General features: G+C 73.6%; 55 protein-coding genes (1 of these 55 running past the window's edge). 21 read left to right on the top strand and 34 right to left on the bottom strand.

The window, feature by feature from the left end; all coding sequences use genetic code 11:
* The 6 genes from ABEA81_RS34530 to ABEA81_RS34505 form a co-directional block, all read right to left on the bottom strand.
* A protein-coding gene (locus ABEA81_RS34530) for an RNA-binding protein (protein ID WP_094928718.1) crosses the window boundary here: on the bottom strand, positions 1–43 show its 5' end (the start). 197 nt of this gene lie to the left of the window's left edge; 43 of the gene's 240 nt are visible here — the first part of the coding sequence; it begins with the start codon at positions 41–43; the stop codon falls past the left edge of the window.
* Positions 40–480: a 30S ribosomal protein S16 gene (gene rpsP / locus ABEA81_RS34525; protein WP_345611067.1), complete on the bottom strand. Its 441-nt coding sequence runs from the start codon at positions 478–480 to the stop codon at positions 40–42. Before rpsP ends, ABEA81_RS34530 begins: the two co-directional genes overlap by 4 nt.
* Before the next feature lie 195 nt (positions 481–675).
* Positions 676–1908, bottom strand: a complete 1233-nt coding sequence (locus ABEA81_RS34520) for a CPBP family intramembrane glutamic endopeptidase (RefSeq protein WP_345611066.1) — start codon at positions 1906–1908, stop codon at positions 676–678.
* 220 nt (positions 1909–2128) lie between these two features.
* Positions 2129–3205, bottom strand: a complete 1077-nt coding sequence (locus tag ABEA81_RS34515; RefSeq protein WP_345611124.1) for an amidohydrolase family protein — start codon at positions 3203–3205, stop codon at positions 2129–2131.
* A 13-nt stretch (positions 3206–3218) separates the two neighbouring features.
* On the bottom strand, positions 3219–4790 hold the full coding sequence (ffh, locus tag ABEA81_RS34510) for a signal recognition particle protein (RefSeq protein ID WP_345611064.1): 1572 nt from the start codon (positions 4788–4790) through the stop codon (positions 3219–3221).
* Positions 4791–4800: 10 nt separating this feature from the next.
* On the bottom strand, positions 4801–5619 hold the full coding sequence (locus ABEA81_RS34505; RefSeq protein ID WP_345611062.1) for a helix-turn-helix transcriptional regulator: 819 nt from the start codon (positions 5617–5619) through the stop codon (positions 4801–4803).
* Between the two features lie 103 nt (positions 5620–5722).
* Between ABEA81_RS34505 and ABEA81_RS34500 the strand changes: the two genes are divergently transcribed.
* The gene (locus tag ABEA81_RS34500; RefSeq protein ID WP_345611061.1) at positions 5723–6502 is read left to right on the top strand and encodes an SDR family oxidoreductase; all 780 of its coding nucleotides are present in this window, start codon (positions 5723–5725) and stop codon (positions 6500–6502) included.
* A gap of 64 nt (positions 6503–6566) precedes the next feature.
* On the opposite strand, the gene ABEA81_RS34495 is transcribed toward ABEA81_RS34500, so the two are convergent.
* The 7 genes from ABEA81_RS34495 to ABEA81_RS34465 form a co-directional block, all read right to left on the bottom strand.
* Positions 6567–7178, bottom strand: a complete 612-nt coding sequence (locus tag ABEA81_RS34495) for an AAA family ATPase (protein WP_345611059.1) — start codon at positions 7176–7178, stop codon at positions 6567–6569.
* Positions 7179–7354: 176 nt separating this feature from the next.
* Positions 7355–9706, bottom strand: a complete 2352-nt coding sequence (locus ABEA81_RS34490; RefSeq protein ID WP_345611057.1) for a [protein-PII] uridylyltransferase — start codon at positions 9704–9706, stop codon at positions 7355–7357.
* A gap of 119 nt (positions 9707–9825) precedes the next feature.
* Entirely contained in the window at positions 9826–10164 is a 339-nt protein-coding gene (locus tag ABEA81_RS34485; protein WP_345611056.1) for a P-II family nitrogen regulator, read from the bottom strand.
* Between the two features lie 3 nt (positions 10165–10167).
* A complete protein-coding gene (locus tag ABEA81_RS34480) occupies positions 10168–11550 on the bottom strand; it encodes an ammonium transporter (RefSeq protein WP_345611055.1) in 1383 nt (460 codons plus the stop codon).
* Positions 11551–11683: 133 nt separating this feature from the next.
* Positions 11684–13120: a signal recognition particle-docking protein FtsY gene (ftsY, locus tag ABEA81_RS34475; RefSeq protein ID WP_345611053.1), complete on the bottom strand. Its 1437-nt coding sequence runs from the start codon at positions 13118–13120 to the stop codon at positions 11684–11686.
* Positions 13121–13220: 100 nt separating this feature from the next.
* Positions 13221–16808, bottom strand: a complete 3588-nt coding sequence (smc, locus tag ABEA81_RS34470) for a chromosome segregation protein SMC (RefSeq protein ID WP_345611052.1) — start codon at positions 16806–16808, stop codon at positions 13221–13223.
* A gap of 46 nt (positions 16809–16854) precedes the next feature.
* Positions 16855–17145, bottom strand: a complete 291-nt coding sequence (locus ABEA81_RS34465) for an acylphosphatase (protein WP_345611050.1) — start codon at positions 17143–17145, stop codon at positions 16855–16857.
* A gap of 54 nt (positions 17146–17199) precedes the next feature.
* On the opposite strand from ABEA81_RS34465, the gene ABEA81_RS34460 reads away from it, so the two are divergent.
* Positions 17200–17868, top strand: a complete 669-nt coding sequence (locus tag ABEA81_RS34460; RefSeq protein ID WP_345611048.1) for a CAP domain-containing protein — start codon at positions 17200–17202, stop codon at positions 17866–17868.
* A gap of 123 nt (positions 17869–17991) precedes the next feature.
* Here the strand turns inward: ABEA81_RS34460 and ABEA81_RS34455 are convergent, their stop codons facing one another.
* Together ABEA81_RS34455 and ABEA81_RS34450 are read right to left on the bottom strand one after the other, a co-directional pair.
* Complete coding sequence (locus ABEA81_RS34455) at positions 17992–19191, bottom strand: DUF1700 domain-containing protein (RefSeq protein WP_345611047.1); 1200 nt, start codon at positions 19189–19191, stop codon at positions 17992–17994.
* Positions 19188–19508 (bottom strand): PadR family transcriptional regulator, encoded by a 321-nt coding sequence (locus tag ABEA81_RS34450; protein ID WP_345611045.1) that lies wholly within the window; start codon positions 19506–19508, stop codon positions 19188–19190. Before ABEA81_RS34450 ends, ABEA81_RS34455 begins: the two co-directional genes overlap by 4 nt.
* 91 nt (positions 19509–19599) lie before the next feature.
* Here ABEA81_RS34450 and ABEA81_RS34445 point away from each other — a divergent pair, with 91 nt between their 5' ends.
* On the top strand, positions 19600–20634 hold the full coding sequence (locus tag ABEA81_RS34445) for a magnesium and cobalt transport protein CorA (RefSeq protein WP_345611043.1): 1035 nt from the start codon (positions 19600–19602) through the stop codon (positions 20632–20634).
* A gap of 175 nt (positions 20635–20809) precedes the next feature.
* Here ABEA81_RS34445 and ABEA81_RS34440 read toward each other — a convergent pair whose 3' ends face one another.
* Positions 20810–21088, bottom strand: a complete 279-nt coding sequence (locus ABEA81_RS34440; protein ID WP_345611041.1) for a hypothetical protein — start codon at positions 21086–21088, stop codon at positions 20810–20812.
* Positions 21089–21346: 258 nt separating this feature from the next.
* Here ABEA81_RS34440 and ABEA81_RS34435 point away from each other — a divergent pair, with 258 nt between their 5' ends.
* Genes ABEA81_RS34435 through ABEA81_RS34405 form a run of 7 tightly spaced genes read left to right on the top strand, consistent with a single transcriptional unit; the run spans position 21347 to position 28770 of the window.
* Positions 21347–22528, top strand: a complete 1182-nt coding sequence (locus tag ABEA81_RS34435; RefSeq protein WP_345611039.1) for an ROK family transcriptional regulator — start codon at positions 21347–21349, stop codon at positions 22526–22528.
* Positions 22525–23832 (top strand): ABC transporter substrate-binding protein, encoded by a 1308-nt coding sequence (locus tag ABEA81_RS34430; RefSeq protein ID WP_345611037.1) that lies wholly within the window; start codon positions 22525–22527, stop codon positions 23830–23832. Before ABEA81_RS34435 ends, ABEA81_RS34430 begins: the two co-directional genes overlap by 4 nt.
* Entirely contained in the window at positions 23829–24767 is a 939-nt protein-coding gene (locus tag ABEA81_RS34425) for a carbohydrate ABC transporter permease (RefSeq protein WP_345611035.1), read from the top strand. The genes ABEA81_RS34430 and ABEA81_RS34425 overlap by 4 nt, the downstream gene beginning before the upstream one ends.
* Positions 24760–25596: a carbohydrate ABC transporter permease gene (locus ABEA81_RS34420; RefSeq protein WP_345611033.1), complete on the top strand. Its 837-nt coding sequence runs from the start codon at positions 24760–24762 to the stop codon at positions 25594–25596. Before ABEA81_RS34425 ends, ABEA81_RS34420 begins: the two co-directional genes overlap by 8 nt.
* The gene (locus ABEA81_RS34415) at positions 25593–26606 is read left to right on the top strand and encodes a Gfo/Idh/MocA family protein (protein WP_345611031.1); all 1014 of its coding nucleotides are present in this window, start codon (positions 25593–25595) and stop codon (positions 26604–26606) included. The genes ABEA81_RS34420 and ABEA81_RS34415 overlap by 4 nt, the downstream gene beginning before the upstream one ends.
* Positions 26603–27598 carry a Gfo/Idh/MocA family protein gene (locus tag ABEA81_RS34410; protein ID WP_345611029.1) on the top strand — a complete coding sequence of 332 codons (996 nt, stop codon included), beginning with the start codon at positions 26603–26605 and terminating at the stop codon, positions 27596–27598. Before ABEA81_RS34415 ends, ABEA81_RS34410 begins: the two co-directional genes overlap by 4 nt.
* On the top strand, positions 27598–28770 hold the full coding sequence (locus ABEA81_RS34405; RefSeq protein WP_345611028.1) for a Gfo/Idh/MocA family protein: 1173 nt from the start codon (positions 27598–27600) through the stop codon (positions 28768–28770). Before ABEA81_RS34410 ends, ABEA81_RS34405 begins: the two co-directional genes overlap by 1 nt.
* 93 nt (positions 28771–28863) lie before the next feature.
* On the opposite strand, the gene mutM is transcribed toward ABEA81_RS34405, so the two are convergent.
* From mutM to ABEA81_RS34345, 12 genes are all read right to left on the bottom strand, one after another.
* Positions 28864–29745 carry a bifunctional DNA-formamidopyrimidine glycosylase/DNA-(apurinic or apyrimidinic site) lyase gene (gene mutM, locus ABEA81_RS34400; RefSeq protein WP_345611026.1) on the bottom strand — a complete coding sequence of 294 codons (882 nt, stop codon included), beginning with the start codon at positions 29743–29745 and terminating at the stop codon, positions 28864–28866.
* Positions 29746–29754: 9 nt separating this feature from the next.
* Positions 29755–30504, bottom strand: a complete 750-nt coding sequence (gene rnc / locus ABEA81_RS34395) for a ribonuclease III (protein WP_345611025.1) — start codon at positions 30502–30504, stop codon at positions 29755–29757.
* Positions 30505–30514: 10 nt separating this feature from the next.
* Complete coding sequence (gene rpmF, locus ABEA81_RS34390) at positions 30515–30697, bottom strand: 50S ribosomal protein L32 (RefSeq protein ID WP_075949936.1); 183 nt, start codon at positions 30695–30697, stop codon at positions 30515–30517.
* Positions 30698–30725: 28 nt separating this feature from the next.
* On the bottom strand, positions 30726–31301 hold the full coding sequence (locus tag ABEA81_RS34385; RefSeq protein ID WP_425570783.1) for a YceD family protein: 576 nt from the start codon (positions 31299–31301) through the stop codon (positions 30726–30728).
* Between the two features lie 236 nt (positions 31302–31537).
* A complete protein-coding gene (locus ABEA81_RS34380) occupies positions 31538–32005 on the bottom strand; it encodes a cupin domain-containing protein (RefSeq protein ID WP_345611021.1) in 468 nt (155 codons plus the stop codon).
* Positions 32006–32022: 17 nt separating this feature from the next.
* Entirely contained in the window at positions 32023–32766 is a 744-nt protein-coding gene (locus ABEA81_RS34375) for a hypothetical protein (protein WP_345611019.1), read from the bottom strand.
* Positions 32767–32814: 48 nt separating this feature from the next.
* The gene (locus ABEA81_RS34370) at positions 32815–33336 is read right to left on the bottom strand and encodes a GNAT family N-acetyltransferase (RefSeq protein WP_345611017.1); all 522 of its coding nucleotides are present in this window, start codon (positions 33334–33336) and stop codon (positions 32815–32817) included.
* A 45-nt stretch (positions 33337–33381) separates the two neighbouring features.
* Positions 33382–34854 (bottom strand): glycosyltransferase family 39 protein, encoded by a 1473-nt coding sequence (locus tag ABEA81_RS34365; RefSeq protein ID WP_345611015.1) that lies wholly within the window; start codon positions 34852–34854, stop codon positions 33382–33384.
* A 73-nt stretch (positions 34855–34927) separates the two neighbouring features.
* Positions 34928–36619 carry a biotin/lipoyl-binding protein gene (locus ABEA81_RS34360; RefSeq protein WP_345611014.1) on the bottom strand — a complete coding sequence of 564 codons (1692 nt, stop codon included), beginning with the start codon at positions 36617–36619 and terminating at the stop codon, positions 34928–34930.
* 44 nt (positions 36620–36663) lie between these two features.
* Positions 36664–37878 (bottom strand): ABC transporter permease, encoded by a 1215-nt coding sequence (locus tag ABEA81_RS34355; protein ID WP_345611013.1) that lies wholly within the window; start codon positions 37876–37878, stop codon positions 36664–36666.
* Positions 37875–38564, bottom strand: coding sequence for an ABC transporter ATP-binding protein (locus ABEA81_RS34350; RefSeq protein ID WP_345611011.1), 690 nt, complete (start codon positions 38562–38564; stop codon positions 37875–37877). Before ABEA81_RS34350 ends, ABEA81_RS34355 begins: the two co-directional genes overlap by 4 nt.
* A gap of 134 nt (positions 38565–38698) precedes the next feature.
* On the bottom strand, positions 38699–39904 hold the full coding sequence (locus ABEA81_RS34345) for a citrate/2-methylcitrate synthase (RefSeq protein WP_345611010.1): 1206 nt from the start codon (positions 39902–39904) through the stop codon (positions 38699–38701).
* Positions 39905–39958: 54 nt separating this feature from the next.
* On the opposite strand from ABEA81_RS34345, the gene ABEA81_RS34340 reads away from it, so the two are divergent.
* The 3 genes from ABEA81_RS34340 to ABEA81_RS34330 all read left to right on the top strand — a co-directional run bounded on the left by ABEA81_RS34340 (position 39959) and on the right by ABEA81_RS34330 (position 44071).
* Positions 39959–41176 carry a LeuA family protein gene (locus ABEA81_RS34340; protein WP_345611008.1) on the top strand — a complete coding sequence of 406 codons (1218 nt, stop codon included), beginning with the start codon at positions 39959–39961 and terminating at the stop codon, positions 41174–41176.
* A 144-nt stretch (positions 41177–41320) separates the two neighbouring features.
* Positions 41321–42700, top strand: coding sequence for an APC family permease (locus ABEA81_RS34335; RefSeq protein ID WP_345611007.1), 1380 nt, complete (start codon positions 41321–41323; stop codon positions 42698–42700).
* Positions 42701–43144: 444 nt separating this feature from the next.
* Entirely contained in the window at positions 43145–44071 is a 927-nt protein-coding gene (locus tag ABEA81_RS34330) for an MIP/aquaporin family protein (RefSeq protein WP_345611006.1), read from the top strand.
* A 76-nt stretch (positions 44072–44147) separates the two neighbouring features.
* Here the strand turns inward: ABEA81_RS34330 and ABEA81_RS34325 are convergent, their stop codons facing one another.
* The 4 genes from ABEA81_RS34325 to ABEA81_RS34310 are packed head-to-tail and all read right to left on the bottom strand — an operon-like array spanning position 44148 to position 47181.
* Positions 44148–44486 (bottom strand): hypothetical protein, encoded by a 339-nt coding sequence (locus ABEA81_RS34325; protein WP_345611004.1) that lies wholly within the window; start codon positions 44484–44486, stop codon positions 44148–44150.
* 16 nt (positions 44487–44502) lie between these two features.
* Positions 44503–45963 (bottom strand): Nramp family divalent metal transporter, encoded by a 1461-nt coding sequence (locus tag ABEA81_RS34320; RefSeq protein WP_345611002.1) that lies wholly within the window; start codon positions 45961–45963, stop codon positions 44503–44505.
* 19 nt (positions 45964–45982) lie between these two features.
* Complete coding sequence (gene rpiB, locus ABEA81_RS34315; RefSeq protein WP_345611001.1) at positions 45983–46438, bottom strand: ribose 5-phosphate isomerase B; 456 nt, start codon at positions 46436–46438, stop codon at positions 45983–45985.
* Between the two features lie 11 nt (positions 46439–46449).
* Entirely contained in the window at positions 46450–47181 is a 732-nt protein-coding gene (locus ABEA81_RS34310; protein ID WP_345610999.1) for a GntR family transcriptional regulator, read from the bottom strand.
* A gap of 104 nt (positions 47182–47285) precedes the next feature.
* Between ABEA81_RS34310 and ABEA81_RS34305 the strand changes: the two genes are divergently transcribed.
* Genes ABEA81_RS34305 through ABEA81_RS34290 form a run of 4 tightly spaced genes read left to right on the top strand, consistent with a single transcriptional unit; the run spans position 47286 to position 51525 of the window.
* The gene (locus ABEA81_RS34305; protein WP_345610998.1) at positions 47286–48521 is read left to right on the top strand and encodes a CaiB/BaiF CoA transferase family protein; all 1236 of its coding nucleotides are present in this window, start codon (positions 47286–47288) and stop codon (positions 48519–48521) included.
* Positions 48518–49498 (top strand): tripartite tricarboxylate transporter substrate binding protein, encoded by a 981-nt coding sequence (locus ABEA81_RS34300; RefSeq protein WP_345610996.1) that lies wholly within the window; start codon positions 48518–48520, stop codon positions 49496–49498. Before ABEA81_RS34305 ends, ABEA81_RS34300 begins: the two co-directional genes overlap by 4 nt.
* Entirely contained in the window at positions 49495–50016 is a 522-nt protein-coding gene (locus tag ABEA81_RS34295; RefSeq protein ID WP_345610994.1) for a tripartite tricarboxylate transporter TctB family protein, read from the top strand. The genes ABEA81_RS34300 and ABEA81_RS34295 overlap by 4 nt, the downstream gene beginning before the upstream one ends.
* Positions 50017–50019: 3 nt before the next feature.
* The gene (locus ABEA81_RS34290; protein WP_345610993.1) at positions 50020–51525 is read left to right on the top strand and encodes a tripartite tricarboxylate transporter permease; all 1506 of its coding nucleotides are present in this window, start codon (positions 50020–50022) and stop codon (positions 51523–51525) included.
* 39 nt (positions 51526–51564) lie between these two features.
* On the opposite strand, the gene ABEA81_RS34285 is transcribed toward ABEA81_RS34290, so the two are convergent.
* Complete coding sequence (locus tag ABEA81_RS34285) at positions 51565–52530, bottom strand: helix-turn-helix transcriptional regulator (RefSeq protein WP_345610992.1); 966 nt, start codon at positions 52528–52530, stop codon at positions 51565–51567.
* 207 nt (positions 52531–52737) lie between these two features.
* On the opposite strand from ABEA81_RS34285, the gene ABEA81_RS34280 reads away from it, so the two are divergent.
* Positions 52738–54738 (top strand): hypothetical protein, encoded by a 2001-nt coding sequence (locus ABEA81_RS34280; protein ID WP_345610990.1) that lies wholly within the window; start codon positions 52738–52740, stop codon positions 54736–54738.
* 104 nt (positions 54739–54842) lie between these two features.
* Here ABEA81_RS34280 and ABEA81_RS34275 read toward each other — a convergent pair whose 3' ends face one another.
* Positions 54843–55736 carry a bifunctional helix-turn-helix transcriptional regulator/GNAT family N-acetyltransferase gene (locus ABEA81_RS34275; RefSeq protein WP_345610989.1) on the bottom strand — a complete coding sequence of 298 codons (894 nt, stop codon included), beginning with the start codon at positions 55734–55736 and terminating at the stop codon, positions 54843–54845.
* A gap of 292 nt (positions 55737–56028) precedes the next feature.
* Here ABEA81_RS34275 and ABEA81_RS34270 point away from each other — a divergent pair, with 292 nt between their 5' ends.
* The 3 genes from ABEA81_RS34270 to ABEA81_RS34260 all read left to right on the top strand — a co-directional run.
* A complete protein-coding gene (locus tag ABEA81_RS34270) occupies positions 56029–56193 on the top strand; it encodes a hypothetical protein (protein WP_345610987.1) in 165 nt (54 codons plus the stop codon).
* A gap of 53 nt (positions 56194–56246) precedes the next feature.
* Positions 56247–56858: a TetR/AcrR family transcriptional regulator gene (locus ABEA81_RS34265; RefSeq protein WP_345610986.1), complete on the top strand. Its 612-nt coding sequence runs from the start codon at positions 56247–56249 to the stop codon at positions 56856–56858.
* The coding region (locus tag ABEA81_RS34260) for an NADH-quinone oxidoreductase subunit H (RefSeq protein ID WP_345610984.1) at positions 56855–57179 on the top strand (325 nt) is incomplete at its 3' end. The genes ABEA81_RS34265 and ABEA81_RS34260, both read left to right, overlap by 4 nt.

The raw sequence follows: 57179 nt of genomic DNA, 5'->3' as shown, positions 1-57179 counted from the left end.
TGCCCCGGACGAGGTGCTCGAGAGCGTCCGCCAGCACAGTCACGACTCTTCGGAAGCCTCGGCGGAAGCCTCGGCCTCACCCTTCGAGCGGCGGTCGCTCTTCTTCCTGGGCGTGGTGGCCTCGGTGGTGGGCTCCTCGCCTGCGGCGGCGAGCGCCGCCTGGAAGCGGGCGTGCTTGTCGACCTTCTCCGGCTGCGGCTTCAGGGTGCCCTCGGCGCCGGGCAGACCCTTGAACTTCTGCCAGTCACCGGTGACCTCGAGCAGGTGCTGCACCGGCTCGGTGGGCTGCGCACCGACCCCCAGCCAGTACTGGGCCCGGTCCGAGTCGATCTCGATCAGGCTCGGCTCGTTCTTGGGGTGGTACTTCCCGATGGTCTCGATCGCCCGGCCGCTGCGGCGGGTGCGGGCGTCGGCGACGACGACGCGGTAGTAGGGCTGGCGGATCTTGCCCAGCCTCATCAGCTTGATCTTGACAGCCACGCTGGTCGGTGCTCCTCGCGGATCTGTGGTTCGGGTGGGTCCGCGCGGCTCGCGTGGGGTTACGGGCTGCGCATTCCTCGGCGTCTGGTGCGTCCGCGGCACGGTAGAGGGCCAGCCGCGGGGCCGATCGGCCATTCTGCCAGACGACCGCCGGCCCGGGCACATCGAGTGGCCCACGCCGCGATCCCCGTCGGTTCACGCCATGGGCATGACGCCGAGCAGCCCGAGCATCAGCACGACGCCCGGCAGCAGGTTGTTGACCTGGTGGGCGACGATCGACGGCAGCAGCCGGCCGGTGTAGAGGCGCGCGAGGGCGATGGGGATCGCCACGACCAGCAGCAGCGGCGCGCGGGTGAGCTCGAAGTGGGCCAGGGCGAACAGCAACGTGCTGACCACGAATGCCACCCAGCGGCCCGCGATCCGCTCGACGCCGCCCCACAGCAGGCCGCGGTAGAGGATCTCCTCGCACATCGGTGCGACGAGCACGACGATGAGCAGTACCACCACCGCCAGCACGGGCCCTGCCCGGAAGCCGCCGAGTGCGTCGCCCACCGCCGACGAGGCGTCCTGCCCCGCGATCGCCACGAACACGATCGACGCCGGGATCGTCAGCACGAGTCCGCCGAACCCGAAGGCCAACCCGAGCCCGACGTCGCGCCACGACCATTCGAGTCGCAGGTCGATGCGTGGTCCGTTGCCGCGCACCTTCGTGATCAGCAGCGCGGTTCCGGCGGCGAGCAGTGTGGGTACGGCGAGCCCGACGATGAGAAGGGCAACGGACGGCTCGGCCCCGGTGATGATCAGGTAGCCGCTGATGAGCCCGCCGGCCAGCAGGAAGACCGCCTCGGCGAGCAGGTACGCGCCCAGACCCCACCGGTGCGTGCGGGTCGGTGCCGGCGCACCCCAGGAGACGCCGCGGGGCGGGGTGCGGCCGATCGACGGGGCGGGGTACGGCACGGCGGCGGGATGGGCACCGGTGGCCGGGTAGGGACCGACAGGCGGGTACGGCCCCGGCGGGTACGGCTGCCCCGGTGGGTACGGCTGCCCCGGCGGGTACGGCTGCCCGCCCGCGTACCCCGGCGGCGGACCGAAGGAGCCGGGGTACGCCGGCCATCCGGGCGGTGGCGGCGGGGTCGTGGCCACGCCCGCCGGGTGTCCGAGAGGCGCCGTGGCGTACGGCGGGGCGGGCGGGACACCGCCTGCGACGCCCGCCGCGGGCACCTCCCACCCCGTTGGCCCGGGCGGCGGCGCCGCGTCCGGGGCCGGACCCGGCTCCGTGACGTCGGCCGAGGCGCCCTCTTCGCGGACGGGGTCGGCGTTGCCGGTGCCGACGTCGGCCTGGTCCCGTCCCGCGGCGACCGCCTCGTCCCCGGAGCCCGATCCGGACTCCTCCGAGCCTGGTCGGTCGTCCCTCTGCACCCCTCCCACGCCCCCGACGCTACCGGCCGGCGGCGGACGGCGCCGCTCGCCGGGCGCCCTTCGGGCAACGTCATGGCCGGATCGTCACCCGATCGAACCCGCAGGCACGCTTTCCGGTGAGGGGCACATCACCACAGCGGCGACGACGGGCGTCCCGGATCGTCCACCTGAGCAACCGCGGGATGCCCGCCATCACACTCGGCGACGGCCGGGAGCCCGCTGCGGGCCGTCAGGCGCCTGCGTGCACCGGCCTGCCACGCAGCATGACGAGGGCGGGCTCGTGCAGCACCGACAGGTCGGCCCGGGGGTCGCTCCGGTACACCACGAGGTCGGCGCGTGCACCGACCTCGAGCCCGGGGCGCCCGAGCCACGCCCGCGCCGCCCAGCTGGCGGCACCGAGGGCGTCGGCGGTGGACAGCCCCGCGCGGTGCAGGGCGATCACCTCGTCGGCCAGTCGCCCGTGGTCGATGCCGCCGCCCGCGTCGGTGCCCGCGTACACCGGCACCCCGGCCTCGACGGCGCGGCGCACCGTGTCGTAGGCACCCGCGTACAGCCGGCGCATGTGGTCGGCGTACGCCGGGTACTTGCGCGCCTGGTCGGCGATCCCGGGGAAGTTCTCGACGTTGATCAGCGTGGGCACGAGCGCGGTGCCGCGCTCGGCCATCTCGGCGATGAGGTCGTCGGTGAGGCCGGTGCCGTGCTCGATGCAGTCGATCCCCGCGCGGACGAGGCCCGGGATCGCGGCGGCCCCGAACACGTGCGCGGTGACGCGCGCGCCCGCGGCGTGGGCGGCGTCGATCGCCGCGGCCAGCACGTCGTCTGGCCAGACCGGGGCGAGGTCGCCCGCACCGCGGTCGATCCAGTCGCCGACGAGCTTGACCCAGCCGTCGCCCGCCGCGGCCTGCTCGGCGACGACGTCGGGCAGCAGCGCGGGATCGTCCAGCTCCAGCGCCATGCCGGGGATGTAGCGCTTGGGCCGGGCCAGGTGCCGGCCGGCGCGGATGATCTCCGGGACGTCGGTCCGGGCCTGCAGGGGTGTGGTGTCGATCGGCGAGCCGCAGTCGCGGATCAGCAGCGTGCCGGCGTCGCGGTCGGTGCGCGCCTGGGCGTCGGCCTCCTCCAGCCCGACGCCGCCGGTGGGGCCGAGCCCGACGTGGCAGTGGGCGTCGACGAGGCCCGGCACGATGAACCCGCAGTCGACGAGCGTCTCCGCGCCCGGGAGCGGCTCGACGAGCACGCCGGAGGAGTCGACGTGCAGCTCGACGGTGTCCTCGCCGGGCAGCAGCACCCCGCGCAACCGGTACACCAGGGGCACTTGACTACTTCTGCTTCGGGAACTTGAACTTGCTCGGGTCGAAGCCGGGTGGCAGCTGATCGAGACCCGGCGGGAGCTCGCGCAGTGACGGCGGCAGCCCGGACAGGTCCGGCATCCCGCCCCCGAGGCCCGGCGGCAGCCCGGCGGCGCGGGCGGGGGTGGGCCCGCGGCCCTTGGCCTTGCCCTTCTTGCCCTTGCGGCCCTTGTTCTGCTTCTTCGTGGCGCTGCGCCCGCCGAAGCCGAACTGCCCGGCCATCTGCTTCATCATCTTCCGGGCCTCGAAGAACCGGTTGACGACGTCGTTGACCTCGCTGACCGTGACCCCGGAGCCGTTGGCGATGCGCAGCCGCCGCGAGCCGTTGATGATCTTCGGGTCGGCCCGCTCGGCGGGCGTCATGCCGCGGATGATCGCCTGCAACCGGTCGAGCTGCTTGTCGTCGACCTGGGCGAGGGCCTCCTTCATCTGCCCCGCGCCGGGCAGCATGCCGAGGATGTTGCCGATCGGGCCCATCTTGCGGACGGCGAGCATCTGCTCGAGGAAGTCCTCGAGGGTGAGCTCGCCGGTGGAGATCTTGGCGGCGGCCTGGGCCGTGCGCTCCTGGTCGAAGGCCTGCTCGGCCTGCTCGATGAGCGTGAGCAGGTCGCCCATCCCGAGGATGCGGCTGGCCATCCGGTCCGGGTGGAAGACGTCGAAGTCGGCGAGCTTCTCGCCGTTGGACGCGAAGAGGATCGGCTCGCCGGTGACCTCGCGGACCGACAGCGCCGCGCCGCCGCGGGCGTCGCCGTCGAGCTTGGTGAGCACCACGCCGGTGAAGCCGACGCCGTCGCGGAACGCCTCGGCCGTGGCCACGGCGTCCTGGCCGATCATGGCGTCGACGACGAACAGGGTCTCGTCCGGCGAGACGGCGTCGCGGATGTCGGCGGCCTGGCGCATCAGCTCCTCGTCGACGCCCAGGCGGCCCGCGGTGTCGACGATGACGACGTCGTAGTGCTTGTCCCGGGCGTGCGCGATCCCGCGGCGCGCCACGTCCACCGGGTCGCCGACGCCGGTGCCCGGCTGCGCTGTCTGACCGGTCGCTGACGCGCCCGGATGTGGCGCGAACGTGGTGACACCCGCCCGCTCGCCGACGATCTGCAGCTGGTTGACCGCGTTGGGCCGCTGGAGGTCGCAGGCCACGAGCAGCGGCGTGTGCCCCTGGTTCTTCAGCCAGAGCGCGAGCTTGCCCGCGAGGGTGGTCTTACCGGAGCCCTGCAGGCCGGCGAGCATGATCACGCTCGGCGGCTCCTTGGCCAGCCGGAGGCGCCGCGTCTCGCCGCCCAGGATCGTGACCAGCTCGTCGTTGACGATCTTGACGACCTGCTGGGCCGGGTTCAGCGCACCGGAGACCTCGGCACCCTTCGCCCGCTCCTTGACCCGCGCGATGAACCCGCGGACCACCGGCAGCGCGACGTCGGCCTCCAGCAGCGCGATGCGGATCTCGCGCGCCGTGGTGTCGATGTCGGCGTCGGAGAGGCGCCCCTTGCCCCGGAGGTTCGCAAGGGTGCCGCTGAGGCGCTCGGAGAGGGTGTCGAACACCCCTCCAACCCTACTTGCGCGCCTCGAGGCCCTGCAGGGCCGCCAGTGCCTCCGCCGACGGCGACCCCGGCTCGGCGAAGTAGGTGACCACCATCTGCCCCGGGGCGCTCGCCACGGCGAGGGCCTCCCACCGCAGCGTCACCTCGCCGACGGCGGGCGACACCATGCGTTTGGCGCCCCCGGACTTCGCGCGGACGTCGTGGCGCGCCCAGAGCCTGCGGAACTCCGCGCTCTTCACCGACAGCTCGCCGACCAGCGTGACGAGGCGCGGGTCGTCCGGGGTGTCGGCGGCCGACGCCCGCAGCGCCGCGACGGTCTCCTCCGCCACGGCTGACCAGTCCGGGTACACCTCGCGCGCCGCGGGGTCGAGGAAGACGTGCCGCACGACGTTGCCTGCGCCGGGTACCCCGCCGCAGAGCAGCTCGGCCAGCCGGTTGTGGGCCAGCACGTCCATGCACCGGCCCAGGACGAACGCCGGCACGCCGGGCATCGCGTCGAGCAGCCGGGCGATCTCCGGGGCGACCCGCTCCGGGCCGCGGCGCGGGCGACGGAGCGCGCGGGGTGCGGGCGTGGCGAGCGAGGCGAGGTAGGCGGTGGACTCGTCGTCGAGGTCGAGCACGCGGGCGAGTGCCTCCACCACCTGCGCCGACGGGTGCCGGTCCCGGCCGCGTTCCAGGCGCAGGTAGTACTCGGCGCTGATGCCGGCGAGCATCGCGACCTCCTCGCGACGCAGCCCCGGCACGCGGCGCCGCCCGACCGGAAGGCCGTGGTCCTCGGGCCGCGTCAGCTCGCGGCGGGCACGGAGGAACTCGCCCAGCAGGTTCGGCATGCACCCCACGGTAGGCGCGGCCGCGGGGCGAGGGGTGGCCCCGCCACTACCCCCCTTCGCGGGGCCTCCCCGGTCCCTCCGCGCCGCTCGCAGGCTCGGTGGCATGACGCAGAACAGCACCAACCCCAGCACCGGCAATCCGAGCCACGACCTCACCGGACGCATCGCCGTCGTCACCGGGGCCAGCAGCGGGATCGGTGCCGCCACCGCGCGGGCACTCGCCGCGGGCGGTGCCCGCGTCGCCGTGCTGGCGCGCCGCGTCGACCGCATCGAGGCGCTCGCGAAGGAGATCGACGGTATCGCCGTCCCCGCCGACGTCACCGACCCGGCGAGCCTCGCCCGCGCGGCCGGGACGGTCCGCGCCGAGCTCGGCCGCCCCGACCTGGTCGTCGCGAACGCGGGTGTCATGCTCGGCGCGCCGTTCGCCGCGGCGCAGCCGGTCGAGTGGTCGTCCATGGTGGACACGAACATCAGCGGGCTGCTGCACACCGGCAAGGCGTTCGTCGACGACCTCCTCGCGGCCGCCGCCGACGGCAGGCCGGCCGACCTCGTGCACGTCGGCTCCATCGCGAGCCACGAGGTGTTCCCCGGCTACGCCGTCTACGGCGCGACGAAGGCGGGCGTCGCGGCGCTCACGCGCGGCCTGCGGCTCGAGCTCGGGCCCCGCGGGGTGCGGGTGCGCGCGATCGAGCCGGGGGTCACCGCGACCGAGCTGGGCGACACGATGCTCGATTCCGAGGGCCGGGAGACCCTCGCGCAGATCAGGAGCGAGGTCGGCCCGATCCCGGCGAGCGACGTCGCCGAGGCGATCGCCTGGTCGGCCGCCGCACCGGCCCGCGTCAACGTGGCGCAGCTGATCGTGGTACCGACGGCGCAGGGCTAGCGGCCGGTGCCGGCGCTGACCGGCGAATCCCAGCGGGGAGGGCTGACGGCCGTGATCGGGGCCGTCACGCGCGGGCGTGGTCGCGGGAACCGGCCGCGGTGCCGGCACCCCGTGCGGGCTCGGGGTCGGTGACGAGCCGGAGGCCGCCGCTGGCGGCCGCCCGGTCGACCACGGTGACGCTCCGCCACCCCGGCGGCGGGTCGCCCAGCAGCTCGGCCGCGGTGCGCTCGGCCCGCCGCGCGTGGGCGCAGAAGGAGTGCTCTTGCACCACCCGGCCGCGGGCGTACTGCCCGCGCCGGGCCTCCGCGGCGTCGGCCTGCAGCCACAGCAGGTGCGCGTCGCGCCCGGTGGCGGCGGCGAGGCGGGCCATCGCGGCCCGGGTGCGCGGTTGCGTGGCGGGCAGGTGCACGACGACTGTGGGGGTGGCGGAGACGGCGGCCCCGACCACGGCCGTGCGGTGCATCAGGTGCACGACCGGCCGCTGCCAGGCGTACGGCACGCCGCCCGCCACCGGGCGCAGCGCCGCCCGTTGTGCCTCCGAGTCGAGCACGGTGAGCCCGGCGGCGGCGGGCAGGCTCGCCAGGAGCGTGGACTTGCCGGCCCCCGGCATCCCGGCCACCAGCAGCAGCGTGCGGCCAGGCAGGGCGAGCCGCACCGGCGGTGTCGCGGTGGTCACGGAGTGCTCAACGTGCGGTTCGGGCGATTCGTTCCATTCGACCCGGGATCGCGTGATCACGATCATGCCCGAACCGCGACTCGTCCGCATCGGGAGCGCGACTCGCGGAGTGGGGTGCCCGGTCTTCCGCGCGCCGTGGTCTGCGTGTGCGCGAGCCGGGGCCTGCGCGTGCGACGTCAGCCGGCGGCGGTGAGCACGGCCTTCTCGATCCGCTGCCGCTCGGCCCGGCCGAGCGTGCCCTCGCCGCCCGCGCCGGCCAGGCCGAACGCGTCGACGACGGAGGCGCCGAGCGTCGACGCCTTGGCCCAGCGCACGTCGGCGCCGCACTCCTCGAGCGCGGCCGCCACCCGGTACAGCAGCCCGATCCGGTCGGTGCCGCGCAGCTCGAGGACGACGGCACCGGTGGCCTCGTCGTCGAACCAGAGCACCCGCGGCGGGGCGGGCGGGTCCACGACCGGGCCGCGCGGGGCGTAGTCGCGCTCCTTGCGGGCCAGTGCCTCGGGGAGCTGCAGGCCGCCTTCGAGCACGCGGGTGAGGTCCGAGCGCAGCAGGGCCGGGTCGGGCAGGCCGCCGAACCGCGGCGAGACGGTGAAGGTGAACACCGCGACGCCGCCGAGCGTCGCCAGCTCCGCGGCGTGGACCACCAGCGAGTGCAGGGCGAGGACGCCCGCCGCGGCGGCGAGCGAGCCGCTGCGGTGCGGCACCGCGACGACGACGCCCGCGGGGTCGCCCTCGTCGAGGCGCACCTGCGGCCGCCCGTCGGCCTCGACGGTGCCGGCCAGCTCGGTGGCGGCCGCGGTCGGCGGGGTGTGGCCGGGGAGCGACTTCCCGGCCAGCAGCGCCCGGCACCGGTTGGCGAGGTCGTGGATGAGCGTCCGCTTCCACGGGCTCCACACGCCGGGGCCGGTGGCCAGCGCGTCGGCCTCGGCGAGCGCTTCGAGGAGCTCCAGCAGCATGCCGTCGCCGTCGAGCGTGTCGACGACGCGGGTGACGGTGGCCGGGTCCTCCAGGTCGCGGCGGGTGGCGGTGTGCGGCAGCAGCAGGTGGTGGCGCACCATCCGGCCGAGCACGGCGACATCGGCGTCGGGGAAGCCGAGCCGCTGCCCCACCTGCACGGCGAGCGACTCCCCCACCTCGGAGTGGTCGCCGCCGCGGCCCTTGCCGATGTCGTGCAGCAGCGCGCCGACGAGCAGGAGGTCCGGGCGCGCGACGCGCGTGGTGAGCCGGGCAGCCTGGGCGCAGGCCTCGACGAGGTGCCGGTCGACCGTCCAGACGTGCGCCCGGTCCCGCGGCGGCAGATCGCGCACCGCACCCCACTCGGGGAAGAGCCGCCCCCACAGCCCGGTGCGGTCCAGCGACTCCACGACGTCGACCAGCGGGCGCCCGGTGCCCAGCAGCGACAGCAGCTCACCGCGGGCCGGCCGCGGCCACGGCGCCCGCAGCTCCGGTGCGGTGTCGGCGAGCCGGTGCAGGGTGCCGGCCGCGATCGGCAGGCCGGTGCGGGCGGCGGTGGCGGCCACGCGGAGCACGAGTGCGGGGTCGCGGGCGGCGGAGGCGTCGCGGGCGAGCGCGACCTCGCCGATGTGCTCGACGACGCCCGCGTCCAACGGGCGGCGCACCGGCGGGCGGCGCAGCGCGGCGAGCCCCCGCCGGGGCAGTGCGGTGCGGGCCGAGCGCAGCCCGACCTCGGCCGCGAACGCCACCGACCGGGCCGCCCCGGACAGCGCGCGGGCCAGCTCGAACCGGTCGGCGATCTCCAGCGCCGCGGCGACCTCGTCGGCATCCTGGGCGTGCAGGACGTCCCGGGCCCGGCCCGCGAGCCGGTGCAGCTCGGTGCGGACGTCGAGCAGCAGCATCCGGGCGTTCCGGACGTCGGCCGCGGGCCGGTCGACGAGCTGGGCCGCCGCGAGCGCGTCGACCAGCTGGATGTCACGCAGGCCGCCGTGGCCGTTCTTCAGGTCGGGCTCCACCCGGTGGGCGACGTCGCCGACCTTGCGCCAGCGCTCCTGCGCGCTGTCGGCGAGCTCGTCGAACCGGCCACGGATGCCGGCCCGCCACTGCTGGCGTACCGCGGCCCGCACCTTCTCCGAGAGCGCCGGGTCGCCCGCGATGTGCCGCGCCTCGAGCAGGCCGAGCGCGGCACGCAGGTCGCCGGCGGCCACCTGCACGGCCTGGCCCGGCGTGCGGACGGCGTGGTCGAGCCCGATCCCGGCGTCCCACAGCGGGTACCACAGGTCCCTGGCGAGCCGCTCGACGTCCTTGCGGCCGTCGTGCAGCAGGACCAGGTCGAGGTCCGACCACGGCGCCAGCTCCCGCCGCCCCAGCGCCCCGACCGCCACCAGCGCGGCCCGCTCCGTGAGCCCGATCGCCGCGGCCCGCGAGGACAACCAGAAGTCGTGCAGGTCGACCAGCGCCTCGCGCAGCGCCTCGGGACCGAGCCGCCGCTTGCCCGTGCCCTGCTCCAGCAGCACGGCCTTCGCCCGGGCCAGATCCCCCGCGTCCCCCGACGCCACGGCCACGGCACCCACTACGCGTCTCTCCTCCAGGCCTGGAACCCCAGCAAGGTGGCTGTGCTCCGGTTGAACCGGAGCACAGCTCGAACCGGAGCACAGCCACCTTGCTGCGGGAACGACAGGAACGACGGCCGTCAGATCGCGTCCGAGCCGCGCTCGCCGGTGCGGACGCGGACCACGGTCTCCACCGGGGTGACCCACACCTTCCCGTCACCGATCTTGCCGGTGCGCGCCGCCTCGACGACGGCGTCGACCACCTTGTCCGCGTTGGTGTCGTCCGCGACGACCTCCACCCGCACCTTGGGCACGAAGTCCACGGAGTACTCCGCACCCCGGTACACCTCGGTGTGGCCCTTCTGCCGGCCGTAACCCTGCACCTCGCTGACCGTCATGCCGAGCACGCCGATCTGCTCCAGCGCACCCTTGACGTCCTCGAGGACGAACGGCTTCACGATCGCCGTGACCAGCTTCATGGCTCAGCTCTCCTTGCCTGCGGCCGCGTGGACCTGCTCAGCGGGTGCGGGGGCGCTGGTCGCGGGCCGCGACGCGCCGATGCCGGCGAGGCTACGGTGGCTGGAGAAGTCGTAGCCGGTCTCCGCGTGCTCGGTCTCGTCGATGCCGGCGGCCTCGGCCTCGGCCGTGACCCGGCCGCCGCCGGTGACGGCCTTGACGATGTAGCCGAGCACGAGCGCGATCACGAACGAGTAGCCGAGCACCGCGAGCGCGCCCACGGCCTGGCGCCAGAGCTGGTCGAAGCCACCGCCGTAGAAGAGGCCGTCGACACCGGCCGGGGCGCTCGCGGTGGCGAAGAAGCCGACGAGCAGCGTGCCGACGAGGCCGCCGACCAGGTGGACGCCGACCACGTCGAGCGAGTCGTCGTAGCCGAACCGGAACTTGAGGCCGATCGCCAGTGCGCACAGGACGCCTGCGATCCCGCCCACCGCGATCGCCCCGAGCGGCGAGACCGACGAACAGGACGGGGTGATCGCGACCAGGCCCGCCACCACACCGGACGCCGCACCGAGGCTCGTCGGCTTGCCGTCGCGGATGCGCTCGACGAGGAGCCAGGCGAGCATCGCCGCCGAGGTGGCGACCATCGTGTTGACGAACGTGAGGCCGGCGACCCCGTTCGAGGCCACGGCCGAACCGGCGTTGAACCCGAACCAGCCGAACCACAGCAGGCCTGCGCCGAGCATGACCAGCGTGAGGTTGTGCGGCCGCATCGGCTCCTTCGGCCATCCGCGGCGCTTGCCCAGGACGATGGCGAGCGCGAGGCCCGCCGCACCGGCGTTGATGTGCACCGCCGTGCCGCCGGCGAAGTCGATGGCCTTGAGCTGGTTGGCGATCCAGCCGCCGGTCTCCGCGGTGACGCCGTCGAAGGAGAACACCCAGTGGGCCACGGGGAAGTAGACGATCGTGCCCCAGAGCCCCGCGAACAGCAGCCACGCGCCGAACTTCATGCGGTCGGCCACGGCACCGGAGATCAGCGCCACGGTGATGATCGCGAACATCGCCTGGAAGGCCACGAAGACCGTGGCCGGCACGGTGCCGACGAGCGGGACGTCGACGGGCGGGCCACCGTCGGTGGCGAGGTAGGTGCCGCCGAAGGTGCCCTGCAGGCCCGCGAACTCGGCCGGGTTTCCGAGCAGGCCGCCGCCGACGTCATTGCCGAACGCCATCGAGTAGCCGTAGAGCACCCACAGCACACCGATGAGCCCCAGTGCCGAGAAGCTCATCATGATCATGTTCAGGACGCTCTTGCTGCGGACCATGCCGCCGTAGAAGAACGCAAGACCCGGTGTCATCAGCAGCACCAGCGCTGAGCTGGCGAGCATCCAGGCGGTATCGCCGGTATCCACTCGCTACTCCCTCCCGTCTCGGCCGCCTGGGCCAGCGGCGAGCTGGGAGGAACTATCGGTTCGGCGTGTTTCGGACACCCTCCGCCGTTGTTTCCGACCCGTGAACGAGCCGGCTCCGGATGTTACGAGCGCGTTATCTGTCGAGAAGCGCGTCGACGAAGGCCGCCGGGTCGAAGGGGGCCAGGTCGTCCGGGCCCTCCCCCAGCCCGACCAGCTTCACCGGCACGCCCAGCTCGCGCTGCACCCGGAACACGATCCCGCCCTTCGCGGTGCCGTCCAGCTTGGTGAGCGCGATGCCCGTGACCTTGACGACGTCGCCGAACACCCGCGCCTGCGTGAGCCCGTTCTGCCCGGTGGTGGCGTCGAGGACCAGCAGCACCTCGTCCACCTCGGCCTGCCGCTCGACCACCCGCTTGACCTTGCCCAGCTCGTCCATCAGGCCGGTCTTGGTGTGCAGCCGGCCCGCCGTGTCCAGCAGGACCGCGTCGGCGCCCTCCTCCGCGCCCTGCTTGACCGCGTCGAACGCCACGCTGGCCGGATCGGCGCCCTCCGGCCCCCGCACGACCGTGGCCCCGGCGCGTTCCCCCCAGGTGGCGAGCTGCTCGGCGGCGGCGGCGCGGAACGTGTCGGCCGCGCCGAGCACCACGTGCCGGCCGTCCGCCACGAGCACGCGGGCCAGCTTGCCGGTGGTGGTGGTCTTGCCGGTGCCGTTGACCCCGACGACCAGCACCACGCCCGGGCGCCCGCCGTGCGGGAGCGCGCGCACGGACCGGTCCATGTCGGTGGCCAGCGCGTCCGTCAGCACGTCGCGCAGCAGCTGGCGGGCCTGCTCCGGGGTGCGCACCGCCCGGGCCGCCAGCTCGGAGCGCAGGGTGTCGACCAGCTCGACGGTCATCTCCGGGCCGAGGTCGGCCTGCAGCAGCGTGGCCTCGACGTCCTCCCACGACTCCTCGTCCAGCTCCCCGGCGCCGAGCAGGCCCAGGAGGCCCTGGCCGAAGCCGGTGCGGGAGCGGGCGAGCCGGCCGCGCAGGCGCTCCAGCCTGCCCTCCGTCGGCGCGATCTCGGGCGCCGCGGGCGGTGGGGCCGGCACGGGAGGAGCCGCGGGCGGCGGTGGCGCCACACCGTTCGTGGAGGGCGGCGCCGTGGTGGCTCGCCCGTCGCGACCCGGCGCGGGCTCGACCGGTGGTGCAGGCGGTGCGGCCTCCGCCGGCGGGGCCGTCTCCGCTGCGGGCGGTGCCTGCTCCTCCGGCGGGGCGGCCGCATCCGGCGCCGGGGACACCGGCGAGACGAACGGCGGGCCGTCCACGCTCGGCGCGGGCGCGGACGGCGGCTCGGCCCCGGGCGCCGGCGCGGGTGGCGTCTCCGGTTCCGCGGGCGCGGTGTCCGCGGCGCCGCTGGAGAAGGAGATCCCGCTCCCGGTCTGGTAGGTGCCACGCCGCGGCGGCTCGACCTCCTCGGGCTCGCGCAGGCTGATCTGGCGCCTGCGGCGCAGCACGAGGCCGAGCGCAACGGCGATGATCAGGACCGCCACCACGACGGCGACGACGATCCAGAGGGTCTGCGTGGTCACGGCTCCACCCTGTCATGCCCGCCGACCCCGAACGCCGGCATGGTGGCTTTGCCGGCGCAATACGCCAGTATGGCCACCATGCCGGCGCTCCGGCCCGGGGTCAGCTGGCCGCCCGGAGGCGTTGGCTGATCACGGTCGTGATGCCGTCGCCCCTCATGCTCACGCCGTACAGCGCGTCGGCGACCTCCATCGTCGGCTTCTGGTGCGTGATGACGACGAGCTGGCTCGTCTCGCGCAGCTCCTCCATCAGCGAGATGAGCCGGCGGAGGTTGACGTCGTCGAGGGCTGCCTCGATCTCGTCGAGGACGTAGAACGGCGACGGGCGGGCACGGAAGATCGCCACCAGCAGCGCCATCGCCGTGAGCGAGCGCTCGCCACCGGACAGCAGAGACAGCCGCTTCACCTTCTTCCCCGGCGGCCGGGCCTCGACCTCGACGCCGGTGGTGAGCATGTCGTCGGGGTCGGTGAGCACGAGCCTACCGTCGCCGCCGGGGAACAGCGTGCGGAAGACGATCTCGAACTCGCGGGCCACGTCGCCGTAGGCGGACGCGAAGACCTCGAGGATCTTGTCGTCCACCTCGCGGACGACGGTGAGCAGGTCGCGACGGGTGTTCTTGAGGTCCTCGAGCTGGGTGGAGAGGAACCGGTACCGCTCCTCGAGCGCGGCGAACTCCTCCAGCGCGAGCGGGTTGACCTTGCCCAGCAGCGCGAGGTCCTTCTCCGCGCGCTGGGCGCGCCGCTCCTGGGTCCCGCGGTCGAACGGCATCGGCGGGGGCTCGACGACCTCCTCGCCCCGCTCCTTCGCCGCGTCGTACTCGGCCATCTCGGCGGCCGACGGCGGCACCGGCACGTCCGGGCCGTACTCGGCCACGAGATCGTCGACGGCCAGACCGTGCTCGCCCAGCACCTTCTCGGTGAGCTGCTCGAGCCGCAGCCGGTTCTGGGCGCGCAGCACCTCGTCGCGGTGGACGGCGTCGGTGAGCTTGTCCATCAGCGCCAACAGGCGCCCGGTGGTGGCACGGGCCTCGCCGAGGGCGCGCTCGCGGGCGTCGCGGGCCGCCGCGGCGGCGTCACGCTCGGCGGCGGCCTCCGCGAGCGACTCGGCGATCCGCTCGCTCGCCGTCTCCCCCGCCGCGACCACGGCCTGCGCGATCCGCGCGTTGCGCTCCCGCGCCTCGCGCGCGGCCGCAGCGCGGGCCCTCGCCTGGCGTTCCGAGGCGGCCTGGCGCCGCAGGGAGTCGGCGCGCCCGGCGATCGCCCGCGCCCGCTCCTCCGCGGTGCGCAGCGTGAGCCGGGCCTCCACCTCCTCGGCCCGCGCGGCCGCCACCGACTCGGCGGCGGCATCGCGGACCTCGGTGTCGGGCTCGTCGTCCACCGGCTCGTCCTCGGCCACCGCGAGCTGCTGCTCGGCCGCCTCCAGCGCGAGCAGGGCGTCGGAGCGGCGGGACTCGACGGCGTCGCGGCGCTCGCGCAGCCGCTGCGCCTCGGCCGTCGCCGAGCGGACCGTCTCCTCGAGCCTGCCCAGCCGGGCCGACGCGGCGGCCCGCCGCGAGTCGGCCGCGTTCTGCACCTGCCGGGCGGCCTCGACGTCGGCGAGCCGGGCGGCCTCCTCCGCGCGGGCCCCCTCGAGCGTGGGACGCAGCCGGGCGAGCTCCTCCTCCACGGCCTCGCGGCGTTCGAGGGCCTCGTTGACCGCGGCCTGCACGTCCAGCGCGCTCGACGCTGCGCCCGACCCGCCGGACGCACGGGCGGCGCCGAGCACGTCGCCGTCGCGGGTGACGGCGGTGAGCTCCGGGTGCTCGGCGACGACGGCCCGGGCGGCGGCGAGGTCGTCGACGATCAGGACGCCGTCGAGCAGGAGCGCGACGGCAGAGGCGATCGGGCCCTCGGCGGTGACGAACTCGAGGGCCCAGCGGCCCTCCCCGATGTCAGCAGAACCACTTTCATGACGCGAGGTGTCGTCAAGGTGGCTTTGCTGACTTCCGCCGGAGGCCACCACGAGGCTGGCTCGGCCCGCGTCCTTCGTGCGCAGCAGCTGGAGCGACCGCACCGCTGCCTCCGGCGACTCCACCGCCAGGGCTTCCGCCAGGTCGCCCAATGCCGCGGCCACGGCGGCTCGGGCCTCCGGCTCGACGGTCAGCATGCCGGAGAGCGGGCCGAGCACGCCGTCGGTGCCCACCAGCTCGCCGGAGCCGTCGCGGCGGGCGAGGCTCACCGAGAGCGCGTCGACCCGGGCCCGCCAGTGCGCCCGCTGCTGCTCCAGCTCGCGCTCGCGGGCCACCAGCTCGGCGACGCGGGCGCGCGCGGCCTCGTGCCCCTCGGCGGCCTGGGTGCTGCGCTGCTCCAGGCCGCTGTCCCCCTCGTCGAGGGTGCCGAGCTCCTCGCGCGCGTGCTCCAGCTCGGTCTCGGCTGCTGCCGTGCGCTCCTGGGCCTCGGCGAGCGCCTCCGAGAGCCGCTCGATCTCGTCGGCCGTGGCGGCGGCGCCGCTGCGCAGCGCCTCGGCGCGGCCGGCGAGGGTGGCGAGGCCGGCCTTGCGGTCGGCGAGGGCCCGGACGGCCGCCATGTGCGCGCGCTCGGCGGCGGCGAGGGTCTTCTCGTGCTCGGCACGCTCCTCCAGGACCTCGGAGAGCCTGCGGCGGGCCTCGGCGACGGCCGCCACCAGCTCGGCCTCCTCCTCGGCGACGGCGTCGGCCTCGGCGTCGAGCTCGTCCGGGTCGCGGCCGGGGGCGCGTTCCTGCGGGTCCGCGAGGTGCCGGCTGCGCTCCTGCGCGAGCCGGACGGTGCCGGACAGCCGCTCGGCGAGCGCGGAGAGCCGGTACCAGGTGTCCTGGGCGGCGGCCAGGCGCGGCGCGTCCTGCGCGAGGGCGGCCTCGAGCCGCTCCTGCTCGACGCGCGCCACCGAGAGCTGCTCCTCCACCTCGGCGCGCCGGGCGCGGGCGCCCGCCTCGTCGGCCTCCTCGCGGGCGAGCTGGTCCCGCACGGTGACGATGTCATCGGCGGCCAGGCGGAGCCGGGCGTCGCGCAGCTCCGACTGCACCGACTGGGCCCGGCGCGCGATCTCGGCCTGCCGTCCCAGCGGCTTGAGCTGACGGCGCAGCTCCCCGGTGAGGTCGGTCAGCCGGGTGAGGTTGGCCTGCATCGCGTCGAGCTTGCGGAGCGCCTTCTCCTTGCGCTTGCGGTGCTTGAGGACGCCCGCGGCCTCCTCGATGTAGGCCCTGCGGTCCTCCGGCTTGCTCTGCAGCACGGAGTCGAGCTGGCCCTGCCCCACGATGACGTGCATCTCCCGGCCGATGCCGGAGTCGGACAGCAGTTCCTGGATGTCCAGCAAGCGGCACGACGAGCCGTTGATCTCGTACTCGCCCGCGCCGTCGCGGAACATCCGGCGGGTGATCGAGACCTCGGAGTAGTCGATCGGGAGGGCGCCGTCGGAGTTGTCGATCGTGAGCGTGACCTCGGCGCGGCCCAGCGGCGCCCGCCCCGAGGTGCCGGCGAAGATGACGTCCTCCATCTTCCCGCCGCGCAGCGCCTTGGCGCCCTGCTCCCCGAGCACCCAGCTGATCGCGTCGACGACGTTGGACTTGCCCGACCCGTTCGGACCGACGACGCACGTGATGCCCGGCTCCAGCCGTAGCGTCGTGGCCGAGGCGAAGGACTTGAAGCCCTTCAGCGTCAGGCTCTTGAGGTGCACGGGCGGAGTTCTCCAACGGCAGGGGACTTCTCGGCCGAGGTTACCGCTAGCGCTCCTCGAACCCCTGCAGGCCGCCGCGCGCCGCACTCCACTGTTCGACCACGTGGTCGACACTCCCCGGAGTCGAGCCGCTACGAAGAGCGTCCAAAAGTAACCCACACGAGTGACGTTCGCCTTCGGCGACGACCACGACGCGGCCGTCCGGGAGGTTGCGAGCGCTGCCGACAAGGCAGAGTTCGAGCGCCTTGGAACGGGTCCACCAGCGGAAACCGACGCCCTGCACGTGGCCGTGCACCCATGCCGTCAGGCGCACCGCCTGGTCGCTGCGGGTGATCACGAGCTGCTAGCTTACCCGTTCGTGCCCCCCAACCGGTCTAACGCCGGTGCGCAGATGCTCGCACTCGCGACCGGGGTCGTCCTGGTCGCCGGGGTCGCTGTCGCGACCTTCCCGGACGGCGTCGTGCCCACCGACCTGCGCACGGACGCGATCGCCGCGTCGACCGGCTCCCCGTTCGGCGCCGAGGTGGTGCCACGGGCCGCGCAGGTGGACGACCGGCCGCCGCCCACCGAGGTCTCCACCATGCACGCGTACGCGTCGGTGCCCGGCGCCACCTCGGGTGGCCCGGTGGACACCCCGGAGCCCCCGCCCCCGCCCCCGCCGGCACCCGCGGCTCCGAAGCGGGAGCCCATCGCGGTCGGCGGCACGATGGGCGAGGTCATCTCGCTGACGAACCAGCGCAGGCGTGAGGCGGGCTGCGGCGACCTCGCGCCCGACGCCCGGCTGACCCGGGCCGCGCAGGGACACGCGTCGGACATGAACGAGAAGGGCTACTTCGACCACGTGAGCCGGGACGGGCGCCGCTTCGAGCAGCGCGTCCGCGCGGCCGGCTACCCCCGGCCCGGGGCGGAGATCATCGCCAAGGGGCAGACCAGCGCGAGCCAGGTCGTGCGGGAATGGATGGCCTCGCCGTCGCACCGCTCCGCGATGCTCACGTGCGCCTTCACCACGGTCGGCGCGGCCCGGTCGGGCAACTACTGGGTGCAGGAGTTCGGGAAGTAGCCGCTCACGGCCCGCTCGCGAGCCGATGCCGGGTCCGGGGGCGGCCCCGCACGCGAACGGATGCCCTGACGGGCGGGAACGGGTCCGTGCCGGCGCCCCCGACGTGCCGGCACGGACCCGAGGTCAGCGGGTGGGCGACGCAGGGGGTGGGGTCACCGACGGCGGGGCCGGCGGCACCGACCCGGCCGGCGGAGCCGGGGTGGGGCCGGCGGTCGGCCCGGCGGTCGGCAGAGCGCCTGCGGGCCCTGAGCCCGGAGCGGGCGGCGCGGGCACCGCGACCACCAGCGGCGCGGGCGGGGTGTAGCGGCAGCGCCCGGTGCGCGGGTCGTAGTCCCACGTCCCCCGCGGGTAGGCCGCGTTGGCGCCGGCGTCTGCTCCCGAGCACTCGGCGCCCGACGTGTCGATCGGCATGCCGTCCTGGTCGAACAGGTAGACGCCGGTGAGCGGGTTGCCGGCGGCGTCCACCGGGCGGATGTCGCGGATCTCCCGGTCCCCGTCCTGCCACAGCCCGGGCACCGAGACGCTGTAGTCGGCCGGCGAGGGCTCGCGCGAGCCCGGCACCCCGTCGACGAGCATCCACAGCAGCACGAACGCGGCCAAGGCGTTCAGCGGCACCACGACCCAGAGCAGGCGCCGGTCGCGCCGGGTGCGGTGCCCCACCCAGACCGACAGGGGCACGGCAAGGAGCCCGAGCAGCAGCACCGCGGGCGCCTCACCCCCGGAGAAGACCGACACCACGAGCGCGGCGGCCGCGATCGCGCGCAGTACCCACCACGCCGGCTGGAGGCTCGCGACGAAGCCGGTGACCGTGCGGGTCGTCGGGCCCGCCGGCCGGGCCCCGGCGAGCCACCGCACCTCGGGGAGCGCGGCCACGCTCGGCACACGCGGCCCGTCGCGGAGCACGATCGGCAGGCCGATGGCGCCGATCACCAGCCCGACGAACACGACCGTGATCTCCCGCGCCGCGATGCCGAGCAGGAACAACAACGCCCCTGCGACGGGCGCCGCGAGCGCCAGCCGGGCGAGCCCGTGGCGGGGCCGCCCCGCCTCCTCCGGGTCCGCGGCCGGGTACCCGGCGGCGGAACGCAGCTCGGCGGCGTACGCGCTCGGTGGTCCCAGCCGCGCGGTCAGCGCGGCGACGTCGGCCCCGTCGTCGAGCTCGGCGGTGAGGTCCGCCAGGTGCGCCCGCACGTCGTCGAGGATCTCCGCAACCTCCGGGGCAGGGAGATCGGCGAGCGCCGCCCGCACCCCGTCCAGGTACTCCTCCGCGGCGGGGCTGGCCAGGTGCACCGTCGTCCCGTCGTTGCTCGTGCCGGCGTTCATGCCACGGCCACCAGCCCTTCCATCGTCTCGGCGAACGCCCGCCACGTCTTCGCCATCTCGTGCAGCCGGTCGCGCCCCGGCGCGTTCAGGCTGTAGTACTTGCGGTGCGGCCCCTCCTCGCTCGGCACCACGTACGAGGTGAGCAGCCCGGCGTTGTAGAGCCGCCGCAGCGTTCCGTACACGGAGGCGTCGCCCACCTCCTGCAGGCCGGCCGCGCGCAGGCCGCGCACCACCTCGTACCCGTAGCCGTCGCCGCGGTCGAGCACCGCTAGCACGGCGAGGTCGAGCACACCCTTGAGCAGCTGACTGGTGTCCATGCCTGCCCCCTTCTGTGCGGTGCACACTACTACGCATCGCGCAGTAGCGCGCGCAGGGCCGACCCGGCGCGTCCCGGCTACGCTTCGCCGCATGTCCGTCGTCGACAACGCCATCTACATCGACGGCAAGCGGGCGGCGGTGCCCGGCTCCCTCGACCGGACCTTCGCAGAGCTCCGGCAGTGCCCCGACCAGGGACGCAGCTTCTGCTGGATCGGCCTCCTGCGCCCGACGCCCGCGGAGATCGAGGCCGTCGCGCGGGAGTTCTCGCTGCACGGCCTCGCCGTCGAGGACACGATCACCGCGCACCAGCGCCCCAAGGTCGAGCGCTACGGCGACGTGCTGTTCGTGGTGCTGCGCCCGGCGCGCTACGTCGACCCCGTCGAGGTCGTGGAGATCGGCGAGATCCACCTCTTCCTCGGGCCCGACTTCGTCATCACCATCCGGCACGCCGAGAAGCCCGACCTCGGGCAGGTGCGGCAGCGGCTGGAGCGCGAGCCCGCCCTGCTCGAGCACGGCCCGTACGCCGTGCTGTACGCGGTCCTCGACAAGATCGTCGACGACTACTTCCCCGTGCTCCACGGCCTGCAGGACGACATCGACGAGATCGAGGTACAGGTCTTCGGCGGCGACCCCGGCGTGTCGAAGCGGATCTACCAGCTCTCGCGCGAGGTCATCGAGTTCCAACGTGCCGTCGAGCCACTGGCCGGCATCTTCGACGACCTGCGGGAACGCCTGGAGGACCAGGAGGGCGAGGACGACCTCGAGCTCCGGCGCGCGCTGCGCGACGTCGCCGACCACTCCACCCGCGTGCTGGAACGCACGGAGTCGTTCCGGCAGCTGCTCGCGAACATCCTCCAGGTCAACGCCGCGCTCGTCGGCCAGCGGCAGAACGAGGAGATGGCCCGCATGACACAGGCGGGCTTCGAGCAGAACGAGCAGGTCAAGCGCATCTCCGCGTGGGCGGCGATCTTCTTCGCGCCCAGCCTGGTTGCCTCGATCTACGGCATGAACTTCGACAACATGCCGGAGCTGCACTGGCTGCTCGGCTACCCGTTCGCCGTCCTGTTGATGGTTGTGGGCATGCTCGCGCTCTACCTCGTGTTCAAGCGGCGCGGCTGGCTCTGAACCCCGGTCGACGAGCTCGCGCCGCTCAGACCGGTACCGCCTCGATCACGTGCCGGGCCAGGTCGGCGCGGGTGACGCCGGCCAGCTCCAGGTCGGCGCCGGCGAGCAGCGCGCGCCACGCGTCCGACGGGCGCGGACGTACGCATCGGCTCCCGCCGGGACCTCCGCGAAGAAGTCACCGGGTACGACCCCCTCGCGAAGTCGTGCGCCGCCAGGACACCCGCGCCGGCAGCGCGGGACGGGAACGCATCGCGGCGTCGAAGACCTCGCCGTGCTCGGGGTGCCGGCGCCGGTACTCCCACACGTCGGAACCCAGGACGTGGACGGCCGCGTTCCCGCCCGTCCGGATGCCGTACCGGAGCTCCTCCCAGGCGCGCCACTCGTAGTCCGCACCCATCGTGCACGCGACGGGCTTCGCGGAGAGCGGATGGTCGCGGCGCAGGTACTGGCCCATCGCCGTGAGCGCGAACCGCCGGTCGGTTCCCTCGTCGAGGATCCCGACCGATGCCAGCGCCCTGAGGAGCCGATAGAGCGCCGGTTCGATGAGCGTCTGCAGCTACTGGTACCCGTCCATCGGCCCTCCCGGTCCCAGGCGTCGGGGAAGGCCTCGCTCCTGGGGCGCCGGGTGTCACGACCGATCACTTGCCCCATTTATGAAACCCCCCTAGCGTAATGCCCCGATCGGGTCAGACGGAGCCAGTCGGGGGGAGCCATGGCGTCCGATTCCTCTGCTGCGCGGCACGCCAACACCGTGAGCGTGCTCACGGCGCTGCGCACGGACGAGGGCAGCAGGCTCGCCGAGCTCGCCCAGCGCACCGGCCTGTCCCGCCCCACCGTCGACTCGATCCTCATCGAGCTCGGCCGCCTCGGGTGGGTCGAGCAGCGCGAGCCCGCCGACCCACCCGACGGGGCCCGCCAGGCCGGCCGGCCCGCCCGCACCTACCGGCTCAACCCGGACGCGGGCTTCGTCGTGGGCGTGGACGTCGGCGTCAACCTGCTCACCGCCATGGTCGCCGACATCACCGGCACGACCCGCCACACCCTCACCCGTCCCATCGGCCGGGCGACGCCCGGGGCCGAGCGGCGCACGGCGGTGCAGTCGCTCGTCACCGACGCCGTGGCCGAGCTCGGCGTCGAGCCGCGCGAGACCCTCGCGCTGAGCCTCGGCGTGCCCGGCATCGTCGACCCGTCCGGCCGGGTCACGCTCAGCACCGTCATCCCGGACTGGACGGGCTTCCACGTCGGGAAGCACTTCGGCCGCTGGGCAGGCGTGCCCGTCACCGTCGCCAACGACGCCAACATGGCCACGCTCGCCGAGCACTGGATCGGCGCCGCCCGGCTCGTCGACGACGTCGTCTACCTCCTCGCCGGGCGCCGCACGAGCGCAGGCATCATCGTCGACGGCACGCTGCACACCGGCCGGCACGGCGCCGCAGGCGAGATCGGGAGCATCCCGCAGCTGTACTTCAGCACCGAGGAGCTGCTCGCCACCCCCGGCACCGACCCGGACTCCCCCGACGCCATCGGCTCGGTCTTCCGCGCCGCGCAGGCCGGCGACGAGCAGGCGGCCGCGCTGGTGGAGGAGTTCTACCGGCGGCTCGCCCGGGTCGTCGAGTTCATGGTCAAGTCGTTCGACCCGGACATGGTCGTGCTCGGCGGCGGGGTGTCGCGGGCCGGCCGGTCCCTCGTCGAGGGCGTCGAGCGCCACCTCGACCGGCCGGTGTTCAGCACGACGCCACTCGTGCTGTCGCACCTCGGACCGGAGGCCGTCGCGCTCGGCGCCGTGCGGTCCGCGCTGCAGCTCGCCGTGCGGCACACCCCGCTCCTGGCGGCGCTCGTCGTGCCGCCGCTGCGCGTCCACACCCGTCCCGTCACCGGAGGAGGCCTGCAATGACGCCGGTTCCCCGACCACCCAGCAGCGGGGTGCGCCGCCGCACGCTGCTCAGATCGATCGCCGCGATCCCGCTCGCCGCAGGCATCGCCGGCTGCACCGGGACCACCGGCCCCGCGTTCGTGCCGGACGGCGGGCGCGTGAGCATCGGCTACGGCGTGTGGGACGCCGACCAGGTGCCCGCGATGCAGGAGGTCATCGCCGCGTTCCGCGCGGAGCACCCGGATGTCGACGTCACGATCCAGCTCACGCCGTTCACGACCTACTGGACGCGGATCCAGACCTCGATCGTCGGCGGCGGCGCCCCGGACGTGTTCTGGATGAACGCGCCCAACATCGCCGTGTTCGCCCGCCACGGCACCCTGATGCCGCTCACCGACCGGCTGGCGCGCGACGGGATCACGCTCGCCGAGCACCCGCCGAACCTGGTGGAGCTCTACCGGCGCGACGGCGAGCAGTACGGCGTGCCGAAGGACTACGACACGATCAGCCTCTTCTACAACAGGGACCTCTTCGACCGGGCCAGTGTGCCGTACCCGGACGAGAGCTGGACCTGGCAGCACGTGCTCGACGCCTCCGCCGAGATCCGCGACCCGGCGGCCGGGGTGTACGGCTTCTCCGCCGGGTTGGACCGGCAGCGCAACCTCTACCCGGCGATCTTCCAGAACGGCGGGTGGGTGCTGCGGGGCACCCGGTCCGGGTTCGACGACGAGGCCACGATCGGCGGGTTGCGCTTCCTCACCGGCGCGATCAACCGCGACCTCGCTCCCAACGCGATGGCCGACTCCGACACGCGGGCTCGGGAGCAGTTCCAGGGCGGGAAGATCGCGATGTACAACGGCCTGCCCAACGACTCGAACGCGACGTACGAGGACCCGGAGGTCCGCGCGCGCACCGGCATCGCCGTGCTCCCCCGCGGCGCGCGACGGGGCAACGTCATCCACGGGCTCGCGAACGTGATCAACGCCCGCACGCCCTACCCGGACGCGTGCTACGAGTTCGTGAAGTTCATGGCGGGGCGCACCACCGGTGAGATCCAGGGGCGGTCGGGGACGATCCTGCCGAGCTACGCAGGCACCGAGGCGGCGTTCCTGGACTCCAAGCCGGAGTTCCGGATGCAGTCCTACATCGACCAGGTGCCCGACGCGACCGCGTACCCGGCCTCGGTCACGACCACGACGTGGGAGCGCATGGAGCTGCAGATCCTCGGCCCGTCCTGGATCGGCCCCGGCGGCAGACCCGTCGAGGAGTCGGCCCGCTCGCTGGCCGACGAGATGAACGACGTCCTCGCCGAGGAGGCGGTATGACCCAGCTCGCGACGGCGCCCGCGGTGCGCGGCGAACGCCCGGCGGCCGCCCGGCCGCCCCGGCGCCGCCAGCACGGCGCGTACCTGTTCATCGCCCCGGTCGGCCTCGGCCTGGGCATCTTCTACCTCTACCCCGCCGTCTCGACGTTCGCGCTCAGCTTCGCCGAGTGGGGCCCGTTCGGCGGGCACACGTTCACCGGGTTCACGAACTACCTCACCGTCTTCCGCCTCGAGACGTTCTGGACCGCACTGGGCAACACGCTGCTCTACATGGTCATCGGTCTGCTCACGCTGCCCGTGGCGATCTTCTTCGCGGTGCTGCTGAACCGCGATGGCCTGCGGGGCGTGACGGTCTACCGGACGCTGTACTTCATCCCGTTCGTCACGCTGCCGGTGGCCAGCGGCATGGTCTGGCGGTGGCTCTACAACGGGGACTTCGGGCTCATCAACCAGTTCCTGTCCGTGTTCGGGATCCCCGGCACCTACTGGGTGTCCAACCCGGCCACCGCCCTCTTCGCGATCGGCGTGGTGCAGGTGTGGTCGCAGGTCGGCTACTACCTGGTGATCTTCATCGCCGGTCTCAAGGCGATCCCGAAGGAGTACGCCGAGGCCGCCGAGATCGACGGGGCGAGCGCGTTCCAGCGATTCTGGCGGATCACGCTGCCGCTGCTGTCCCCGAGCATCTTCTTCTGCACGATCATCAACGTCATCACGACGCTGCAGATCTTCGACCTCGTCTACGTGATGAGCGCGTCGGCCACCGTCAACCCCGCCTTCACTGCGTCGCAGTCGATCGTGCAGCTGTTCTACGAGAAGGCCTTCGTCGAGTCCGACAAGGGAACGGTCACCGCGCTGGCCTTCCTGCTGATGCTGCTGATCGCGGCTCTCACGTTCGTCCAGTTCCGGCTGCAGCGCAGGTGGGTCACCTATGTCTGAGAGCGCCCGCGGTACCCGTACCGGATCCGTCCTCACCCACGCCCTGCTGGTGCTCGGTGCCGTCGCCATGATCGGCCCGTTCGGCTGGCAGCTGCTCACCGCGTTCAAGTCGCTGCCGGAGACCACCACCGTGCCGCCGTCCGTCCTGCCGCGGGAGTGGCTCTGGTCGAACTTCGCCGAGGTGTTCGAGCTGCTGCCGTTCGGGCAGCAGCTGCTGAACTCGCTGGTCGTGGCGGCTGCCGTGACGCTGGGCCAGCTCGCGTTCTGCTCGCTCGGCGCCTACGCGTTCGCCCGGCTGGAGTTCCGCGGACGCGAGCTGATCTTCGCGCTGTTCCTGTCGGTGCTGATGGTGCCCAAGCAGCTGCTGATCCTGCCGCAGTACCAGATCATGTCCGGGCTGGGGCTGCTGAACTCGCTGCCCGCCCTGATCCTGCCCGGGCTCTTCTCCGCGTTCGGCACGTTCCTGCTGCGCCAGTTCTTCGCGACGATCCCGAAGGACTTCGAGGAGGCCGCGCTCCTCGACGGCGCCGGCCGGTTCCGCATCTTCTTCTCGATCATGCTGCCGCTGGTCAAGCCGGCGCTCGCGGCGCTCGCGGTGATCACCGTGATGCACTCGTGGAACGACCTCCTGTGGCCGCTGGTGGTCAACACCGCGCCGGCATCGATGCCGATCAGCGCGGGGCTCACCAGCCTGCAGGGCCAGGAGTGGACCGACTACCCGGTCCTCATGGCCGGGGCCCTCATGGCCTCGATCCCGATGCTGCTCGCCTACCTGGCGCTGCAGCGGCAGTTCGTGCAGGGCATCGCCCTGTCCGGAACGAAAGGTTGAGTGCGATCAGCGGAACGGAAACCCTGCGGGTGGGGATGGTCGGCGCTGGCGGGATCGCCAACGCCCACCTCCCGGCATGGCTCCACGTGGGCGCCGACGTCGCCGTGCACTCGCTGCACGGGGCCCCGGAGCTGGTGGCGCGGCACGGCGCCGGGCGCGTCGTCGGCGGCCTCGACGAGTTGCTCGCCGCGGTGGACGTCGTGGACGTCTGCACCCCGACCCACACCCACCCCGAGATCGTCTTCGCCGCCGCGGCCGCGGGACGGCACGTGCTGTGCGAGAAGCCGCTCGCGCTCGACGCCGCCACGGCCGAGGCGATGGCGCAGGCCTGTGCCGCCGCCGGCGTGCAGCTCTACCCCGGGCACGTCGTGCGGTACTTCCCCGAGTACGTGGCGCTGCAGGCCGCGGTGGCGGCCGGGGCGATCGGCACCCCCGCGGTGCTCCGGTTCGACCGCTGCGGGGCCCGACCGCAGCGCGGGTGGTTCGCCGACCCGCACCTCTCGGGCGGCATCATCATGGACCAGATGATCCACGACCTCGACTTCGCGCGGTGGCTCGGCGGCGAGGTCACCTCGGTCCACGCGCGCCTGTCCGACAGTGCCCCGGGCACCGCGACGGGTGTGGTGTCGGCACACGTCGTGGCGCGCCACCTGGGCGGAGCCATCAGCACGGTGACCGGCACGTGGGCGCGGCCGGGCACCCGGTTCCGGTACGGCTTCCACGCCGCGGGCACCGACGGCATGCTCTCCCACGACTCGGCGGCCGATCCGTCCCTGCGGACGGACACCGGGGCGCCGCACGAATCCGGACGCCTCCTGCCCGACGTCTCCCTGGTGGAGAGCCCGTTCATCGCCGAGATCCGGGAGTTCGCGGCCGCGTTCGCCGGCGGTCCGGCCCCGCGGGTGGGCGCGGCCGACGGGGTCGCGGCGGTCCGGCTCGCGGCCGCGGCCAACGCGTCCCTCGCCAGCGGCAGGCCCGAGCCCGTCGAGCTCGCGGGGGTGGCCGCGTGAAGATCGGAGTGATGTCGCTGGCCCACCTGCACGCACTCGGCTACATCCGCATCCTGTCGGCGCGGCCGGACGTGGAGCTCGCCGTCGCCGACCCGGACGCGGGCGACCGCCCGCCCGGCGAGTCCGGCGGGCGGGCGCTCGCCGAAGGGCTCGGCGTCGACCGGTACGCCGGCACCTACCGGGAGCTGCTCGACTGGGCGCCCGACGGTGTGATCGTCTGCTCCGAGAACTCCCGCCACCGCGAGCTCACCGAGCTCGCTGTGGCGGCCGGAGCGCACGTGCTGTGCGAGAAGCCCATGGCCACCACCGTCGCCGACGGCGAGGCGATGGTGGCGGCGTGCGCGGCGGCGGGCGTCCACCTCATGATCGCCTATCCGGTCCGGTTCTCCCGCCAGTTCCGCGCCCTGCAGGCCAGGCTGCCCGCATTGGGCCGCGTGATCTCCGTGACCGGCACGAACAACGGCACGCTCCCCACCGCGCGCGCCTGGTTCGCCGACCCGGTGCTCGCGGGCGGCGGCGCCGTCATGGACCACACCGTGCACCTCGCCGACCTGCTCGACGTCCTCCTCGACGGCGCGGAGGCCGAGTCCGTGCACGCCGTCAGCAACCGGATGATCAACGCTACGGCCGCGGTGGAGACCGGTGGCATGGTCTCGCTCCGCTACCCGGGGGGCGTGATCGCCACGATCGACTGCAGCTGGTCGGTGCCCGAGCACTACCCCACGTGGGGCGGGCTCACGCTGCGGCTCACCGGCGAGGACGGCATCGCCGACATGGATGCGTTCGCCCAGGCCGTCCACGGGTTCTCCGAGTCCCGGCGGGCGCCGCTGCGGCTCGACTTCGGGGCGGGCGGCGACGGGGCGATGCTCGAGGAGTTCCTCTCGGCGATCCGCGACGGACGCCGCCCGCAGCCCGACGGCGAGTCCGGGCTGCGGTCGCTGCGCATCGTCGAGCGGGCGTACGAGTCGGCGCGCACCGGGGAGCCCGCGTAGTGATCGGTGTGGGTGTGGTGGGCGCGGGCTTCCGCAGCGGGCTCGCCGCCGCCGCCGAGGTGCCCAGGACGTCCCGGGTGGTGGCGGTGGCCGACATCGACGCCGGCGCCGCGCGGCGGGCGGTGCACGAGCGGCACCCCGGGGCGGACGTGCACACCGACCACCGGGCGCTGCTGGACCGCGGCGACGTCGACGCCGTCCTGCTGATCACGCCGGACCACACCCACGCCGACCTCGCCTGCGCCGCCCTGGAGGCGGGCAAGGCGGTGTTCGTGGAGAAGCCGCTCGCGATCACCGTCGAGGACTGCGACCGGGTGCTGCGGACCGCGCGCGAGACCGGCAGCCGGCTCTACGTCGGGCACAACATGCGGCACATGCCGGTGGTGCGCACGATGCGGGAGATCGTCGCGCGCGGCGACATCGGGGCCGTGCAGTCGGTGTGGGTGCGCCACTTCGTCGGCAACGGCGGCGACTTCTACTTCAAGGACTGGCACGCCGAGCGGCGCTGCACCACCTCCCTCCTGCTGCAGAAGGCCGCGCACGACATCGACGTCGTGCACTGGCTCGCCGGCGCCTACACCGAGCGCGTCTCCGCGTTCGGCGCCCTGCGGGTCTACGGCGACGGGCACCGGCGGGAGCCGGGCACGCCGAAGACGGCGGATTGGCTGGCCCCGGACCGCCACTGGCCGCCCCGCGCCCAGCGCGACCTCAACCCGGTGATCGACGTCGAGGACCTCTCGCTGGTCAACCTCCAGCTCGGCGGCGGGGTGCTGGCCGCCTACCAGCAGTGCCACTTCACGCCGGACTACTGGCGCAACTACACGGTGATCGGCGACGAGGGGCGGCTGGAGAACGCCGGCGACGGTTCCGGCGCGGTGGTCAAGGTGTGGAACCGGCGGCGCCCCGGCTACGCGCCCGACGCCGACGCCGAGCACCGTCTGCCGGAGAGCACCGAGGTCCACGCCGGCGCGGACGACCCGCTCATGGCGGAGTTCCTGCGCTTCGCGCGCGACGGCGGCCCCACCGACACCTCCCCCGTGGCCGCCCGCATGAGCGTGGCCGCGGGCGTGCAGGCCACGGCGTCGATGCGGGCGGGCGGGGAGCCGCACGACGTCCCGCCGCTGGACCCGGAGCTCGTCGAGTACTTCGAGCGAGGCCAGCGCCCGATGTGAGCGCCCCGCCCGGCGCTCACACACCAACCCTCACGCCCACACACCAACTGCAGTTCTTGTGCCGGCGCCGATGTTGGTGTGTGACGAGCCCGCTCAGGGGTGGGGGTTGCGCGGGCGGGGCTGGCAGCGGGGGCAGGTGTAGGAGCTGCGGTTCATGAACGGGTCGCGGCGGATGGGGGTGCCGCAGCGCGGGCAGGGGCGGTCGGCCTGGCCGTAGACGGCGAGGGCGCGGTCGAAGTAACCCGACGCCCCGTTGACGTTGACGTACAGCGCGTCGAACGACGTGCCGCCCGCGGTGAGCGCCTCGGCCATGACGGCCGCCGCGGCGCCGAGCACGGCGCGGCCCTGCCCGCGGGTGAGCCCCTCGGTCGGCCGGGAGCCGTGCAGGCGCGCCCGCCAGAGGGCCTCGTCGGCGTAGATGTTGCCGATGCCCGAGACCACGGTCTGGTCGAGCAGCGCCCGCTTCAGCCCGGTGCGGCGCCTGCGGAGGCCCGCCACCGCCTCGTCGAGGTCGAACGCGGGGTCCATCGGGTCGCGGGCGATGTGCGCGACGGGGGCGGGAACCAGTCCCCCGCCGTGGGCCTGGATCAGCGGGTGCACCGACAGCCCGCCGAACGTCCGCTGGTCGACGAACCGCAGCTCCGGGCCGGCGTCGGCGAACCTCATGCGCACGCGCAGGTGCGTCTCGTCCGCGCGGCCGGCCTCGGCGATGAGCATCTGACCGCTCATCCCGAGGTGCGCGAGGACCGCGTCCTCGCCCTCGTCCGCGGCGTCCAGCTCGAGCCAGAGGTACTTGCCACGGCGGCGGGCACCGCTGATCGTGCGACCGATCAGGCGGGCGGCGAAGTCGGCCGCCCCCTCGACGTGCCTTCGGACGGCACGCGGGTGCGCCACGGTGACCTCGGTGATCTTGCGGTCGAGGACGTGGTCGGCGAGGCCGCGACGGACGACCTCGACCTCGGGCAGCTCGGGCACGTGGGGAGGCTAGCGGGCAGGTCCGTCATCGGAGCCTGCGGCGGCCTCCGCGGTGAGCGTGCGCCACGCGAGCTCGGCCGCCTTCTGCTCGGCCTCCTTCTTGGTGCGCCCGACGCCGGAGCCGAGCTCACGGCCCGCGACCACCGCGGTGGCGGTGAACTCCTTGAGGTGGTCCGGCCCGTCCTCGGCGATGCGGTACTCGGGCACCCCGAGGTCGGCGGACGCGGTGAGCTCCTGCAGGCTGGTCTTCCAGTCGAGCCCGGCCCCCAGCAGCGGCGCACTCTGCAGCAGCCCGTCGAACAACCGGTGCACGAGCTCACGGGCGGTGTCGAGGCCGTGCTCGAGGTAGACGGCGCCGATCAGCGCCTCGGTGGCATCGGCGAGGATGCTCGCCTTCTCCCGGCCACCGGTCAGCTCCTCGCCGCGGCCTAGGTACAGGTACGCACCCAGCCCGTCGTCACCGAGCGTTGTGGCCACGCCGGCGAGGGCGTGCATGTTCACGACGCTGGCGCGCAGCTTGGCGAGCTGCCCCTCGGGCAGCTCGGGGTGGTCGCGGTAGAGCCGCTCGGTGACGATGATCGAGAGCACCGAGTCGCCGAGGAACTCCAGCCGCTCGTTCGTGGGCAGCCCGCCGTTCTCGTAGGCGTACGAGCGGTGGGTGAGCGCGAGGGTGAGGAGATCGTCGGAGATCTTCACCCCGAGCGACGCGACAAGGGGCCCGCGGTCCTCCGCGAGCCCCTGCGGGGCGCGTTCCGCCATCCGCCCGTCGTCAGGCCGGCGTGACGACCGGGCGGCCGTCGTAGGTGCCACAGGTGGGGCAAGCGACGTGCGGCGGCTTGGTGGCCCGGCAGGCGCGGTTGGAGCAGGCGACGAGGGTGGGAACAGCGGCCTTCCACTGCGCCCGGCGCGAGCGCGTGTTCGACCGCGACATCCGGCGCTTCGGAACAGCCACGTGAGTTCTCCTAGCAGTGAGTTCGGGGTCAGTCGGCGGACCGGCGCCCCTTGAGGGCGGCCCACCGAGGATCCAGTGTCTCATGCCCGTGGTCGGGCGCGAGGTCGGCCCACTTCTCCCCGCAGTCCGGGCACAGGCCGGGGCAGTCGTCGCGGCAGAGCGGCGCCAGCGGCAGCGCGAGCACCACGGCGTCGCGCACGATCTGCTCGACGTCGACCAGCTCACCCACCACCCGGGGCAGCTCGTCGGCATCGGTGGTCTCGTCGGTGACGCTGTCCGGGTAGGCGAACAGCTCCGACAGCTCCACGTCGACCTCGTCGGAGAGCGCGTCGAGGCAGCGGGCGCACTCCCCGGACAGCGGCGCGTGCACGGTGCCGGAGACGTAGACGCCCTCGGTGACCGACTCCAGCCGGACGTCGAGCTCGATCGGAGCGCCCTCGGGGACGGCGATCGTCTCCAGCCCGAGGTGGGCCGGCCCGGCCGGCGCCGGGATGCGGCGGCTGTAGGCGCGCATGTTCCCGGGCCGCCGCCCCAGCTCCCGCGTGGTGAAGACCCACGGGCTGCCCGGGTCGGGGTGGGCGGGGTGGGGGTGGTGCGTGGTCACGTGTCCAGAGTAGGCCGGGCGCCCGGTGGCGGGTCGGCGGTGCCGGTTGCGGCGGAAACCGGTCGGCGGAGCACAGCAGCGGCGCATCACCTGGATCCGGGGCGATGCCACCGCACTGCCGTCCGTCGGCGCCGATCTCGCGGTGATGACGGGCAACGTGGATCACCGCCTCGCCGGGCCGGCCCGGCTCCCTCCGGGGATGTCCCGCGGCTCCGATCCGCAGCACGGATGGTCGCTCAGGCACCCGGCGGTGACGGGCTGGTCGGGATCCGGCGTGCCTGTCCCGAGGCCGGCTCCCCCGGCGGGTGCTCGCGGAACCACTGGACGATGCCGGGCATGCGCTCCTCGAACGCGCCGGGGACGGAGACGTTGAGCGCCCCGGCCCGCCGGTCACCGCGGTTCTCGAAGTCGTGGGTTGTGCCGCCGGGCGCCAGCACGAACGAGCCCTTCGGAGCGTCGATCCAGCGGTCACCGAGGAGGAAGGTGAGCGTGCCGTCGAGGACGTAGAAGACGTCGTCCTCGGGGTGGGAGTGCGGGCCCGGCCCCGTGGTGTGCGGCTCGAGCCACCACTCGGAGATGGAGTAGCGCCCGGCGGTCTCGTCACCGTCCGCCTTGAACACGGCGCCGATCCGGCCCATGTCGTACGGCCGTCCCTCGCCGGGGGCGAGATGGATCGGCGGCCGCGCTGCCTGCTCTCCGCTCATGTTCCGGACTCCTCTCCTCACCGCATCCGCCATGCCGCCACCACCCAGGCGACGCGCCGCTCGGCGTCCCGGCAGTACCAGATCCGCCCCTCGCCGGGAACCTCGTACTGCCACTGCCGGAGCGTCCGCCCGCCGATTTCGCGCTCGGCGAGCCGCCCGCGGAGCCCGTGCCGGCGGCGGGCCGGCCGCCCGGCCACCACGGCCCAGGCCTCCTCCATCGGCGTCGCGACGACGCGGCACAGCTCCTCCCAGCCCTTCGCCGCCTCCGACGTGGCGAACCGGGGCTCCCACCCGCCGGGCCCGGCGGGGTTCCCCTCGGGCACCGGAACCGGGCCGAGATCGTCCTCCAGCGGCCGGGACAGCTCGGCGGCGAGCGCCGGGTCGGCGTGGATCCCCGCCGTAGCCCGCCACTCCTGCAGCGCCTGCGCCAGCACGTCCCACTGCCCCAGCTCCGCCGACGCCTGCACCGCCTGGGCGAACTCGCCCACGAACCGGCGCCGGTCGTCGACCGGGAGCCGGGTGACCCAGGGGAACTCCCCGGTCAGGGCCTCGGGCGCCGCCTCGTCCAGGTGCAGCAGTGCGACGCGCAGTGCCCGCGCAGCGGCGAGGGCGCCGTCCGCGGCGGCGTGGGCGCGGTCCTCGCGGAGCAGGAGCAGCGGCTCCGCGTCGCGCCGCTGGACGCGCACGTCACCCCGGTCGGCGAGGGCGGCGACGCCGGCCGGGTCGCGCTGCAGTTCGCGCAGGAGCACCTCGGTGGTCATGCACCGGCATGCTGGTCGCCTCCGGTGGTCCGAACAACCGCCCGTGGGTCAGAGTTCGCCGAACGGGGCCGCGTAGCGGAAGGTGCCGCGCAGCTGCGGCCGGTGGGCGGTGAGCGAGCGGGCCTGGAAGTGCGGCGCCCACTCGGCGACTTCGGGGTGGATGCCCAGCTCGGCGGCCGGCCGGAAACCGAACCGCGGGTAGTAGTCCGGGTGCCCGAGCAGCACGACCACGCCCTCGTCGAGGGCGTCGGCGGCACCGAGCACGGCGTGCACGAGTGCGCTGCCCACCCCGCGGCGCTTGTGGGCCTCCCGCACCCCGAGCGGGCCGAGGCCGAGCGCGGGCAGCCGGTCCGGCCCGAGCGTCGCCCTGGTGACGCACACGTGCCCCACCACGGCACCGTCGACCTCGGCGACGAGCGACAGCGGCGGCAGCCATGCGTCGCTCGCGCGCAGGGCGTCGACCAGCCCGGGCTCGACCGGGGTGGAACCGGGGTACATCGGGGCGAACGCGTCGGCGTGGACGTCGGCGACGACGGCGGCGTCGCCCGGGAGCTCACGGCGGACCAGCACCGCGACAAGATCCAGCCTGGTCGGCCGCGACGCAACCGGATTCGCTCACCCGACGTGGCGCAGCTGGGGCCACAGCTGCGACCATGGCAGGCGCCGCTCGCGCACCAGCCAGACCGGCTCGCCCTGCTCGTCGTTGTCCAGGCCGAGCCCGTTGTCGATCCGCGCGGCGAGTTCGACCGCGCCGAACCAGCGGCGCAGCTGCGCCTCGTCGAGCCCGACCACGATCACCGTGTCGGCCTCGTCCGGCGGCGGGCCCCACGCCCAGTACGCGTTGTGCCCGCTGTGGGCAGGCGCGAGCGCGGGCAGGAACCGGTCGACGGCACCCGCCTCGCCGTAGTTGCCGGTGAGCACCGCGACGCGCTCTCCCGCAGGCACCTGCGCGGCGATCGTGGCGGCGAACTCCGGCCAGCCGACCGTCTCCCCCGCGTCGTAGCTGACGTCCGGGATCGGGGTACGCGCCAGCTCGCCGACCGGCACGAGCGGCAGCATGAGCAGCGCGGACATCGCGAGGCTCAGCGCCAAGGCGCCCACCAGCAGGCCCGAGCGGAGGGCGGTGGCGCGCCGCCGAACCCAGTCGACGACGGTCGGCGCGCCCGCCGCGAGCAGCACCGGGAAGAAGCCCGCGAGGTAGTAGGGCTTGCCGCCCGTCACCAGGAACAGCGCCGCGACCAGCACGTACGCCACGGCGAAGGAACGCCAGGTGCGCAGCGCCGGGTCGCGGGCCATGCGCCACCAGCCCAGCGCCCACACGGGTACGAGCAGCGGGCTCACGAGCACCAGCTGGTAGGGCAGGAAGAGGTACCACGGCTCGCTGCTTCCCGAACTGCCGCCGGCGATCGCCGCGGAGAGCGTGAACACCGGGAACCCGGTCGCGGCCTGCCAGGCCAGGTTGGGCGCCCAGATCACGAGGGCCACGGCCGTGCCGAGCCACGGCCACCGGCTCCCCAGCGCCGCCCGCGGCCCGACCGCCAGCACGCCCACGAGCACGCCGGCGAGCAGCACCAGCGGCAGGGCCTTGTTCTGCAGGGCGAGGCCGGCCACGGCACCCGTGGCGAGCCAGACCGGCCCGCCGTCGCGCAGCGCGCGCACCAGTAGCCAGGTCAGTGCGGTCCAGGCGAGCAGGTCGACGGTGGTGGTCGAGAGCAGGTGCCCGACCGCCAGCAGCACCGCCGAGACGCCCATGCTCGCCGCGGCCAGCAGCTGTGCACCGCGCCCGCCACCCAGCTCGCGGGCGATCAGGCCGGTGAGCAGCACCACCAGGGCCGAGGCGAGCACCGACGGCAGGCGCAGCCCGGTGAGCGAGCCGGGCATCAGCGCGTCCATCGCGCCGGCGAGCAGCGGCGTGAGCGGCGGCTGGTCGACGTAGCCGAACGCGGGCTCGTGCCCGGCCCGCAGGAAGTACAGCTCGTCGCGGTGGTAGCCGTAGCGCCCGGACGTGGCGAGCAACAGCAGCGCGACAGCGCCGGCGACCGCGGTGAGCCCTCCCCGTGCCAGGCCAGGGCGGGGAGGAGTGATCACTCCGAGACGCTAGCGCGAACGGGTCGTGAGTGGATACGGGTGCCCGGGCACTCGTATCCACTCACGAGCGGCGTCAGCCGCCCCCGCCGGGACCCCGGCCCCCGCCGCCACTGGCGGCCGACTGGGCCGGCTGCGGGAGCAGCAGCTCCTGGCCCTCCCGCAGGCCGGAGAGCACCTGGGTGTACTCGTCGCCCGCGGTACCGGCCTCGAACGGCGTCGGCACCGGCTGGCCGTCCTCGCCGCGGACGTCGACGACGGTGTTCGCCCCCTCGCGCCGGACGGCGGCCGAGGGCACGCGCAGCACGTTGTCCACCGACTCGACGATGACGTCGGCCAGCGCGGTCTGGCCGTCGCGCAACCGCGGGTCGCTGCCGTCGCGCAGCACGATCGTGGCGTTGTACTCCACGATCCCGGATGACGGGGTCCCGGCCGGCGCGATCGCCAGGACGGTGGCCGGTGCGTGCAGGTCCGGGACGGCGTCGACGGTGACGTCCACCTGCTGGTTGACCGCGATGCGCGCGGCGTCCGACTCCTCGAACGGGACGACCAGCTGGAACGAGTTGATGTCGCTCAGCACCATGAACGGGCCACCGCTCCCCTGTGAGCCGCCGCCCCCGGAGTCGCCGGCCGCGATGTCGTTGCTCTCGGGGATCGTCGCGGTGCTGCCCGGGGCGACCGGGGTGGTGCCGGTGGCCTCACCCACGAACTCGCCCGCCCGCCCGTTGATCGCCGAGACGGTGCCGGCGACCGGCGCGTACAGCACCGTGTTGTCGACGTCCTGCTGCGCGACGCGGACCGCCGCCTGCGCGTTGCGCAGCTGCGCCCTGCGCACCTCGATGTCGGCGGGCCGGTCGTTCTGCGCGGCACCGCTGTCGTTCTCCGCGGAGATGACGGTCTGCTGCTCCCGCTCGATCGACACCTGCCCGGCCGCCCGGTCGACGTCCTCCTGGTGCTTCGCGCTGTCCAGCGCGGCCTCGGACTGCAGCACCGTGCGCTTCGCGTTCTCGACGGCGGTGCGGTCGGCGTCGACGATCTCCTGGCAGGACTGGGTGGTCTGGGCCGGGCTGTAGGCGATGCCTCCCACGATGAACGACGCGCCCTCGGTGCTGTCGTCGTCCGACGCCGGCGGTGGCTTCTTGGTCGACGACTTAGGCACCTTCGTCGGCTCGCTGTCTTCCGTCGACGGGTTGCTCTCGGCCAACGAGCTGTCGTTCCCGTCGTCGCACCCGTCCTCGTCGCGGTGGAGCTTGTCGATCGCGCGGTCCAGCACCTTCCTGTCGAAGTCGAGCTGCTCCCGCGCCCGCTTCGTGGCGGCCTCGTTGAGGTCGTTGGTCTCGCTGACCTGCTTCTTGACCGCGTCGAGGATCTCACGCGCCTGGTCGAGGGTGCGGCCGGTGGCGTTCACCGAGTTGTTGCCCGTGGCCCGGTCCACCTCGGCCTGCGCCTCGGCGAGGCTCGCCTGCTGCTGCGCGAGCGTCTGCTGCAGCGCGAAGTCGTCCATCCGGGCGAGCTCCTGGCCCGGCACGACCTGGTCCCCGACCTTGACCAGCACTTCCTTGATCTGCCCGCGCCGCGGGAAGCCGAGCGTCTGTTCGGAGATCCCGACGAGGTTCCCGGACGCCGACACGGTGGTCTGCACACTGCCGCGGTCGACGCGCAGCGTCGGCGGGGGCGGCGGCTCGCCGGTGCAGGCCGTGAGGGCCAGCACCGCGACCGCACCGATGGCGCACGCTGCCCAGGCGCGCCGACCGGTCGTTCGGGACATGGGAGCTCCTGCCTTGATCACTTCGGTACTGGGTGTCGCGCGGGTCATTGGTATCGGAGGGCCTCGATCGGGCGCAGCCGGGATGCGCGGTGGGCGGGGTAGCCGCCCGCGATGAGGCCGATGAACAGGCTGATCGTGAACGAGAGCACGATCGAAGCCGGGTCGACGGACGGCACCGGGAAGTCGGGGATCAGCTGCGGCAGGACCAGGGCACCGGTGAGCGAGAGCCCCACACCGAGCGCGATCCCCATCAGCCCGCCCAGCCCGGACAGGAACACCGACTCGAGCAGGAACTGCCCGAGGATCACCCGCGGCCGGGCTCCGATCGCCTTGCGGATCCCGATCTCCCGCGTCCGCTCGGTGACGGTCACGAGCATGATGTTCGCGACGCCGATGCTCCCGACGATCAGCGAGATCCCGGCGACGGCCCCGGTGAACAGCGTGAGGAACGACAGGAACTGCGTGGCCTCCTGGATCTGCTGCTGCAACGCGCGCACGTTGAAGTCGCGCTTGGCGGTGTCGCGGATGTGATGGCGCTCGGACAGGATCGCCGTGATCTGGTCCGTCGCCGCGGTCACCGCCTCCGCCGACCTCGCCCGCACGATGATCGTGTCCAGCTTGTCCTCGCCGCCGGTCAGGTAGCTGCGGGCCGCCCCCATCGGCATGATCGCGACGTCGTCCTCCTGGCCGGTCGCCTCCACCGTGCCGATCACCCGGAACACCGCGCTACCGATCCGGACCTCCTGGTTCAGAGCCGCGGTCGAACTCCCGCCGAACAGCTCGTTGACCGGCCCCGGACCGAGCACGACCACTTTCGCGTTGGTGCGGACCTCCTGGTCGTCGAACCCGCGGCCCGCCGTCACCTCGCGGTCGGAGACCGTCAGGTAGTCGGCCGTGGTTCCGGTGACCGACGTGCGGTACTGGTCGCCACCGACCTGCAGCAGCGCCGTCCCGCCCACGATCGGGGTGGCCGTGGCGACGTCCGGCGCGTTCCTCGGGTTGAGCAGCGCCTCCATGTCGTTCTCGGTGAGGTCCCGCGCCTGGCCGCCGCCGGGCACCGCGCCCTCGCTGGGGGTCACGGTGATCTGGGTGTTGAGCGAGCCGAACTGCTCGTTGAAGCCGGCCTGGATCCCGTTGCCGAGCGCCGTGAGCAGGATGACCGCCGAGACGCCGATGATGATGCCGAGCGTGGTGAGCGCGGAGCGCAGTTTGTTGGCACGCAGACCGCGCAGCGCGATGCGCGTGACCTCCCAGATCACGGCGCGACCAGTTGCTTCTGCCGTACGTCGCGGACGATGTGGCCGTCGCGCAGCTCGATCACGCGCTTGGCGAACTCGGCGACCTCCGGCTCGTGCGTGATCAGCACGACGGTGCGGCCGGCGTCGTTCAGCTCCACCAGCAGGTGCATGACCTCGACCGTGGAGGTGGTGTCCAGGTTCCCGGTGGGCTCGTCGGCGAGGATGATCGCCGGGTTGGTGACCAGCGCACGCGCCACCGCCACCCGCTGCTGCTGCCCACCGGAGAGCTCGTTGGGCATGTGGCCGGCGCGTTCGCCGAGCCCCACGCGCTCCAGCGCCGCCAGCGCGCGCTCGCGGCGGCGGTTCTTGTCCCCCGCGTAGACGAGCGGCAGCTCGACGTTGCGCACCGCGGACGTGCGGGAGATCAGGTTGAACGACTGGAAGACGAACCCGATGCGCGTGTTGCGGATGGCCGCGAGCTTGTTGTCGCGCAGCTTGCTGACGTCGATCCCGTCCAGCAGGTAGCGCCCGGTGCTCGGCACGTCCAGGCAGCCGAGGATGTTCATCATCGTGCTCTTGCCCGAACCCGACGGGCCCATGATCGCGACGAAGTCCCCCTCCTCGACCAGCAGATCGACCGGGCCGAGTGCCCGCACCGTGACCTCGCCGTTGCCGTAGACCTTCGTGACGTCGTGCAGCTCGATCATGATTCCCCCCAGCAGGCAGCCGTCCCCTCGACCACCCCGATCGTCCCAACGAGCGACCGGGGATGGGGGTACGCCGTACTCATAATCTGCCATGAGTGACCGCGGCCACGTCACGCGGGGCCGACCGGGGGACGTCAGGAGGAGGTCGGCCGCGGCCCGGTGTAGACCGCGCGCGGGCGCAGCATCCGCCCGCGCGCGTACTCCTCCATCCCGTGTGCCAGCCAGCCCGCCGTCCGGGCCACCGCCGTGATCGCAGCTCCGGCGCCGGGCACCATGTCCGCGACGCGGACGAGACACGCCACGGCGAGGTCGACGTTGGGGGCCGGGAGCTTGCGGCGCGCGGCCTCCGCGACGACGGCCTCGGCCGCGGCCAGCCGCCCGTCGCCCGGCACCGCCGACCGCAGGAGCTCCACCAGCCGGACTCCGCGACCGTCGGCACCGGTGTAGATGCGGTGCCCGAGGCCGGGGATGCGATCGCCGCGGCGCAGCCGGTCGCCGATCACGCGCGCCGCGTCGGAGGGGCCGCGCATCTCCGCGAGCATCCGCTCGGCCGCGAGCGACGCGCCGCCGTGCAACGGGCCGGAGAGCACGCCGAGCCCGGCGAGCACCACCGCGTACGGGTCGGCACGCACGGACGCGGCCACGCGGGCGGCGAGCGTGGAGGCGGCCAGCTCGTGGTCGGCGAGCAGCACCATCGTGGCCTCGAGCACGTCGAGCAGGCCATCCGGTGGCCGGGCGGTGAGCCGGCTCCAGAGCCTCCTCGCGACGGGGCCGTCGAGCGGGGCACCGCCGTCCGGGACGGGCAGGCCCTCGACGAGCCCGGCCACGATCGTCTGCCCGGCCGCGATCACGGCGGGCGGGTCGAGCTGGAAGCGCAGCGGGTCCATGCCGGCCAGCACGGTGACGATCACCGGCATCCGGTCCAGCGGCGGCAGGTCACCGGGCAGCCCGCGCTGCGCGTCCCGCACCGCTGCCCGCGCCTCGGGCGCCACCCGCCACTGCGCCACCGGGTCGGTGAACGCCCCCGGCTCCCCCGTCCACAGCCAGGAGGCGACCTGCTCGTACCGCACCGTCCCGGCGAGCGCCAGCGCGTCGCGACCCCGGTAGTAGGGCCGGTCGCCCACGAGCGCGGTGAGCGCCGACTCGACCACCAGCTCGGTTTCCGCCGCGCGGCGCGGCCTGCCCCGGCGCGCGAGCTCGGCGACCTCGGCGGCGTCGAACACGCTCCGGCGCCCGTCACCGCCCGGCCGCCTGCGCAGGACGCCCCGGCTGACGTAGGCGTACAGCGTGGCCGGCTTGACCCCGAGCCTGCGCGCGGCCTCCGCTGCGTCGATCTCCATATGTTGATTTTAATCAATATTGATACACATAGCGGAATCTGTCAACGTCGAGGCATGCCACGAGTGCACTTCCTGGACGTCACCAACCGCGACGGCGTGCAGACCGCACGCACCGGCCTGTCCAAGTTCGGCAAGACGATGGTCAACTGGTACCTGGGCCGGCTCGGCGTGGCCCAGTCCGAGATCGGGTTCCCGTTCCTGCGCCACGAGGTGCCCTACGTGCGGGCGCAGGTGGCGCTGGAGAAGGCGGGCGCGTTCGGCGACCTGCGCCTCGCCGGCTGGTGCCGGGGCGTCGCCGCCGACGTCGAGAAGGCCGTGCCGCTCGGGTTGCGGCACTACAACCTGTCGATCTCCACGTCCGACTACATGATCGAGAACAAGTTCCGGGGCAAGCTGGACCGCGACGCGATCATCCGGGAGATGACGGCGGCGGTGCGCGCCGCGAGGTCGGGCGGCGCCGAGACGGTCGGGGTGAACGCCGAGGACGGGTCCCGCACCGACGACGGGTTCCTGCGGGAGTTCGCCCTCGCCGCCAAGGAGGCGGGCGCCGACCGGGTCCGCTACTGCGACACGATCGGGGGCGACACCCCCGGCCGCATCCGGGAGCGCTTCGCCACGCTCGCGGCCGCCACCGCGATGCCCGTCGAGACGCACTGCCACAACGACCTCGGCATGGCCGTGGCCAACTCGGTGTCCGGCGCACTCGGCGACCTCGACGCCGGGCAGGACGCCTGGATCAACACGTGCGTCAACGGGATCGGGGAGCGTTCGGGCAACGCCGACCTGCTGTCGTCGATCCTCGCCTTCGAGCACGGGTTCGGGATCGACGCGGAGATCGGCGACGCGCTCGACCTGACCTGGGCCCGCCGGTTCGGGCTGTGGGCGAGCTACGCGTTCGGCCAGCCGCTGCCCTACAACCAGGTGGGCGTGGGTCGCAACGCCTTCGCGCACGAGTCGGGCATCCACGCCGACGGCGCCCTCAAGGACCACGGCAACTACGAGCTCTACGACGAGGCCACCCTCGGCCCGTTCCCCGACGACCGGCACACCCGCCCCGGTCGCGTCGTGCTCACGGGCGAGTACGGCGGGAAGGCCGGGTTCCGCCACGTCATGGACGGCCTGGGCGTCGAGCCTGCCGACGAGGAGCGCTCGTTCGAGCTCGTGCAGCTGTGCAACGCGATGACCGGCCGCCCGTTGACGGACGACGAACTGCGCCTGATCGCGACCTACCCGAGGGAACTCTCGCTGCTCTTCCCCGGCCAGCTCGACTGAGCCGCGGCGATATCGCTTCCAGATCGCACGAACGGCACTTTCGTCCGATAGGTCCGCACGAGAGTGCCGTTCGTACAACGGATTCGCTGTTCCCTGAACCGGACGATCGGTGGGACGCTCCTCGTCACGGCGAGAGGAGAAGCGGTGGACGGGCGCGAAGGCGTGGAGGCGTTTGGCTACGAGCAGGAGCTCAAACGGTCGCTCTCCTTCACCGACCTGCTGGTCTACGGCCTGATCTTCATGGTGCCGATCGCACCGTTCGGCATCTTCGGCAGCGTCTACCAGGCCTCGGGCGGGATGGTCGCACTCGCCTACGCCATCGGCATGCTGGCGATGGCGTTCACCGCGGCCTCCTACGCGCAGATGGCGCGGGCCTTCCCGATGGCGGGTTCGGTATACGCGTACGCGGGCCGGGGCATCGCGCAGCCCGTCGGCTTCCTCGCCGGCTGGATGGTGTTGCTCGACTACGTGCTCGTGCCCGGGCTGCTGTACCTCATCGCCGGGATCGCGATGAACTCGACGGTGCCGGCCATACCGGTGTGGCTGTGGATCGTGGGCTTCGTCGTGCTCAACACGGCCGTCAACTACCTCGGCATCGAGATGACCGCGCGCGTCAACAGGATCATGCTCGCGGCGGAGCTCGTGGTGCTCGCGATCTTCCTGGTCATCGGCATCGTCGCGCTGGCGGGCGGCGCGGGACGCGGGTTCGACTTCGGCCCGGTCTACGACAGCAGCACGTTCTCGGTGGGCCTCGTGTTCGGCGCGGTCTCGATCGCCGTGCTGAGCTTCCTCGGGTTCGACGGCATCTCCACGCTCGCGGAGGAGAACCGGGAGTCGGCCCGCTCGATCGGCAAGGCGATGATCGGCGCGCTCGCGGTCGCCGGCACGCTGTTCATCGTGCAGACCTGGGTGGCGGCGCTGCTCGTGCCCGACCCGGCGGCGCTCGTCGCCGACGGCGACCCGGGCGGCACGGCGTTCTACGACGCCGCCGCCGTGGCCGGTGGGCCGTGGCTCGCCACGCTCACGGCCGTCGCCACCGCGATCGCATGGGGGTTCGCCAACTCCCTCGTCGCGCAGGCCGCGACGTCACGGCTGCTCTTCGCCATGGCCCGCGACCGCCAGCTGCCCGCGGTGCTCTCCCGCGTGCACCCCACCCGCCGCGTACCGGTGAACGCCACGCTGCTGGTCGCCGCAGTCTCGCTCGTCCTCGGCATCGCGATGAGCACCCGCGACGACGGCATCACCCTGCTGTCCACGCTGGTCAACTTCGGCGCGCTCTCGGCGTTCCTCGTGCTGCACGTCTCGGTGGTCGTCCACTTCGCCGTGCGGCGGCGCAGCACCGACTACTGGCGCCACCTCGCCGTGCCGGTGATCGGGTTCGCGATCCTCGCCTTCGTCGTGGTGAACGCCCAGGTCGCGGCGCAGACGCTCGGGTTCGTCTGGCTGCTGGTCGGCCTCGTCCTGCTCGGCGTCCTGCTGGCCACCGGGCGGCGTCCCACAACGGTCACGGAGGAGCGCCCCTGACCGGCGCCCGCCAGGAGTGCCGCGACGACGGCGCGCAGGTGTCCAAGGCGTCGGACGCACCGGTCGGCCCACGATCATGAACCGACGCCTGTCCTCCACCGCATTCGGGAGACGGTGCGATGGTCGCCTGGGAAGGCGGTGCACGGCCCCGGACAGCGCGCCGCAGCCCTCCAGCCGTATCCCGACCGAGATGATCCCGCTCCCCGTCACAAGCGCGGAGTAGCCGGTCGTCGGGTCGCGAACGCCGTGCTGGACACGAGCCCCGAGGCCTGCAGCCCGGTAGTCGTGCAGGTCAGGCGACCGCAGCTGGGGAGCCGGCCCGTCCGTCACCGCCTGACAGGCGTGGGCGCAGGCCGGCCCGTATACCGCCGGAGGGTTGCCGAAGCACGCGCCAAGCGCGATCCTTCGAGGTGACGCAAGCCGGCTACGCGAGGAGGCGTGGCAATGGGAGCGATGCGTAGCGGTGGCGACTTCCGCGCCGGACTCGGTGGAGAGCTGCTGTCCGAGTTCCTCGGGACGTTCGTCCTCATCCTGCTCGGTTGCGGGTCGGTCGCCGTGGCGGTGGCGGGGCTGCCCGGATCCGGGCGGCAGTCGACGCCCTTCGACGCCGCCAACTGGTTGATCGTCGCATTCGGCTGGGGCATGGCGGTCGTCTTCGGCGTCTACGTCGCGGGCGGGGTGAGCGGCGCCCACATCAACCCGGCGGTCACCTTGGGTTTCGCGGTGAGACGGGGCTTCCCCTGGCGCAAGGTGGGGCCCTACTGGGTCGCCCAGCTGATCGGGGCGTTCGCCGCTGCGGCGCTGGTCTACGCCTTGTACGCACCCGCTATCGATGCCTTCAACACCGCCAACGGCATCGCGTCCCGCGCCCAGTCCGTGCCGACGTTCGCGATCTTCGCCACCTTCCCAGCCGAATATTTCCAGGGGGGCTGGTGGGGTCCGCTGCTCGACCAGATCGTCGGCACGGCGGTCCTCGTCGCCCTCGTCGCAGCGTTGATCGACGCCCGCAACCAGGCCCCCCTGTCGAACCTGGCCCCGTTCCTGATCGGCCTGGTCGTTCTGGCAATCGGGCTCAGCATCGGCACCAACGCCGGATACGCCATCAACCCGGCCCGCGACCTCGGGCCCCGTTTGTTCACCTGGATCGCCGGATGGGGAGGCCTGGCATTCCCCGGCGCGGGGCCGTGGTTCGGCATGTACTGGTGGATCCCGATCGCCGGTCCTCTGATCGGCGGGGTGGTAGGGGTCTTCGTGTACGACTTCTTCATCGGCGGCGTACTCGCTGCCAGGCTCGCCGCGGCGCAGGAGGAGCGCGAGCCGACACCAGAGGTCGGCCGCGTGCCAGGAGCCGACGAGCGCGACCGGCGTTAGACCGTGTCGACGACCGCCGAGCCGACGGCGTCCACGAGTTCTTTCTCGCCCCGCCCCTGATCCGCCCGTGATCGATTCATGCTGGCGGACGCTCGGGGTGTGGCAGGCGGGAGGCGCGGGCGCGGTGCGCCGAGTAGAGGCCGAGGCCGGCCAGCACCAGGGCGAGCGGTGGGAACCAGAACGCCGCCCCGACGGCCAGCACGAGGTTGACCCCGGCGATCCGCACCCAGTTCCGGCGCACGGGGTCGGCAGGCTGCGCCTCCCGCGGCCCGACGGGCGGACGGCGCAGCGCGAACCCGAGCTGCACCAGCGCGAGCCCGGCGAAGACGGCGGCCCACACCGGCGCCCCGTCGGCGACGTGCCACACCGACAGCACCGCGAGGCAGGCGGTGGCGACGGCGCTGCCGGGCCTCACGGCGCTCCCCCGCCCCTCAGACGAACAGCTGCCACGTCGAGACCACCCCCAGCACCGTCAGCAGGATCCCGGACAGCAGCACCCACCACCGGCCGGCCGGGGTGAGGCGGTAGGCCGGGGGCAGGACCTTCCGTTCGGTCCACAGGATGGCCAGGCAGAACAGCCCCGATGTGAGCAGGCCGCCGAGCACCGAGGCCGGCGTCACGATCACCACGAGCTCGCCGACCGTCCACACCAGCGCGAGGCTCGCGATCAGGATGTAGCCGTACATCCACGGCCGCAGGGCGCGCTGCCCGGCGCGGCGCAGCCGCCCGAACACCGGCGAGAGCGTCTCGTACGCGGTGTAGGTGTAGAGCTCCCAGAACGCGTACAGCGAGCCGAAGAACGCGAAGAAGACCGCGACGTAGTAGAGGTACTCGAGCGTGGGGTGCACGGCCGTGAGGAAACCGGCCTGGTAGGTGAGGGTGTCGTTGCCCTCGGGGATCAGCTGCTCCGCCGCCAGCAGGGACGCCCCGTTGATCATGAACATGCAGGCGAACACCACGATCGCGACGAACGACAGCACCGTGTCGCCCAGGGGGGCGCGGCCCCAGGCCCGCCCGCGCGCCACCTGCTCCGGCTCCTCGGACAGCGGCAGCCGCGCCCCGCGGGGCAGGGCCGCGAGCCGCTCGGCCACCCCGGTCTGGTCGGCCCGCCCGAGCATGCCCCAGCGCTTCTCGCGCAGCATGCCCGCGTAGCCGATGTAGTCGTACGTGCCACCGCCGACCGCGCCCAGGTACACGGCGAGCTCGAGCCACACGGAGCGCTCGGCGACGTCCGGGTAGACGCCTGCGACCCAGCCGTTGTACTCCGGGACGGTCGGCAGCAGCCCGGCGAGCGCGGCGAGCCAGTCCGGCTGCAGCACGACGACGCTCACGGCGATGGCGAGCAGCATGAACCCGACGATCACGGTCTGGGCGGTCTCCAGGCGCTGGTAACCGCCGAGCCACGAGAGGATCCCGGACAGCACGATCAGGCCGGTGGCCCACAGTGCGCCGGTGCCGATCGCGGTGATCGTCGCCATCAGGTCGCCGAGCGCCACGCCGAGCCCACCGACCCACGACGGGACGGCCGCGATCGACAACACGCCCATGAGCAGGGTGAACCAGCCGCGCGGGCCGCGGAACAGGGTGGCCCAGCGCGCCATCGGGTGCTCGCCGGTGACCACGGTGTACCGGTTGAACGAGTACGCGAGCGCCGCCTTGGCCGCCGCCGACACCAGGAACGCCCACAGCAGCGCGTACCCGAAGAGCGCACCCCCGCGCGCCGCGAACACCATCTCGCCGGTTCCGATGTTCGCCGAGGCGACGATCGCGCCGGGCCCCAGCACGGACAGGGCGGTGACCAGGGTGAGCCTGCGCCGCAGGTTCGGTGGCGGCTCGGGATAGGTGAGGAGATCGGTCGTCTCGGACGGGTTCGTCCCGGATGGGGTCGTCACAGCCGCTCCTTTGCGGTTGTCATTCGGGGGACATCTCGCGTTCCATGTCGTGCAGCTTCTGCACCCGGCGCCGGAAGGCCGGGTCGGTGCTGAACCGTGCGGCGAGGAACTCCTCCAGCACCTGCGCCGCGATCGCGGGACCCACCAGCCACGCCCCGATGCACACGACGTTGACGTCGTCGTGCTCCACCGCCTGGCGCGCGGTGTAGGTGTCGTGCGCGACGGTCGCGCGAATCCCGGCGACCTTGTTGGCGGCGATCGCGGCACCGACGCCGGTGCCGCACACCAGCACGCCCCGGTCGGCCTCGCCCGCCCGCACCGGGGCGCACACGGCCTTGGCGACGTCGGGGAAGTCCACCGGATCGGCGCTCTGCGCGCCGACGTCGAGCACCTCGTGCCCGAGCCCGTCGAGCACGGAGCGCACGTGCTCCTTGAGCGGGAAGCCGGCGTGGTCGTTGCCGAGGACGATGCGCATGCTCCTCCTGTTCAGCCGGGGTTCCGGCGTACGTCGTCGAGCCAGGCCAGCGACTCGGGTGAGGTGCCGGGGAAGACCTGGTCCGCCTCGAGCAGGAAGCTGCGGTCACCGTGGTGGGCGAGCTCCTCGTGCACCGCGGCCGGGTCGCCCGCCTCGACGAGCTCGAGGATGCGGCGGTGGCGCCGGGCGTCTCCGGCGAGGGTCTCGTGGGTGCTGCGGGCGCGGCGGTTCATCGCCATGCACAGGTGCAGCTGCAACGCCAGCGACCGGTAGGCCTCCTCCAGCCTGCGGTGCCCCGCCAGCCCGACGACGGCGACGTGGAAGGCGAACCCGCGCTCGGTCACCGCGGCCGCGTCGCCCGCTTCGGCGGCCCGGTGCAGGGCCTCGTACGCCGTCCGGCAACGCTCGATGCGCTCGGGCGCGTGGCAGGGCACCCCGAGGTCGACGGCGAGGCGCTCGAGGTCGTGGCGGAGCGTGACGATCTCGTAGACGTCGTGCAGCGTGAGCGGGGTCACCACCACCCCGCGGCGCGGGCTGCGCACGACGAGCCCCTCCTGCTCGAGCACGCGCAGGGCCTCGCGGAGCGGTGGCTTGCTGACGCCCAGCGCACCGGCGATCTGGTTCTCCACGACCCGGTCACCGGGCCGCAGCTCGCCCGACAAGATCATCTTCCGGACCGCGTCCGCGGCGAGCTGCGTGATGCTCGGCGGCGCCTCGATGCGCCTGCCGACGGGGTCCGGCACGGCACCTCCTGGAAGCGATTCCCGCGTGACCCTTGTCTCCTGGCGCCGAACTTCTGTAGACAGTAGTTCAGCTTGCCAGTGCCGCCAAGACTCCGGAGGTCCGCGTGCTCGACCCGGACGCCCAACCCCCGCTCGCCGGCATCACGGTGCTGGAGGTCGGCGCGTTCATGGCAGCGCCCTTCGCGACCATGCAGCTCGCCGACCTCGGCGCCACCGTCCTCAAGATCGAGGCGCCAGGCGCGGGCGACCCGGTGCGGGCCACCGGCCCGTTCGTCGAGGGGCACAGCTCGCCGTTCGCGCGGCTCAACCGCAACAAGCGCTCGGTGGTGCTCGACCTGAAGTCCGACGCCGGGCGGGAGGCGCTGCTGCGGCTCGCCGCCTCGGCCGACGTGCTGGTCGAGAACCTGCGGCCGGGCGCGATGCGCAAGCTCGGGCTCGACCACGAGAGCGTGCGCTCGGCGGCCCCGCACCTCGTCTACGCGTCGGCGTCCGGGTGGGGCCAGGACGGTCCGCTGGCGCCGCTTCCCGGGCTGGACATCATGGCGCAGGCCCGCGGCGGCCTGATGAGCATCACCGGAACGCCCGACGGGGAGCCCACGAAGGTCGGCGTGCCGATCTGCGACCTCGTGTGCGCGCTCTACGTCGCACTCGCGGTCACCGCCGCCCTGCGCGAGCGCGACCGCACCGGGCTCGGGCAGTACATCGACGTCTCGCTGCTGGAGGCGGGCGTGTCGTTCGCCGTCTGGGAGGCGGGCCGGTACTTCGCGACCGGGGAGGTCGGCCGCCCGCTCGGGTCTGCGCACCAGAGCAGCGCGCCCTACCAAGCGGTCCGCACCGCGGACGGCCACGTCACCCTGGGGGCCGTCACGCCGAAGACGTGGGCGGGCCTGTGCGGGGTGCTCGGGCTCACCTCCCTGCAGGACGACCCGCGCTACGCCGACGCGTTCACCCGGCACGCGCACCGCGAGGCGCTGGTCGCCGAGATCGAGGACGTGACGCGGGGCTGGACCAGCGCCGAGCTCGTGCGGGCGCTCGACGGGGCCGGCGTGCCGTGCGCGCCGATCGCCGACTACGCGGACGTGTTCACCGACGAGCACCTGAACCGGCGCGGCTACTTCTGGGACGCCGAGCACCCCGTGCTCGGGCCGGTGCGGCAGCTGGGTTCGCCGATGCGCTTCTCGCGCACGCCGGCCGTCCAGGGCGCCGCGGGCCCACTGCTCGGAGAGGGAACGGCCGACGCGCTGAGGGCGGTCGGCTACTCCGAGAACGAGATCACCGAGCTCACCGCGCGGGGCAGCGTCGCCCCTCCGGATGCGCGGGACAGGGAGGATCCGGCATGAGGAACCGTGCAGCTACCAGGACCGCACTGGCGGTCGCCATCGTCGGCGCGCTCGCGCTCGCCGGCTGCGGCGGCAACGGCGGTGGCCGCGACACCGGCGGGGGCTGGAAGCCCGACGGCGACGTCACGATGGTCGTGCCGTTCGCCGCAGGCGGCGGCAGCGACCGCGCCGGGCGCGCCCTCGCCGCTGCGATCGAGGCGGCCGACCCGGACGTCAGCGTCTCCGTCGAGAACCGGGAGGGTGGTTCCGGCGCGGTCGGCTACTCCTACTTCCTCGGACGCAATGGCGACCCCGAGACCCTGCTCGCCACCGAGACGGCGCTGCTGGCGCTGCCCGAGACCGGGGACGTCCAGTTCACCTTCGAGGACTTCACCCCGATCATGAAGATCGCCGAGGACTTCACCCTCCTCGTCGTGCCGGCCGCGGCGCCGTACCAGACCTGCACGGACGTGGTGAACGCCGCGCGCGGGCAGCGCGTCGTCGCCGGGATCAGCGGCCAGACCGGGCTGGACAACATCGTCTTCTCCCTCACCGAGAACAAGACCGGGGCGAAGTTCGACCGGGTGGCCTTCGAGTCCGGCGGGGAGCTCATCGCCGCGCTGCTCGGCGGGCAGATCGACATAGCCTCGCTCAACCCGGGCGAGGTGATCGGGCAGCTCGAGTCGGGCGACCTGCGCGCGCTGTGCGCGTTCGCCGAGAAGCGCTACGACTACGGGGCGCTGAAGGACATCCCGACCGCCACCGAGCAGGGCATCCCCGTCTCCTTCGCCCAGTTCCGCGGCGTGCTCGCCCCGGGCGGCATCAGCGACGAGCAGCGCACGTACTGGATCGACACGATGCGGCGCGCCCTCGACACCGACGAGTACCGCAAGTACGTCCAGGACAGCTACCTCCAGCCGATCAACGCGGCCGGGCCGGAGTTCGTCGACTACCTGAACCGCAACCGGACCGTGCTGCAGGAGGCGCTGAAGCAATGAACGACGCGGCAAGCCCGGCTCCCACAGCACAGGCCGTGGCGTTCGGCGTGCTGGCCGTCCTCGGCGCGGTGGTGTTCGGAACCTCGTTCGGCTACGGCATCCTCGGCGACGAGGGGCGGGTGGGCCCCGGCCTGCTCCCGATGGTCACCGGCCTGCTGCTCCTGCTGCTCGGCGGCGGACAGCTGCTCGTCCGGCTCCGGCGCACGGGCGGGGTGACCGAGCCCCGAGAGCCGGACGCGGGCGTGGACGTCTTCGGGCGCACCGAGTCGCAGCGCGTGCGGCAGCTGTGGACGGTGGTGGTCGCCACGCCGGTCGCGGTGCTGCTGGTTCCCCTGCTCGGGTTCCTGCCGGCGCTCGGCGTGCTGGTGCTGTTCATCGCGGCGGTGGTCGAGCGGCGGCCTCCGCTCGTGGCGCTCGCCATCGCGGCGGTCGCGATCGCCGCCGGCTACGGCGTGTTCATGGAGTTCCTGGACGTCCCGCTCCCGACCGGTGCGGTCGGCGACCTGCTGGGGTGGTGAGCGGTGCTCGACAACCTGCTGCTCGGCTTCGAGACCGCCCTGACGGTCGAGAACCTGCTGTGGTGCTTCGTCGGCGTGCTGGTCGGCACCGTGATCGGGGTGCTGCCCGGGCTGGGCTCCACCACCGGGGTCGCGATCCTGCTGCCGCTCACCCTCTCGCTCGAGCCGGTGACGGCGCTGATCATGCTGGCCGGCATCTACTACGGCTGCCAGTACGGCGGCACGATCACCTCGGTCCTCATCTCCACACCCGGCGAGGCCTCCACCGTCGTCACGACGATCGACGGCTACCAGATGGCGCGGCGGGGACGCGCCGGCGCGGCGCTGGCGATCTCCGCGATCGGCTCCTTCGTCGCCGCGATCGTGTCGCTCGTCCTGCTCATGGCGCTCGCTCCCCCGTTCGCCGACTTCGCGCTGCGGTTCGGCCCGCCGGAGATGCTCGCCGTGATGGTGCTCGGGCTCGCGACGATCGTCAGCTTCTCCGGCGAGAACCGGCTGCTCGGCGCCACGATGGCCGTGCTCGGACTGATCATCGCGCTGGTGGGCGTCGACACCGGCAGCGGCGTCGCCCGCTACACGTTCGGCTCGGTCGACCTGCTGTCCGGCATCCCCTTCGTCGAGGTGATGATCGGGCTGTTCGCGGTGGGCGAGGTGCTGAACCAGATCCACGAGGGCGCCGCCGCGCCGATCAGGGCGCGATTCCGGGAGCTGCTCATCGGGCGGGAGGACCTGCGCCGGTCCGCGGGGCCGATCCTGCGCGGCAGCGGTCTCGGGTTCCTGTTCGGCTGCCTGCCCGGCGCCGGGTCGACGCTGGCGTCGTTCATGGCGTACGGGATCGAGAAGCGGGTCTCCAAGCGCAAGGACGAGTTCGGCAGCGGCGCGATCGAGGGCGTCGCGGCGCCGGAGAGCGCCAACAACGCCGCCGCCAACGCCAACTTCGTGCCGACGCTCACCCTCGGCGTCCCCGGCGGCGCGACCACGGCCGTGCTGCTCGGCGCGTTCACGATCTACGGCATCCAGCCCGGGCCGCTGCTGTTCGACCAGCAGCCGGAGCTGGTGTGGGGCCTGCTCGCCTCGTTCTTCATCGGCAACGTGATCCTGCTCGTGCTCAACCTGCCGCTCGCCCCGGTGTTCGCGCAGCTCCTGCGGGTGCCCTACGGCTACCTCTACCCGCTGATCCTCTTCACGAGCCTCCTCGGTGCCTACGCGATCTCCAACAACATGTTCAGCGTGTGGGTGGTGCTCGTGTTCGGCCTCGTCGGGTACGCGTTCAAGCGGCTGGGCTTCCCCACGGCGCCGCTCGTGCTGGGGCTCGTGCTCGGCCCGCTGTTCGAGAAGGCGCTGGTGCAGACGAGCGCGATCGGCGACGGGAACCTGCTGATCGTCTTCACCCGGCCGCTGAGCGTCGTGGTGCTCGTGATCGCGGTGCTGCTGCTGGTCGGCCCGGCCGTGCTCGCCCGGCTGAGGTCCGGCCGCCGCGCGCAGGACGGCACGCTCATCGGGTCCTGACGCGGGATGTCAGCAAAGCCACTTTCGCGACGCCAGACGTCATGAAAGTGGCTTTGCTGGCATGTAGGAGTTCGCCTCCACGAGCTCGCGGCCGAGCCGGACCAGCTCGGCGCGGACCTCCGGCGGCCCCTCCACCTGCACCGTCGCCCCCCAACCGGCGAGCGTCTGGGCGATCATCAGCGGGGTCGGGGCCGCCACGCGGACCCGGGCGCGGCCGTCGTCGAGGGTCTCGAGGACCTCGCTGTGGCGCCCGAAGTGGTCGCGCAGCACCGGCACGAGGCGCGCCGGGAGCAGCACGGTGGCGCTGAGCAGTGACCGCCTGCGCTCCACCTCGTCGACGATCTCGCCCCACGCCGCGGCGAGCTCGAAGTCGGCGGGCCGGTCAGCGGGCTCGTCGGTGACCGCGGCGGCCACGATGCGCTCGGCGCGGAACGTGCGCCGCCCCTTCTCGGTGCCCGCCACGAGGTACCAGACGTCGTCCTTGTCCACGAGGCCCCACGGGTCGACCAGCCGGGAGCTCCGGTTCCGAGCCCGGTCGATGTACTCCAGCCGCACCTTGCGCCTGCGCACCACCGCCCGCTGCAGGACGTCGACGACGGCCGGGCGTTCGCGCTCCCGCGCACCCCACCCCGCCGGGTCGACGACCACGGCGTCCGCAGCCGTCTCGGCGTCGGCGCGGAACGGCCCGGGCAGGGCCCGCACGAGCTTGCGCAGCGCGGACCGCACCTCCGGCGCGGCGGCCGCCGCCGGTCCGGCGAGCAGGAAGAGCGCCTGCGCCTCGCCCTCGGTGAGCCCGCTGAGATCCGTCCTGGCCCCGCCGAGCAGCTGCCAGCCGCCACCGCGGCCCGGCTGCGCGTACACCGGCACGCCCGCCGCCGAGAGCGCCTCGAGGTCCCGCCGGGCCGTCGCGACCGACACCTCGAACTCGCCTGCCAGCTCCGCGGCGGTCACCCGACCGCGGGCCTGCATCAACAGCAGGATCGCCACCAGCCGGTCCGCTCGCACGCCGGAAGTGTGCCGGAGGCGGGTGCCGCGAACCCACGGGTGCGCGGAGGGCGCCCGGGACGGCGTGCAAAGCTGGGGCGGCACGCCAGGACGACCCGAGGTGATCTGGAACACACGGCACTGGGCGAGCCGCCGCCCGGTCGTCCATCGTTCGATCAGCCGGGTAGAGGGACCGACCATGACGTGGCGACGGGGGGAGGGAACAGGATGGACGCAACCGGCGCGCGCACCAGCGCCGGGCCCGCGGGGATCACCGGGACCGCCGAGGACGCCACGGCCGGACCGTCCCGCCCGGTCGGCCGGGCCGACGCCACGGGCCCGCTGCCCGTCCAGACGCCCGCCGATCCCACCGGCCCGCTGCCGGCTCCTCAGGCCGGAACCTGGTTCGACTCCGGATCCGCCGCCGACACGGCCGCCCAGCCCGCGGTCACCACCGACGGGTCCCCGCCCTCCTGGTTCGCGACCGGGCCGCTCCCGGCGGTCCGCCCGGCAGCGGACACCGCCACGCCGCCATCCGGCGCCGTCGCTCCCCCGGCGGCGAGCGGGCTGTTCGAACCCGCGACCGACCCGCAGCCCGCCACGGCCGCACCGACCCCGCCGACCGGGACCGTTCCCGTCGCCGGTCCGGACGGGGCGGCGCCTCCGCCCACCGGCGTCATCCCCGTCGTCGGCCCGCCTCCCCCGGCCGACCCGTCCCCGCCGACGGGCGCCGTACCGGTCACCGCCCCACCCACCCCCGCCGGGCTCTTCACACCGGCCACGCCGCCGACCGCGGGTGGTGCGGCCGACCTCTTCACACCGGCCACCCCACCGCCGCCCCCGGCGGCACCGGAACCGCCGACCGGCCTCTTCGCCGCGGTCGCGCCGCCACCCGCCACCGTGCCGGCCACCGGCCCGCCTGCTCCGGCCGCGCCGCCGTCGCCTGCCGGGCCGGTGTGGCCCGCCGATGCCACCGGACCCATGCCGGTGGTCGGCGCCCCGGGCCGCCCGCCGGACGCGTCCGCGCCACCGGCCGAACCGGCCGCGCCGCAGCCTCCTCCCCGGGTGCCCGTGGCCCCGCCCCGCACGGACGCCTGGGCGTTCGTCCCGGAACCGGCCCCGCCCGCCCGCACGGACGCCTGGTCGCCCCCCGCGGACGACCGCAGGCCCGATGGCCCGCAGGCGCCGCCCCCGAGTGGAGGGCATTCCACGGCCCTGACCATGGTGTCGAGCTCGAACACCGCCCCCACGCGGGCGAAGCGCCGGGCCTGGCCGCTCACCGTGGTCGGCGTCCTCGTGGCCGTCGCGGCCGGGATCGCGCTCGTGTTCTCGGTCGCCCGCACGAACCCCGCCGACCTCGCCGCATCGGCCGCCTCCGACGCGGGCAGCTGGCCCGGTGCGCACTACCAGGGTGCCGTCGCCGCGAACGACGGCGGCGAGATCACCGTCGACCTGACGGTCACCCCGGACGGCGCGTCGGGCACCCTGAGCCGCGACGGCGGCCAGGCCACCGCCGAGCTCCTCTCGGACCAGGACGGCGCCGTGATCCGCGCCAACCGGGAGTGGTGGCTGTACCACCACCCGACCCGCGCCGACGACCTCGCAGGCGCCTGGGTCGCCGCCCCGGACACCGAGACGCAGGAGATCGACCCGGTCCTGCACCTGAACGGTGCCGCGCTCGCCGACTACGTGCGCGGGGGGCAGCCCACCCGGTGGCAGGCACTGGAGCAGCAGCTGGTGGAGGGGCGGTCCGGGATCGTGCTCTTCGACGGCGCGCGGCGGGTCGTCGTCGGCGGCGAGGACGCCCACCCGTTGCTCGCCCTCGACGTCGCCCCGAACGCGAACACGCCGCCGGTGCCGGTCAGCAGGCCGACCGAGGAGCAGCTCGCCGCGGTGACCGGCGCCGCGGCCCGCGTCCGGCAGGAGGCGGCGCCCAAGACGCTGGCCCAGCTGCTGCAGGAGCGCCCGAACGTCGGCATCCAGCTGCAGCCCGACCCCCTCTGCACCGCGCAGACCTGCAACGTCACCGTCACGGTGACCAACTCCGGCACCGCGCCCGCCCGCGGACGGCTCGAGGTGTCCGCCGACGGCAAGGTCGTCGCCAACCACCCCCTCGACGTGCAGCCCGGCCAGGTGGCGACGTTCACGGCCACCGCGCCCAACCCCCAGTTCGCCCAGCCGGGCGCGGCCGGCCGGATCCTCTGGGAGACCCGCGCCGTCGACGACTGAGCCGCGACCGCCGCCGAGCGTCACACACCAACTTTGGTGCTGACACATGAACTGCAGTTGGTGTGCGAGCACCGTTGTTGGTGTGCGGGCGGGGGTGGGAGGCGTCAGCAGCGCTTCTCGAACCAGTGGCGGGCGTAGGCCTCGTCGTTGAACGCGGGGACCTCGGTGTAGCCGGCCGAGCGGTAGAGGGCGATCGCCTCGGCGAGCGCGCGGTTCGTCTCGAGGCGCAGGAGGCGGGCGCCGGCCTTCGCGGCGTGGGCCTCCAGCTCGCCGAGCAGCCTCCTGCCCAGCCCGGTGCCGCGCACGGTGGACGACACCCACATCCGCTTGATCTCGCACACCCGCTCGGCCTCGAACCCCGGGCCGAACCGCAGCGCACCGCAACCCACCGGCTCCGCGCCGAGCCGCGCGACGAGCAGGAGCCCCGCCGGCGGGCGCAGCCCGTCGTCCGGCGCGGGGTTGCTCCGGTCGGCGTCGAAGCCGGCGTCGAACCGGCTGTCGAGCTCGGCGAAGTACGCGGCGACGCAGTGCCGCGCGTCCGGGTGGGCCGGGTCGGTGACCGCGATCTCGATCACCCCGGCCCGCAGGAGGCGCTCGACGTCGGCCATCGCGGCGGCCAGGCGGTCGCGCTGGTGCGGCGGGAGCGGCTCGAGCAGCGCGGCAGCGACGTCATCGCTGCGCCGGTCGAGCGCCTCCCGCTCGGCGAGCCCCTCCGGGGTGAGGCGGGCCAGCCGCACGCGCCGGTCCGACGGGTCCGGCTCGACGGTGACCAGTGAGTCGGCCTCGAGCGTGCGCAGCAGTCGGCTGAGGTAGCCCGAGTCGAGGCCGAGGTCGGCGCGCAATGTCCGCACGTCGCGCCCCTCCGGCCCGATCTCCCACAGCACGCGGGCCGCGCCGAGCGGCCGGCCGCGTCCGAGGAACTCGTCCTGGAGCGCACCGACCCGCTGCGTGACCGTGCGGTTGAACCGGCGCACCTGCGCCAGCGTCGCGGCGTCCATCCCCTGACTCTAGTCAGGAAATTCTGGGTGTCACCCGATCGGCCACATTCGCCGGGCGTCGCATCCACGAGGATCCCCTGCTCAGCCGGGTGACCGGGGCCACACTCGCCCGCGCAACGGCTTCCGATACCTGGTGCAACCCCGCTGAGCAGCGCAAACTCCGTCGATGACCTCCGTTCAGGATCTGCCGCGGGGGCACCGACCCCCAACGTGCACCTGCTCGCACGACGAGCCGTCAAGCCGCCACTCCGGTGATGCGATCCGCGATCACCACGCCGACTGCTGCACCTTCGTGGAGATCTCCCTCCGCGCCGGTGCCGACGCCACCCGGCTCGCGGGCGCCTGCCACCGCCACGACTGCCGCTTCGAAGACATGCTCGGGTGCCCCGCGTCCTGCATGGCGGCGGACCCCGACGCGATCCCGCACCCCCGAGCGAACGGCACCGCCGACCGCTAGGTGCGAGCGAGCGCGCCGTTCGCTCGCTTACTCGCCCAGAGTAGTATTTACTCATGCGAGTAACTGCTCCCTCGGAGCGGAGCTTCACCACCACCGCCCGGCGGGCGCAGATCGTCCGGGCCGCGATCGAGACGATCGCCGAGCTCGGGCTCAACCAGGCGTCGTTCGCCCGGATCGCGCAGCGGGCCGGGCTGTCGAGCACCCGGCTGATCTCGTACCACTTCGCCGGCAAGGACGACCTCATGCAGGCCGTCGTCGACGAGGTGTTCAGCAGCGCGGGTCAGTACATCGCGCCGTACGTCCTCGCGGAGCCGACGCCGTCGGCGAAGCTGCGCGGGTTCATCCGGGGCAGCGCCCGCTACTACACCGAGCACCGCCGGGACGTCGTCGCGGTGCGCGACGTGTGGGCGAACTTCCGCCACCCGGACGGCACCCCACGCTTCGGGGTGGACGCCCACGAGCCCGAGTTCGAGGTGGTCGCCCGGATCCTCCGTGAAGGACAGGCCCGCGGGGAGTTCCGGGAGTTCGACCCGCGGGTCGTGGCGATCACGCTCCGCCAGGCGTTGGACGGCCTCGCCGCCTTCGTCGCGACCGACCCCGATCTCGACGTCGAGTCCTACACGAGCGAGCTCATCGCCCTCTTCGACCGGGCCACCCGGGCATGACCCGGGTCCAGCAGCTGCTCGCGGACGACCCGCTGTGGCTGATCCTGCTGAAGGTGCTCGCGCTGTTCGTGCTCGGCCTGCTCACGACGATGTTCATGATCGTGCTGGAGCGCAAGGTGGTGGGCCGGATGCAGCAGCGTCCCGGCCCGAACCGGGTGGGCCCTGGCGGCTGGCTGCAGAGCCTCGCCGACGCCCTCAAGCTGGCGTTCAAGGAAGACATCATGCCGGTGATGGCCGACAAGCGGGTGTACTTCATCGCCCCGGTCATCTCGACGATCCCGGCGTTCGTGGCGTTCTCGGTGATCCCGTTCGGCGGCGAGG

The organism is Pseudonocardia adelaidensis (genome assembly GCF_039543345.1).
GTDB classification, from domain to species: domain Bacteria; phylum Actinomycetota; class Actinomycetes; order Mycobacteriales; family Pseudonocardiaceae; genus Pseudonocardia; species Pseudonocardia adelaidensis.
The sequence above is the reverse complement of the archived record's forward strand: the minus strand, read 5'-3'. Positions and strand labels throughout refer to the sequence as shown.

Coding starts and splice junctions, on each gene's coding strand:
- ABEA81_RS34505 (WP_345611062.1), bottom strand. CDS start 5,619: ATGCCGAACCTGCTGGGCGAGTTCCTCCGTGCCCGCCGCGAGCTGACG.
- ABEA81_RS34500 (WP_345611061.1), top strand. CDS start 5,723: ATGACGCAGAACAGCACCAACCCCAGCACCGGCAATCCGAGCCACGAC.
- ABEA81_RS34485 (WP_345611056.1), bottom strand. CDS start 10,164: ATGAAGCTGGTCACGGCGATCGTGAAGCCGTTCGTCCTCGAGGACGTC.
- ABEA81_RS34460 (WP_345611048.1), top strand. CDS start 17,200: ATGCTCGCACTCGCGACCGGGGTCGTCCTGGTCGCCGGGGTCGCTGTC.
- ABEA81_RS34455 (WP_345611047.1), bottom strand. CDS start 19,191: ATGAACGCCGGCACGAGCAACGACGGGACGACGGTGCACCTGGCCAGC.
- ABEA81_RS34450 (WP_345611045.1), bottom strand. CDS start 19,508: ATGGACACCAGTCAGCTGCTCAAGGGTGTGCTCGACCTCGCCGTGCTA.
- ABEA81_RS34445 (WP_345611043.1), top strand. CDS start 19,600: ATGTCCGTCGTCGACAACGCCATCTACATCGACGGCAAGCGGGCGGCG.
- ABEA81_RS34440 (WP_345611041.1), bottom strand. CDS start 21,088: ATGGGCCAGTACCTGCGCCGCGACCATCCGCTCTCCGCGAAGCCCGTC.
- ABEA81_RS34435 (WP_345611039.1), top strand. CDS start 21,347: ATGGCGTCCGATTCCTCTGCTGCGCGGCACGCCAACACCGTGAGCGTG.
- ABEA81_RS34430 (WP_345611037.1), top strand. CDS start 22,525: ATGACGCCGGTTCCCCGACCACCCAGCAGCGGGGTGCGCCGCCGCACG.
- ABEA81_RS34425 (WP_345611035.1), top strand. CDS start 23,829: ATGACCCAGCTCGCGACGGCGCCCGCGGTGCGCGGCGAACGCCCGGCG.
- ABEA81_RS34420 (WP_345611033.1), top strand. CDS start 24,760: ATGTCTGAGAGCGCCCGCGGTACCCGTACCGGATCCGTCCTCACCCAC.
- rnc (WP_345611025.1), bottom strand. CDS start 30,504: ATGGCGGAACGCGCCCCGCAGGGGCTCGCGGAGGACCGCGGGCCCCTT.
- ABEA81_RS34380 (WP_345611021.1), bottom strand. CDS start 32,005: ATGAGCGGAGAGCAGGCAGCGCGGCCGCCGATCCATCTCGCCCCCGGC.
- ABEA81_RS34375 (WP_345611019.1), bottom strand. CDS start 32,766: ATGACCACCGAGGTGCTCCTGCGCGAACTGCAGCGCGACCCGGCCGGC.
- ABEA81_RS34360 (WP_345611014.1), bottom strand. CDS start 36,619: ATGTCCCGAACGACCGGTCGGCGCGCCTGGGCAGCGTGCGCCATCGGT.
- ABEA81_RS34350 (WP_345611011.1), bottom strand. CDS start 38,564: ATGATCGAGCTGCACGACGTCACGAAGGTCTACGGCAACGGCGAGGTC.
- ABEA81_RS34345 (WP_345611010.1), bottom strand. CDS start 39,904: ATGGAGATCGACGCAGCGGAGGCCGCGCGCAGGCTCGGGGTCAAGCCG.
- ABEA81_RS34340 (WP_345611008.1), top strand. CDS start 39,959: ATGCCACGAGTGCACTTCCTGGACGTCACCAACCGCGACGGCGTGCAG.
- ABEA81_RS34330 (WP_345611006.1), top strand. CDS start 43,145: ATGGGAGCGATGCGTAGCGGTGGCGACTTCCGCGCCGGACTCGGTGGA.
- rpiB (WP_345611001.1), bottom strand. CDS start 46,438: ATGCGCATCGTCCTCGGCAACGACCACGCCGGCTTCCCGCTCAAGGAG.
- ABEA81_RS34300 (WP_345610996.1), top strand. CDS start 48,518: ATGAGGAACCGTGCAGCTACCAGGACCGCACTGGCGGTCGCCATCGTC.
- ABEA81_RS34295 (WP_345610994.1), top strand. CDS start 49,495: ATGAACGACGCGGCAAGCCCGGCTCCCACAGCACAGGCCGTGGCGTTC.
- ABEA81_RS34280 (WP_345610990.1), top strand. CDS start 52,738: ATGGACGCAACCGGCGCGCGCACCAGCGCCGGGCCCGCGGGGATCACC.
- ABEA81_RS34275 (WP_345610989.1), bottom strand. CDS start 55,736: ATGGACGCCGCGACGCTGGCGCAGGTGCGCCGGTTCAACCGCACGGTC.
- ABEA81_RS34265 (WP_345610986.1), top strand. CDS start 56,247: ATGCGAGTAACTGCTCCCTCGGAGCGGAGCTTCACCACCACCGCCCGG.